The organism is Nonomuraea sp. NPDC049695, from assembly GCF_040674955.1.
Classification (GTDB): Bacteria; Actinomycetota; Actinomycetes; order Streptosporangiales; family Streptosporangiaceae; genus Nonomuraea; species Nonomuraea helvata.
Genome location: NZ_JBFANV010000082.1, coordinates 1 through 46,647, shown reverse-complemented (window position 1 = coordinate 46,647; position 46,647 = coordinate 1). Strand labels below are relative to the sequence as shown.

46 protein-coding genes and 1 tRNA gene are annotated in these 46,647 nt (G+C 69.7%); 23 read left to right on the top strand and 24 right to left on the bottom strand.

Annotated features, from left to right (window positions below; translation table 11 throughout):
• The 6 genes from AB0J64_RS44375 to AB0J64_RS44350 form a co-directional block, all read right to left on the bottom strand.
• A partial coding sequence (locus AB0J64_RS44375) for a M23 family metallopeptidase (RefSeq protein ID WP_364041703.1) occupies window positions 1-629 on the bottom strand: 629 nt, incomplete at its 3' end.
• 124 nt (window positions 630-753) lie between these two features.
• A complete protein-coding gene (locus AB0J64_RS44370; RefSeq protein ID WP_364041701.1) occupies window positions 754-924 on the bottom strand; it encodes a hypothetical protein in 171 nt (56 codons plus the stop codon).
• Between the two features lie 1,661 nt (window positions 925-2,585).
• A complete protein-coding gene (locus tag AB0J64_RS44365) occupies window positions 2,586-3,599 on the bottom strand; it encodes an alcohol dehydrogenase catalytic domain-containing protein (protein ID WP_364041699.1) in 1,014 nt (337 codons plus the stop codon).
• A complete protein-coding gene (locus tag AB0J64_RS44360; protein WP_364041697.1) occupies window positions 3,599-4,447 on the bottom strand; it encodes a fumarylacetoacetate hydrolase family protein in 849 nt (282 codons plus the stop codon). The genes AB0J64_RS44365 and AB0J64_RS44360 overlap by 1 nt, the downstream gene beginning before the upstream one ends.
• The gene (locus tag AB0J64_RS44355; RefSeq protein ID WP_364041695.1) at window positions 4,438-5,310 is read right to left on the bottom strand and encodes an SMP-30/gluconolactonase/LRE family protein; all 873 of its coding nucleotides are present in this window, start codon (window positions 5,308-5,310) and stop codon (window positions 4,438-4,440) included. The genes AB0J64_RS44360 and AB0J64_RS44355 overlap by 10 nt, the downstream gene beginning before the upstream one ends.
• Window positions 5,307-6,101, bottom strand: a complete 795-nt coding sequence (locus AB0J64_RS44350; protein ID WP_364041693.1) for an IclR family transcriptional regulator — start codon at window positions 6,099-6,101, stop codon at window positions 5,307-5,309. Before AB0J64_RS44350 ends, AB0J64_RS44355 begins: the two co-directional genes overlap by 4 nt.
• 149 nt (window positions 6,102-6,250) lie before the next feature.
• Here AB0J64_RS44350 and AB0J64_RS44345 point away from each other — a divergent pair, with 149 nt between their 5' ends.
• The 11 genes from AB0J64_RS44345 (at window position 6,251) to AB0J64_RS44295 (ending at window position 19,787) form a co-directional block, all read left to right on the top strand.
• Window positions 6,251-7,960, top strand: coding sequence for an IlvD/Edd family dehydratase (locus AB0J64_RS44345; RefSeq protein ID WP_364041692.1), 1,710 nt, complete (start codon window positions 6,251-6,253; stop codon window positions 7,958-7,960).
• A 9-nt stretch (window positions 7,961-7,969) separates the two neighbouring features.
• On the top strand, window positions 7,970-8,653 hold the full coding sequence (locus tag AB0J64_RS44340) for an SDR family NAD(P)-dependent oxidoreductase (protein WP_364041690.1): 684 nt from the start codon (window positions 7,970-7,972) through the stop codon (window positions 8,651-8,653).
• Window positions 8,654-8,676: 23 nt separating this feature from the next.
• Window positions 8,677-9,615, top strand: a complete 939-nt coding sequence (locus AB0J64_RS44335; protein WP_364041688.1) for a sugar ABC transporter permease — start codon at window positions 8,677-8,679, stop codon at window positions 9,613-9,615.
• Window positions 9,612-10,436, top strand: a complete 825-nt coding sequence (locus AB0J64_RS44330; RefSeq protein ID WP_364041686.1) for a carbohydrate ABC transporter permease — start codon at window positions 9,612-9,614, stop codon at window positions 10,434-10,436. The genes AB0J64_RS44335 and AB0J64_RS44330 overlap by 4 nt, the downstream gene beginning before the upstream one ends.
• Window positions 10,437-10,472: 36 nt before the next feature.
• Window positions 10,473-11,747 (top strand): extracellular solute-binding protein, encoded by a 1,275-nt coding sequence (locus tag AB0J64_RS44325; RefSeq protein ID WP_364041684.1) that lies wholly within the window; start codon window positions 10,473-10,475, stop codon window positions 11,745-11,747.
• Window positions 11,748-11,825: 78 nt separating this feature from the next.
• On the top strand, window positions 11,826-13,823 hold the full coding sequence (locus AB0J64_RS44320; protein ID WP_364041682.1) for a PKD domain-containing protein: 1,998 nt from the start codon (window positions 11,826-11,828) through the stop codon (window positions 13,821-13,823).
• Window positions 13,824-13,989: 166 nt separating this feature from the next.
• Window positions 13,990-15,120 (top strand): serine hydrolase domain-containing protein, encoded by a 1,131-nt coding sequence (locus AB0J64_RS44315; RefSeq protein WP_364041680.1) that lies wholly within the window; start codon window positions 13,990-13,992, stop codon window positions 15,118-15,120.
• The gene (locus tag AB0J64_RS44310; RefSeq protein ID WP_364041678.1) at window positions 15,117-15,299 is read left to right on the top strand and encodes a family 1 glycosylhydrolase; all 183 of its coding nucleotides are present in this window, start codon (window positions 15,117-15,119) and stop codon (window positions 15,297-15,299) included. Before AB0J64_RS44315 ends, AB0J64_RS44310 begins: the two co-directional genes overlap by 4 nt.
• Window positions 15,296-16,813: a family 43 glycosylhydrolase gene (locus AB0J64_RS44305; RefSeq protein ID WP_364041676.1), complete on the top strand. Its 1,518-nt coding sequence runs from the start codon at window positions 15,296-15,298 to the stop codon at window positions 16,811-16,813. Before AB0J64_RS44310 ends, AB0J64_RS44305 begins: the two co-directional genes overlap by 4 nt.
• On the top strand, window positions 16,810-19,437 hold the full coding sequence (locus AB0J64_RS44300; RefSeq protein WP_364041674.1) for a family 78 glycoside hydrolase catalytic domain: 2,628 nt from the start codon (window positions 16,810-16,812) through the stop codon (window positions 19,435-19,437). The genes AB0J64_RS44305 and AB0J64_RS44300 overlap by 4 nt, the downstream gene beginning before the upstream one ends.
• A 119-nt stretch (window positions 19,438-19,556) precedes the next feature.
• Window positions 19,557-19,787 (top strand): beta-galactosidase, encoded by a 231-nt coding sequence (locus AB0J64_RS44295; protein ID WP_364041672.1) that lies wholly within the window; start codon window positions 19,557-19,559, stop codon window positions 19,785-19,787.
• Here AB0J64_RS44295 and AB0J64_RS44290 read toward each other — a convergent pair.
• Complete coding sequence (locus AB0J64_RS44290) at window positions 19,757-20,941, bottom strand: DUF2786 domain-containing protein (protein WP_364041670.1); 1,185 nt, start codon at window positions 20,939-20,941, stop codon at window positions 19,757-19,759. The genes AB0J64_RS44295 and AB0J64_RS44290 overlap by 31 nt on opposite strands.
• 1,154 nt (window positions 20,942-22,095) lie before the next feature.
• A tRNA-Ile gene (locus AB0J64_RS44285) sits at window positions 22,096-22,169 on the bottom strand.
• Between the two features lie 206 nt (window positions 22,170-22,375).
• Between AB0J64_RS44285 and AB0J64_RS44280 the strand changes: the two genes are divergently transcribed.
• A complete protein-coding gene (locus tag AB0J64_RS44280; RefSeq protein WP_364041668.1) occupies window positions 22,376-22,906 on the top strand; it encodes a histidine phosphatase family protein in 531 nt (176 codons plus the stop codon).
• Between the two features lie 57 nt (window positions 22,907-22,963).
• On the opposite strand, the gene AB0J64_RS44275 is transcribed toward AB0J64_RS44280, so the two are convergent.
• Entirely contained in the window at window positions 22,964-23,899 is a 936-nt protein-coding gene (locus tag AB0J64_RS44275; RefSeq protein WP_364041666.1) for a LysR family transcriptional regulator, read from the bottom strand.
• Window positions 23,900-23,993: 94 nt separating this feature from the next.
• On the opposite strand from AB0J64_RS44275, the gene AB0J64_RS44270 reads away from it, so the two are divergent.
• On the top strand, window positions 23,994-24,221 hold the full coding sequence (locus AB0J64_RS44270; RefSeq protein ID WP_364041664.1) for a DUF6158 family protein: 228 nt from the start codon (window positions 23,994-23,996) through the stop codon (window positions 24,219-24,221).
• A complete protein-coding gene (locus tag AB0J64_RS44265) occupies window positions 24,218-24,448 on the top strand; it encodes a hypothetical protein (RefSeq protein WP_364041662.1) in 231 nt (76 codons plus the stop codon). Before AB0J64_RS44270 ends, AB0J64_RS44265 begins: the two co-directional genes overlap by 4 nt.
• A gap of 12 nt (window positions 24,449-24,460) precedes the next feature.
• On the opposite strand, the gene AB0J64_RS44260 is transcribed toward AB0J64_RS44265, so the two are convergent.
• The 3 genes from AB0J64_RS44260 to AB0J64_RS44250 are packed head-to-tail and all read right to left on the bottom strand — an operon-like array spanning window position 24,461 to window position 26,775.
• Window positions 24,461-24,979 carry a zinc-binding dehydrogenase gene (locus tag AB0J64_RS44260; protein WP_364041660.1) on the bottom strand — a complete coding sequence of 173 codons (519 nt, stop codon included), beginning with the start codon at window positions 24,977-24,979 and terminating at the stop codon, window positions 24,461-24,463.
• A gap of 6 nt (window positions 24,980-24,985) precedes the next feature.
• Window positions 24,986-25,147 carry a hypothetical protein gene (locus tag AB0J64_RS44255; RefSeq protein WP_344985588.1) on the bottom strand — a complete coding sequence of 54 codons (162 nt, stop codon included), beginning with the start codon at window positions 25,145-25,147 and terminating at the stop codon, window positions 24,986-24,988.
• On the bottom strand, window positions 25,144-26,775 hold the full coding sequence (locus AB0J64_RS44250) for a sodium:solute symporter family protein (protein WP_364041658.1): 1,632 nt from the start codon (window positions 26,773-26,775) through the stop codon (window positions 25,144-25,146). The genes AB0J64_RS44255 and AB0J64_RS44250 overlap by 4 nt, the downstream gene beginning before the upstream one ends.
• A gap of 125 nt (window positions 26,776-26,900) precedes the next feature.
• On the opposite strand from AB0J64_RS44250, the gene AB0J64_RS44245 reads away from it, so the two are divergent.
• Complete coding sequence (locus tag AB0J64_RS44245) at window positions 26,901-27,677, top strand: putative hydro-lyase (RefSeq protein ID WP_364041656.1); 777 nt, start codon at window positions 26,901-26,903, stop codon at window positions 27,675-27,677.
• A 90-nt stretch (window positions 27,678-27,767) separates the two neighbouring features.
• Window positions 27,768-29,063, top strand: coding sequence for a preprotein translocase subunit SecY (gene secY, locus AB0J64_RS44240; RefSeq protein ID WP_364041654.1), 1,296 nt, complete (start codon window positions 27,768-27,770; stop codon window positions 29,061-29,063).
• Window position 29,064: 1 nt separating this feature from the next.
• Here secY and AB0J64_RS44235 read toward each other — a convergent pair whose 3' ends face one another.
• The 4 genes from AB0J64_RS44235 to AB0J64_RS44220 are packed head-to-tail and all read right to left on the bottom strand — an operon-like array spanning window position 29,065 to window position 32,144.
• Window positions 29,065-29,757 carry a response regulator transcription factor gene (locus AB0J64_RS44235; RefSeq protein ID WP_364041652.1) on the bottom strand — a complete coding sequence of 231 codons (693 nt, stop codon included), beginning with the start codon at window positions 29,755-29,757 and terminating at the stop codon, window positions 29,065-29,067.
• Window positions 29,754-30,767: a sensor histidine kinase gene (locus AB0J64_RS44230; protein ID WP_364041706.1), complete on the bottom strand. Its 1,014-nt coding sequence runs from the start codon at window positions 30,765-30,767 to the stop codon at window positions 29,754-29,756. Before AB0J64_RS44230 ends, AB0J64_RS44235 begins: the two co-directional genes overlap by 4 nt.
• A gap of 44 nt (window positions 30,768-30,811) precedes the next feature.
• A complete protein-coding gene (locus AB0J64_RS44225; RefSeq protein ID WP_364041650.1) occupies window positions 30,812-31,201 on the bottom strand; it encodes a PPOX class F420-dependent oxidoreductase in 390 nt (129 codons plus the stop codon).
• A 34-nt stretch (window positions 31,202-31,235) separates the two neighbouring features.
• Complete coding sequence (locus AB0J64_RS44220) at window positions 31,236-32,144, bottom strand: aryldialkylphosphatase (protein WP_364041648.1); 909 nt, start codon at window positions 32,142-32,144, stop codon at window positions 31,236-31,238.
• A gap of 149 nt (window positions 32,145-32,293) precedes the next feature.
• Between AB0J64_RS44220 and AB0J64_RS44215 the strand changes: the two genes are divergently transcribed.
• Window positions 32,294-32,749: a TIGR02611 family protein gene (locus AB0J64_RS44215; protein WP_364041646.1), complete on the top strand. Its 456-nt coding sequence runs from the start codon at window positions 32,294-32,296 to the stop codon at window positions 32,747-32,749.
• Between the two features lie 53 nt (window positions 32,750-32,802).
• Window positions 32,803-33,750 carry a hypothetical protein gene (locus AB0J64_RS44210; RefSeq protein WP_364041644.1) on the top strand — a complete coding sequence of 316 codons (948 nt, stop codon included), beginning with the start codon at window positions 32,803-32,805 and terminating at the stop codon, window positions 33,748-33,750.
• Here AB0J64_RS44210 and AB0J64_RS44205 read toward each other — a convergent pair.
• Together AB0J64_RS44205 and AB0J64_RS44200 are read right to left on the bottom strand one after the other, a co-directional pair.
• A complete protein-coding gene (locus AB0J64_RS44205; protein ID WP_364041642.1) occupies window positions 33,745-34,065 on the bottom strand; it encodes a co-chaperone GroES in 321 nt (106 codons plus the stop codon). The genes AB0J64_RS44210 and AB0J64_RS44205 overlap by 6 nt on opposite strands.
• A gap of 48 nt (window positions 34,066-34,113) precedes the next feature.
• Complete coding sequence (locus AB0J64_RS44200) at window positions 34,114-35,046, bottom strand: endonuclease/exonuclease/phosphatase family protein (protein WP_364041640.1); 933 nt, start codon at window positions 35,044-35,046, stop codon at window positions 34,114-34,116.
• Window positions 35,047-35,096: 50 nt separating this feature from the next.
• Between AB0J64_RS44200 and AB0J64_RS44195 the strand changes: the two genes are divergently transcribed.
• Complete coding sequence (locus tag AB0J64_RS44195; RefSeq protein WP_364041638.1) at window positions 35,097-36,350, top strand: ArgE/DapE family deacylase; 1,254 nt, start codon at window positions 35,097-35,099, stop codon at window positions 36,348-36,350.
• Window positions 36,351-36,394: 44 nt separating this feature from the next.
• On the top strand, window positions 36,395-36,994 hold the full coding sequence (locus AB0J64_RS44190; RefSeq protein WP_364041636.1) for a helix-turn-helix domain-containing protein: 600 nt from the start codon (window positions 36,395-36,397) through the stop codon (window positions 36,992-36,994).
• Window positions 36,995-37,005: 11 nt separating this feature from the next.
• On the opposite strand, the gene AB0J64_RS44185 is transcribed toward AB0J64_RS44190, so the two are convergent.
• Genes AB0J64_RS44185 through AB0J64_RS44175 form a run of 3 tightly spaced genes read right to left on the bottom strand, consistent with a single transcriptional unit; the run spans window position 37,006 to window position 39,927 of the window.
• Window positions 37,006-37,809 carry an ABC transporter ATP-binding protein gene (locus AB0J64_RS44185; RefSeq protein WP_364041634.1) on the bottom strand — a complete coding sequence of 268 codons (804 nt, stop codon included), beginning with the start codon at window positions 37,807-37,809 and terminating at the stop codon, window positions 37,006-37,008.
• A gap of 34 nt (window positions 37,810-37,843) precedes the next feature.
• Window positions 37,844-38,851 carry an iron chelate uptake ABC transporter family permease subunit gene (locus AB0J64_RS44180; RefSeq protein ID WP_364041632.1) on the bottom strand — a complete coding sequence of 336 codons (1,008 nt, stop codon included), beginning with the start codon at window positions 38,849-38,851 and terminating at the stop codon, window positions 37,844-37,846.
• Window positions 38,848-39,927: an iron ABC transporter permease gene (locus AB0J64_RS44175; protein WP_364041630.1), complete on the bottom strand. Its 1,080-nt coding sequence runs from the start codon at window positions 39,925-39,927 to the stop codon at window positions 38,848-38,850. The genes AB0J64_RS44180 and AB0J64_RS44175 overlap by 4 nt, the downstream gene beginning before the upstream one ends.
• An 87-nt stretch (window positions 39,928-40,014) precedes the next feature.
• On the opposite strand from AB0J64_RS44175, the gene AB0J64_RS44170 reads away from it, so the two are divergent.
• Complete coding sequence (locus AB0J64_RS44170; RefSeq protein ID WP_364041628.1) at window positions 40,015-41,016, top strand: ABC transporter substrate-binding protein; 1,002 nt, start codon at window positions 40,015-40,017, stop codon at window positions 41,014-41,016.
• Here AB0J64_RS44170 and AB0J64_RS44165 read toward each other — a convergent pair.
• Both AB0J64_RS44165 and AB0J64_RS44160 read right to left on the bottom strand, forming a co-directional pair.
• Window positions 41,000-43,420 (bottom strand): helicase-associated domain-containing protein, encoded by a 2,421-nt coding sequence (locus AB0J64_RS44165; RefSeq protein WP_364041626.1) that lies wholly within the window; start codon window positions 43,418-43,420, stop codon window positions 41,000-41,002. The genes AB0J64_RS44170 and AB0J64_RS44165 overlap by 17 nt on opposite strands.
• Window positions 43,421-43,498: 78 nt before the next feature.
• Complete coding sequence (locus tag AB0J64_RS44160; RefSeq protein WP_364041624.1) at window positions 43,499-43,993, bottom strand: ATP-binding protein; 495 nt, start codon at window positions 43,991-43,993, stop codon at window positions 43,499-43,501.
• Between the two features lie 230 nt (window positions 43,994-44,223).
• On the opposite strand from AB0J64_RS44160, the gene AB0J64_RS44155 reads away from it, so the two are divergent.
• Both AB0J64_RS44155 and AB0J64_RS44150 read left to right on the top strand, forming a co-directional pair.
• Window positions 44,224-45,045, top strand: coding sequence for a helix-turn-helix transcriptional regulator (locus AB0J64_RS44155; protein WP_344987643.1), 822 nt, complete (start codon window positions 44,224-44,226; stop codon window positions 45,043-45,045).
• On the top strand, window positions 45,046-45,282 hold the full coding sequence (locus tag AB0J64_RS44150) for a DUF397 domain-containing protein (protein WP_344985568.1): 237 nt from the start codon (window positions 45,046-45,048) through the stop codon (window positions 45,280-45,282).
• Here AB0J64_RS44150 and AB0J64_RS44145 read toward each other — a convergent pair.
• Window positions 45,206-46,647 (bottom strand): transposase (locus tag AB0J64_RS44145; protein ID WP_364041622.1); only part of this gene is annotated, 1,442 nt, incomplete at its 5' end. The two genes, AB0J64_RS44150 and AB0J64_RS44145, sit on opposite strands and share 77 nt — an antisense overlap.

Sequence of the window (46,647 nt, the reverse complement as noted above, 5' to 3'; positions counted from 1 at the left end):
TCCGCCGAGGCGTTCTTGGAGAAGGTGACGATGTCGTCCTTGCCGTCACCGTTGAAATCGGCGGGCGAACCACCCAGCATCGGAAGACCGCCGCCCCCGCCGCCCCCGCCGCAGTTGCCGCTCGTGTGCCGGCGCGTCTGGCCGTCATAGTTCATCGCCACGCCGTCGATCACGACCGGCTGGTTGACGCCGTCGGCCTCCTGCTCGTAATGCAGGTGCGGACCGGTGGAATTGCCGGTCGTGCCGACCTTGCCGAGTTCCTGGCCCGCGTTGACCTGCTGGCCCTTGGTTGAGGTGATCCGGTCGAGGTGGGCGACCAGACTCGTCCAGCCGCCGCCGTGGTCCACGCGGACGTAGTTGCCGTACCCCGGATGGCCGGACACGGTCTCGATCACCGTCCCCGCCGCCGAGGCGAGGGCCGGGGTGCCGAGGTCACCGCTGCCCGCGATGTTGAAGTCGATCGCGTTGGCGACCTCACCGGAGTGGTGGTAATAGTCCCGCACCTGGCCACACGGCCACGGCGCGTGGAAATCGGGGCGGGGGCCGGCGGCTAAGGCCGGCTGGGCGGCGACGACGCTCGTCGCGATCGTCGCCGCGGCCATGATCACCGTCACGAGCCTTTTTCTCATCTGATCTCCTCTTGCTGGAAAGGATTTTCATCGGACGGCCGAAAAAGAGCCCGGCGGGCAAGTCGTCGCGCCAGGCGGGGTATGCCAGGTCAGAGCGTGGTCATGGCCGTACGGCCGCATGGAGTCACGCCGAGCGGAGGCGCCGCTCGACGGGGCGCTGACGTCCGGCCAGGTTGCCCGGCATGCCGCGGACGCGGGCCGTCCCGATGTTGCTGAAGACGCTGCAGTCGCCGTACGCGGGGCAGGCTCGGTCGTCGCACCAGCAGAACGGCCACAGGTCGCGGTGGTCGCTCATGGCCGGAAAGGTCCCCGTCGGGACGGGTGAAGGCGGCACGAGCGGTCCGGCAGTAGCCCAGTAAGCAGGGCATGCGGACATGACACGTCGAACGATCGGGTACACGACTTCTCCTGGCGGATGTGGGCGCCCACGGGAGGGGCGGGCGTCCATGGGAGGAAGGGAACAGGGAGAAGGGGTTAGCAATCGAAGGGCATAACTGGTCCACTTGACGCCACCCAACGGCGGGGCGAGATGAGAAATCGATGTCAGCTCTCCCGATATCGCCCTCGGAACCTCGTGTGGGTACGCAGTGCTGGCTGCGGCGTCAACCGGGGCCGTTTATTTGAACAAAGTGGCAAGAAGGGCGCCTACCGGTGCCATAACGTGGAGCGCTCAAAGAACACGTCGGTCCAGGGCTCACGCGTTTCCCATTAGCGACCGACCTCCGACGGTCCCCTGATACGGTCCAGGTCCGGGACGGTGGTCAGCGAGATCAGGTCGTTCCCACAGCCCGAATCGCTGAGGTGGGTATTTCGTGTGGCTGTGCGGAACGTAGTCAGGAACGGCGCCGGCCGCAGCGGCGTGCACTGCCAAGAACGAAGCGGCGGCGGCCGGTGTGACACCATGCAGACCTATCCTCCGGAACAGCTTCATCGGCTTATCAGCGGTCACCGATCGCGACCCGACCCCAATAGGCTGACTCGGCCTTCCGATGGTCAGGTCGGCTTTGAGGCGTTCAAGGAACGCAAGACGCTCCTTATCCATATTTCGCCCTTGATATACTCGCCGGACATCGACGTATGCGAGGGTAGCGAATAAGCGTTGGCAGATGGTTGTGACATCGTTGTGCGCAGCAAGACTCCGGGCTTCGCATGCAACCTCACCCTAGCGGTGCTGATGTCAGGCGGAAATCGGCGATCACCTCCGCCGGCCTGCTGCCATTGGCCGTACGCCCTCAGTCGGGCGGCGGTGATCGGGGGAAACGATATCCGTGCACGGCGTGAGTCAAGCCGTGCGCTCCACCTCCATCACCAGCGGAAAGTCCGGGAATTCGGCGAACCTTTGGAAAATCACTGAAGTGTGGCGATCCGCGGCGGCGACGCCCTACGCCGGCCGATCGCCGTATTCCCGTCGAACAGGAGATCCCCCATGCGACGCCTCCTTGTCGCGACTTTGGTACTCAGCGTCATCAATGTCGTAAATCCGGTGGACGGGCAGGCTGCGGTAGCGACAGATCGTACGCCCGGCGGCTGGTAAGCGGAATTACCCTGTCCCGCTCGAACACCCGGTTTCGGGCTCTGAGCTGGGATCCTGCTGCGCGATCAGTTCGGCGGCTGTCCGGGTGGTTCGGTGCTATGCGGGCTTGTGGCGGTGCTGGTCCGCTCTGATGCGTCCAGAGGGGCTGAGCTGCTGGTGCTCCGTCGCGAGAACCAGGTGCTCCGCCGTCAACTCGAAGTCCGGCCGCGATGGGGTCGTGCCGACCGGCTCTGGTTCGCGGCATTATCTCGACTGATCCAGCGCCGCCGGTGGGCCGAGGTGCTCCCGGTAGCACCGCAGCCGCAGGCGCCCAGAGTGCGGGTGATCCCCGGGACGGCGGACTCCACCGTGGCCAGGACGGTCGAGTCGGGGGCGGCGAGCTGCCGCGGGTCACGATGGGTCACGCTGGTTGCTCTTCGCCTTCAGCGCCGTGGGTCGATATGGATCTTGGGCCCGGGGCCGGCGCCCGGCGGGCGGTGTCCGGCCAAGATGTCGGCGGTCTCGGCCAGGCCGACCGTGGCGGCCACGAGCGGGCGGGCGTCCACCGAGCTGTCGGCGTATGCGGCGATCGCCCCGGCCAGGCCGGCCGAGCCGCCGAGGATGCCGACCGCGGTGACGTCCTTGAGCACCAGGTCGCGGGTGTCGAGGGTGGAGGGGGTGCCGGCCAGGCCGATGTACACCACCCGCCCGGCCGGCTCGACGAGGTCGAGCGCCAGGGACGGCAATTCGGGCGCGTTGGAGGCGTCCACGACGGCGTCCCAGCGCAGGCCGGGCAGCGACGATCGGATCCAGTTGCCCGCGAAGCCGAACGACCGGGCCAGACCCAGCTCCGCGGGGTCGCGGCCCACCAGATGGACCTCGATCCCCTCGGCTCGGGCGAACAGCGCCACCAGCAGGCCGATCGTGCCCGTGCCCAGCACCAGCAGCCGCGCACCGGAGCCGAGTCCCGCGCCGCGCACCGCGCGCAGCGCGTTGCCCCCTGGTTCGACCAGCGCGCCCAGCGTGGGATCCACGGCGTCCGGCAACACATGCAGCGCGGACACCGGTACCGCGAGCCGCTCAGCGAGCGCACCGGCACGGCCCAGGCTGATGCCGACCTCGGCCATGTCGCCACACACGTGGTGACGGCTCGCCCTGCAACGATCGCAGCGTCCGCAACTGAGCATGGTGTCGCCGACCACCCGGCGGCCCAGCCATTCCGCCGGGACACCGTCGCCTAGTGCGGTGACGCGGCCGCACCACTCGTGGCCTGGGCGCAAGGGATACCAGGAGCGGCCGGTGCGCAGGTAGCTCATCTCGCCGGTGAACAGCTCCATGTCGGTGCCGCACACGCCCACCCGCTCGACGTCCACCACGACCTCGCCGAGGGCGGCCACGGGCGGTTCGACCTCCTGGATCTCGGCCTTGCCGGGGCCGGTGATGACCAGCGCGCGCACTAGCGGGGTCCTACGACCTGCTGGCGCTGGCTGCCGAGGCCCTCGATCCCCAACTCCATCACGTCGCCGGACTGCAGCCAGATCTGGGGGTCGTGGCCCATGCCGACGCCGGGCGGGGTGCCGGTGTTGATGAGGTCGCCGGGTTCCAGGACCATGAACTGGCTCAGGTGGTGGACGATGACGTACGGGTCGAAGATCATGGTCTTGGTGGTGCCGGTCTGGCGGCGCACGCCGTTGACGTCGAGCCACATGCCGAGGTTCTTGACGTCGGGGAGCTCGTCCGGGGTGACCAGCCACGGCCCGGCCGGGTTGAACGTCTCGGCGGACTTGCCCTTGCTCCACTGGCCGCCGCGCTCCATCTGGAAGGCGCGCTCGCTGACGTCGTTGACCACGCAGTAACCGGCGATCGCCGCGTGGGCCTCCTCGACCGAGTCCAGGTAGGAGGTGCGGCGGCCGATGACGATGCCCAGCTCCACCTCCCAGTCGGTCTTGGTGGCGCCGCGCGGGATGCGCACGTCGTCGTACGGGCCGACCAGCGTGTTCGGCGACTTGGTGAACAGGATCGGCTCGTCCGGCACGGCCTGGCCCGTCTCGGCGGCGTGGTCGCTGTAGTTCAGGCCGATGCACAGGATCTGGTGCGGCCGGGCGATCGGCGCGCCGATCCGCTCACCGGCGAACTCGCGGACGTCACCGCGCGCAACCGGGCCGGCGAGCAGGGCAGGGCCGCCGGCGGCGAAGAAGCGCTCGTCGAAGTCCGGGGTGACGTCAGAGACGTCGATGTAGTGAGTGTCGTCGATGCGGACGACGGGCTTCTCGGCGCCGGGCGCGCCGATGCGCATCAGATACAAGGGAGGTCCTCCGTAGACCAGTAAGAGGTGGGCAGGCCGCGGACGCCGACCTTCGCGGTGAACAGGCGGCCGTCGTGGGGGGCGGGCTCGGGCAGGTGCTGGATGGAGGTGGTGATGACGAGGGTGTCGAGGTCGGGCCCGGCGAAGCAGACGCTGGAGGTATGTGGGGCGCCGGTTTCGACGGTGTGCAGGAGGTCGCCGACCGGCGTGCGGCATTCGACGCGGCCACGTCCCCAGTTGGCGATCCACAGGTTGCCGTCGGCGTCGGCGCACATGCCGTCGGGTTTGCCGTCGGTCACTCTGAACGCCTCTCGGCGTGGACCGGTGTTACCGGTGTCCGGGTCGTAGTCGCGTACCCAGATCGTGCCTGGGACGGTGTCGACGTTGTAGAGGCGGTCGTCGGTCCAGGCCAGGCCGTTGGAGAGCACCAGGTCGGTGTCGAGGAAAGTCACGCCGGTCGAGTCCAGGCGGACCAGCACTTCCTGACCGTGGCGGTCGTCCTGAGCCAGGCTGCCGACCAGGAAGCGTCCGACCGGATCCACCCCGCCGTCGTTGAGTCTGCTGCGTATGCCGGCGGGCAGCACCCGGGCCAGTTCCGCGCGGCTGCCGTCGGTGCCGAGGCGGATGAGGGTGGCCTGCCCGGCCACGATCAGATCGCCGTCGGCAGAGACGGCGACAGCGCCCACGGTGGTGTCCACGGCATGCCGTACGGTGGCCGTGACCTTGCCCTCGTCGAGCATCCCCTCGTGCACGGTGCCGGCGACGATGTCGACCCAGAGCAGGCGCTTCCGTACGGGATCCCAGACCGGGCTCTCGCCCAGGGCGTACACCTCGGCCGAGGCAGGGGTTGCGGTGACGATCATGCGAGGTTTTCACCTGCGACGATGGCGCGGATGGTGGGCAGGTCGCTGACGAGCTTGTCCAGCGGGGTGCGGTAGGTCAGGCCGCTGACGCTGATCGCGCCGCTCGGCACCGTGGGCGAGGTCAGGTAGGCGGGGACCGCGATGCAGTTGACGCCCGGCTCGTTCTCCTGGTCGTCGATGGCGTAGCCCTGGGCGCGGATGCGTTCCAGCGCGGCGTGCAGCTGCTCTACAGTGCCGACCGAGCGCTCGGTCGGTCGTTCCAGCGTCCGGTCGCCCACCCAGGCGCGTACGGCGGCCTCGTCGGGGAGGGCGTGGGCGAGCAGCACCTTCCCGACGCCTGTGCAATGTGCCGGGTTCCGGCCGCCGACCACCGACGTCAGCCGTACTGCGCCGGCGGGCGGGTCGAGCTTGGAGCGGTAGACGACCGAGGTGCCGTCGAGCACCGCGTAGTGGACGGTCTCGCCGTAGCGGTCGCACAACGCCTGCAGGATCGGGGTGACGCGGACGTGGTCGGGTCGCGCCTCATGGTGGGCGAAGGCCAGGCGCAGGAACTCATCGCCCAGCACGTAGCGCCCGTGACCGTTCTGCGCGGCGAACCCGGCCCGGCGCAGCGAAGCGAGCGCCCGATGGACGGTCGGCTTGGGGCTGTCCACCATGCGCGCCATCTCCTCCAGCCCAATTCCGTCGGGATGGCGGGCCAGTTCGGCCAGCACCGCAAGCACCCGGTCGGAGCCCACGAGTCTCTGCTCGGCATCGCTGATCGCGTCGGCCGGTCTCACCAACTTCGGCATGTTCCGAAGGTTAGGCCATCGTTCCAAGAATCGAAAGTTCTCCTCAATCGCCTCTTCCCCGCGAGGTGAGGCATGGGCTAATCTCGCCGCAAGTTCCAAAAAATCGATTTAAATTCCAATTATTGGAATAGAACGTTGGTTTGGTCGCTATGCGCCGAAGCTCCCAGTGGTACGCCGGTACCGATCGCAACGCCTACATTCACCGGGCATGGATGCGGCGCGGGCTGCCCGCGGACGCCTTCGACGGCCGGCCGCACATCGCCATCGCCAACACCGCCTCCGACCTCACCCCGTGCAACATGCACCTGGACGAGGTCGCCGAGCACGTCAAGCGGGGAGTGTGGGAGGCGGGCGGCGTCCCGCTGAACCTGCCGGTGGTCTCGCTCGGCGAGACCCAGGTCCGGCCCACTGCGATGCTGTGGCGGAACATGGCGGCGATGGCCACCGAGGAGATGTTGCGCGCCAATCCCATCGACGGCGTGGTGCTGCTCGGCGGCTGCGACAAGACCATCCCCGCCCTGCTCATGGCCGCCGCCTCGGTGGACCTGCCCGCGGTCGTCGTCCCCGGCGGTCCGATGCTCACCGGTCACTTCCGCGGTTCGCCGCTGGGCTGCGGCACCGATGTATGGGCGCTGAGTGAAGAGGTCCGCGCCGGGACGCTGACCGAAGCGGAGTTCCTGCGCTCGGAGTCGTCGATGATCCGCAGCAAGGGCCACTGCAACACGATGGGCACCGCCTCCACCATGGGCCTGCTCGCCGAGGTGCTCGGCATGACCCTGCCCGGACTGGCCGGCATTCCGGCCGCCGACAGTCGCCTGCTGGCGGGCGCCCACGAGACCGGCGGACTCGTCGTGGACCTGGTCAAGCGGGGCCGCCGGCCGAGCCAGGTCATGACGCGCGGCTCCTTTCTGAACGCCATCGTCGCCCTGGCCGCGCTCGGTGGCTCCACCAACGCCGTCATCCACCTGCTGGCCATCGCCGGCCGGCTCGGGGTGGACCTGGACCAGGATGACTTCGACCGCACCGGCTCCGGCGTCCCGCTGTTGGTGGACCTGCAGCCCGCCGGCCGCTTCCTCATGGACGACCTGTACCGGGCCGGCGGCCTGCACGCGGTGCTGCGCCAGGTGCACGATCTCCTCGACCCCGAGGCGATCACCGTCACCGGCCGGCCGCTGGTCGATTCACTCGGCGACGTGCGAATCCATGACGCCGAGGTCATCCGCCCTCGTCCAAGGCCCCTGCGGGACCACGCGGGGATCGCCGTGCTGTACGGCAACCTCGCCCCCGACGGCGCCGTCATCAAACCGGCCGCCGCCTCACCCCACCTGCTCAAGCACCGCGGCCCCGCCGTCGTCTTCGACTCCGTCGAGGACCTGCACGCCCGCCTCGACGACCCCGATCTGGACGTCACCCCCGACTCGGTGCTCATCCTGCGCGGCTGCGGCCCTAAGGGCTACCCCGGCATGCCCGAGGTCTCCAACCTTCCGCTACCGCCCAAGCTCCTGGCCCAGGGCGTACGTGACATGGTGCGTATCTGCGACGGCCGCATGAGCGGCACCGCCTACGGCACCGTCGTGCTCCACGTCGCCCCCGAGGCCGCCGCCGGCGGGCCGCTGGCCAAGGTGCGCACCGGCGACATGATCATCCTCGACGTCCCCGGGAGGCGGCTCGACGTCGAGCTCCCCGACGAAGAACTGGCGGCACGCCAACCCGCACCCGCCGCCGTGCGGGCGTTCGCCCGGCCGAGCCGCGGCTGGCAACGCCTCTACGTCGAGACCGTCCGCCAGGCCAACACCGGCGCCGACCTGGATTTCCTCATCGGCTCCAGCGGCGACCACGTACCGCGCGAATCCCACTGAAAGGACCCCATGACTCCCTCCAGAACCGCCCTCGTCACCGGCGGTGCCAGCGGCCTGGGCAAGGCCACCGCCGCCCGCCTGGAAGCCGAGGGCGTCAAGGTCGTCACCCTCGACATCGCCAAGGGGGCCGACATCGTCTGCGACGTCACCGACCCGGTGGACGTCCAGGCCGCCGCCGACCAAGTGGGAGCCGTCGACATCCTCGTCAATTCAGCCGGGATCGTCGGTCCCAACGTCCCGCTGTGGGAGATCCCCCTGGACGGCTGGCGGCGCACGTTCGAGGTGAACGTGCACGGCATCTTCAACACCTGTCGCGCCTTCGTCCCCGGCATGCGCGAGCAGGGCTGGGGCCGCATCGTCAACATCGCGAGCATGGCCGGCAAGGACGGCAACCCGAACATGGCGCCGTACTCAGCCTCCAAGGCCGCCGTCATCGCACTGACCAAATCCCTCGGCAAAGAGCTGGCCACCAGCGGAGTGCTGGTCAACGCCATAGCGCCGGCCGTCATCGAGACCCCGATGAACGCCACCACCGGCCCTGAGGCGCTGGCCCACATCACCAGCCTCATCCCGATGGGCCGCGTCGGCCAGCCCGAGGAAGTCGCCGAACTGATCGCCTGGCTGGCCTCGGACAAGCTCAGCTTCTCAACCGGAGCCGTCTACGACATCAGCGGCGGCCGCGCCACCTACTGACCGATCTTTCCCTGGAGGATTCGATGGCGACAGCCCTCAGCAACGAGGTGCGGCGCCGCGCGCCCGAAACCCGCCCACCTGTCCGGAGCCGCGCCGTCGGACGGAACCTGTGGTGGTTCGTCATTCCCGGCCTGGTGCTCTACCTCTACGTGGTCATCATCCCGACGGCGCAGGGCATCTACCTGTCCTTCACCAACTGGAGCGCGTTCACCACCTCTCAGCGCTTCGTGGGAATGCGGAACTACGAATCCATCTTCGAAGGCGCATCCGCGGAGATCCTGGTGCGCACGCTGATCATCGCCGCCGCGACGATGGTCATCCAGAACGTGCTGGGCCTCTTGCTGGCACTGACCTTGAACACGCGCGTCTTCGCCCGGAACGTGCTGCGAACATTGATCTTCGCGCCGGTCATCGTGTCACCCCTGGTCTGCGGGTATTTGTTCAAGTACCTCTTCGCGCCGCCCGGCATCGGAGCCGTGAACGACATCCTCGATGCGCTGGGGCTCGGCCGGCTCCAGCAGGACTGGCTGGGGCAGCCGGACACCGCGCTCACCGTCGTGATCATGGTGGTGTGCTGGCAGTTCGCCGGCATGTCGATGGTCATCTACCTCGCCGGCCTGCAGGGTGTGCCGGTCGAGCTCCTGGAGGCGGCCTCCCTCGACGGGGCGGGCGCGGTGCGGCGCTTCTGGTACGTCATCCGGCCGCTCCTCGCCCCGGCATTCATGATCAACATGATGATGAGCCTCATCGGCGGACTGAAGATCTTCGACCAGATCTACTCCACGACCCAGGGCGGTCCCGCCGGGCAGACCGAAACGATCAGCACGACGATCTACCGGCTGTTCAGCCTGCAGGGTGACTACGCGGCGTCAACAGCCCTGGCGGTCGCGCTGACCCTCATCGTGGCCGTCCTTTCCCTGGTCCAGTTCTCGATCCTGCGCCGGCAGAAGGGCACCTCATGAAGACGAGCCGGCTGAGCAGCACGATCAATCACGTCTTCGCGTACGGCAGTGCGTTGGTCTTCGTCCTGCCGATCTACATCCTGGTGAACCTGGCGGTCCGCCCGGCCGACGACCTGTCGCCGGCGTTCGTGCCGACCTCACGGCCTACGGGCGCCAACCTGGTCACGGCGTGGACGCAATCAAGTCTCGGCCCGGCGATGGTCAACAGCACGGTCGTCACCACGATCTCCTGCCTCGCGATCGTCATCTTCGCCACGATGGCGGCCTATCCCTTGGCCCGCTCGACGGCCAAGCTGTCGAACGTCACCTTCTACCTGTTCCTCATCGGCTTGCTTCTGCCGTTCCAGGTCGCACTGCTTCCGCTCTACCTGATGATGCGGGATCTGAACCTGCTCGGAACGCTGTGGTCGCTGGTCATCCTCTACACCGGCCTGCAGATGCCCTTCGCGATCTTCCTGGTGACCACATTCCTGAGAAGCAGCGTGCCCCTTCAGTACGAAGAGGCGGCCCGGATCGACGGCTGCGGGGACGTCCGCGCCTTCGTCCACGTGGTGGTCCCGCTCCTGCGACCGGTCCTCGGCACTCTGATCATCCTCAACGCCGTCGGCATCTGGAACGACTTCTTCACCCCGCTGCTGTATCTGATCGGAAGCCACCAGGAGACGCTCCCCGTCGCGATCTACCAGTTCGTGGGCCTGTACACCACCGACTGGCCGATGGTGTTCGCCGGTCTGATCATCTCGATGCTCCCGGTCCTGCTGTTCTATCTGATCTTCCAGCGCTACGTGATCCACGGCTTCGCCGGCGGCCTGAAGGGCTGACCCTCGCAAGAACTGACCAACCCCATGGAGAAACCGATGAAGATGCGCACGCCGGTAGTGGGCTCCCTCCTGCTGGCCACCATCACCCTTGCCGCCTGTTCCACCGCCCCGCCTGGGGGATCCGCTCCGGCTTCGACCGCATCCGGCGGCGCGGTGAGCGGAACCCTGACCATGATCTACAGCAGCACCTTCAAGGAAGCCCTCACTCCGGTCGTCAAGGCCTTCGAACAGAAGTATCCAGGCACGAAGGTCGACGTCAGTTACTCTGGCGACGACGTCATGAGCGTCATCTCGACGCAGCTTCAGGCCGGTACGGCCCCCGACCTGTTCATCTCTCTCCCCGGACGTTCCGTGGCGATGGGTGTCGGACTGCTGGGCTCCCAGGGCAAGCTGCTCGATCTGACGGATTCACCGTGGGCCGCCGGCGTTCCCCAACTATGGCGGGACGACCTGTCGGACAAGGGCAAGCTGTACGCCTACCCGGGGACCCTCCAGGGACTGGGCGGCATCTACAACCAGACCAAGCTGAAGGAACTGGGGCTCGAGGTCCCCAAGACCTGGAGCGAGGTCCTTCAGTTCTGCAAGAGCGCCAAGGACCACGGCGTCTACGCCTACGCCCAGGGCTTCAACGACGCGGCAGGGCCTCAGATGATGTATCTCGTCCTCTCCTCGACCCTGGTGTACGGACCGACTCCCGACTTCACCCAGCAAGTCCGGGACGGGAAGACCACCCTGGCGGCTTCTCCATGGAAGCAGGTGCTGGAGAAGTACAAGCAGATGTACGACGCCGGTTGTTTCGGCGAAGGGGCCCTGGGACGAACCAGGTCGCAGGGCGGCGACGAGGTGGCGGCCGGTAAGGCCCTGGCCGTCGCCGAGGTGGGCGCCGGACTGACCCCCATACAGAAGGCCGCACCGAGCAGCGAGTTCGTCATGGCGCCCATACCGGCCACCGACAACCCGGCTGACACCTACATGCCGGCCTTGCCCGGCTTCACCCTGTCCGGCAACGCCCAGGCGAAGAACCCCGCGGCGGCCAAGGCCTTCCTCAATCTGCTGGCCGAGCCCGGACACATCAACGAGTATTCCAAGGCTTACATGAGCGTCCCGGCGATCCCCAACGACGCCTTTCAACCGCCGGCCGTTCTGGCCTCGTTCAACGAGGCCGTCGCCGCCGGCAAGTCCACCAAGCTTCCCGACTGGGGCAATCCCAAGGTGAACGAGGTGGCCCAACAGGGTATGCAGGCGATCTTGCTTGGCAAGGACACCGTCGACGGCGTCCTGCAGAAGATGCAGGAGTCGCTCGAAGGGTAATGCCTGCCCCCGTCAGCCGTGCCGACGGCACGGCAGGGATGTCTGGCCCGCCGTACCGAACCACCCCCTGGAGCACCCATGCAGATCCTCCCCTCAGCCGTCGGCATCGCGGTCCTGCTCACCGTGACGGCCGCGCCGAGCGCGGCGGCACGGTCGGAACCGTGTGCCCCCGCCCAGACCGGCGGACCGGTCTGGGTGACCGCCGACTGCGTCGACCCCACCTACAACCGCCCGGTCATCGATGCCGAGACAGACCTGACCGGCCCGGTGCCTCACCACAAGGTCTCGGGCCATTTCGAGGGCACCACCGTCAAGTTCAACGTCTACCTCCCACCCAAGAGCCAGTGGCAAGGCCGGTTCTTCCAGCTCGTCTACCCGCTCCAGAACGAGAACGCCACAGACGACTCCATCGCCTTCGGCGCGGCCAGCGGCGCCTACACCGTGCAGATCAACGGCACCGCCGGCTACCAGGCCGACGCGGCGGCGGCCAAGTTCGCCAAGACGGTGGCCGCCGCCTACTACGGGTCGGGGTCGCGCAGGATCTACGGCTACATCTACGGCGGCAGCGGCGGCTCCTACCAGACCGTGGGCGCCATGGAGAACACCACGGGCGTGTGGGACGGCGCGGTGCCGTTCATCCCCGGCGTGCCGACCTCCATCCCGAACAACTTCTTCGTGCGCGCCTTCGCCAGGCAGGTCCTGACGGACAAGGCAGCACAGATCGCGGACGCGGTGCGGCCGGGTGGATCCGGCGACCCGTACGCCGGTCTCACCGACGCGCAGCGGACGGTGCTGCGCGAGGTGACGAGGATGGGCGTCCCACTGCGGGCCTGGGAGGACTACCCCTACCTGCTCGGGCTGAACGACCCTCAAGGACTGCTCGGCTTCGCGGGCACCGTCCGGGCCATGGACCCCACGTACGCGGACGACTTCTGGAGCAAGCCCGGTTACCTGGGCACCGAGCAGTCGCCGCTCGGTGATCTGTTCCGAGCGGAGAAGGTCGACACCTCGGCCACCATCACCCGGGTCAACCGGGACGCCCAGAACAGGCCCGCGAGCCTGGTCCTCGACGACGCGCCGGCCGGCCAGGGCCGGGTCCCTCTGGACTTCGCGGTCTACGACGGCTCGATCCTGGTCGGCCCGGTCACCGGTGCACTGGACCCGGCCACGAAGGTCTTCACCCTCGGCAGCGGGAACACCTCCGAGGTACTGAACGCGATCGACCAGGGCGCCAAGCTGCGCATCGACAATCGCTGGTCCCTCGCGCTCACCGCCTACCACCGGCACCAGGTACCGACACGGCCCGGCTTCCACGCCTGGGACCAGTTCCGCGACGCCGACGGGCAGCCGATCCATCCTCAGCGCGACATCCAGGTCGGCCCTCGCGTGTCCGTCGGCGTCAGCGGCGGCGGCACGCACACCGGCAAGCTCACCGGAAAGATGATCATGGTTGGCAACCTCCTCGACGTCGACGCCTTCCCCTGGGACGCCGACTGGTACGGCAAACAGGTCGAGCAGGCCCTGGGAGCGCGTTCCCGCGACACCTTCCGGATCTGGTACAACGACCACGCCGACCACATCGGCCCCCGTACACCGGCCCTGATCGATGCCACAGGCATCCTGCAGCAGGCGCTGCGAGACGTGAGCGCCTGGGTCGAGAAGGGCGTGACACCCCCGCGGTCCACCCGCTACGAGGTAACCGACAGCCAGGTCAAGGTACCGGCGAAAGCCGCGGATCGCCGAGGTCTGCAACCCGTCGTCAACCTGACCGCCAACGGCCGCACCTCCGTCCAGGTGCGCGCCGGCAAGCCGGTCACCTTCAAGGCCACGATCCAGGTCCCGCCCGGCACAGGCAAGATCGTCTCTACCGGATGGGACTTCAAGGGCGACGGCGCATTCGCCGCACGTCCCTTCGGATCTCCCAGCGAGCGCGTGGACGTGCAGATGACCTTCACCTATACCCAGCCCGGCACCTACTTCCCAGGGCTGCGAGCCACCGCCCACCGAGACGGTGACACCAGGACACCCTTCGCGACGGTGCCGAATCTGGGCCGGGTGCGCGTCGTGGTCCGCTAGCGGATCTTGACCTGGGACCTGGAGGGATTCGCGGCCTTCTCGCCCACGCGCAACCGCGTTGCCAGGTCCAGACGTTCGCGAACCGCCGCACGGTGGTGGTCAGGGGCGACCACCGTACGGCGACTGAATCCTGAAAACCATGCAGTGAGAATGGGGTGGTTTACCCGTGAACGGACATGAGCCGCTGGTAGCTCCCGGCTTCGGCAACGTGGCCGACGCCTTCCTCCGGACCATCGCCGACGACGGCCGCAGCGGAGCCGCGATGTCCGTGTGGATCGACGGAGCGCCGGTCATCGACCTCTGGGGTGGCATGGCGGACGTACGCACCGGGCGCCCGTTCACCTTCGACACACTGTCGGTGACCTGGTCATGTACGAAGGGCATGGCGTCAGTGCTGATCGCGATGCTGGTCGAGCGGGGCATGATGCCCCCGTATGACACCCCGGTCATCAAGCTGTGGCCGGAATTCGGCGCACACGGCAAGGGCCAGGTCACGATCGGTGACGCGCTCGCGCACCGCGGAGGCCTGTCGGCTCCGCTTCGCGACCTCACGCTGGAGGAGGCCATATACCCCTTGAGGATGGCGGACGTGCTCGCCGCCCAGGCCCCGCTGTGGCCACCGAACGAGCATCACCAGTACCACGCGGTCACTCACGGGGCGCTCACCGCCAAACTGGTCACGCTCGCCACCGGCCGGTCGATCGGGCGCTGCCTCGACGATCTCGTCGCCAAGCCACTGGACGCCGACATCTGGCTCGGCCTTCCCGAGTCGGAGGAGCTCAGGGTGACCCATATGGTCGAGATGGAGACACTGTCGGCTCCGCCGGAGGGCGACCCCGAGACGCTTCGCTGGCTGGATCGCGCGCTGACTCTGGGGGGCGCGATCACCCTCGACAACTTCAAAGAACCGCGCTTCCACCAGGCCGAATTCGCCGGCGTGTCCGGCATCGCGACCGCGAACGGACTGGCCAAGATGTGGTCCGCCACTGTCGCGCCGACGAAGGGTGTGCGCCTGATCAATGACGAGACCGTGGATGCGTTGCGGGAAACACGCAGCGAAGGACCTGGCTACCTTCCCCAGCCGCCGCCCTACCAGTCCTGGGGCGCCGGCGTCATGGTGCCCTCGGAGTGGCAATGGTACTTGTCACCGAGCTCCTTCGGACACGACGGCGCGGGCGGACAGGTCGCGTTCGCCGATGTCGACGCGAGGGTGGGGTTCGCCTACCTGACGAACCGCATGGGCGACTGGGACCGAGGAAAGTCCGTGATCAAGGCGCTCTCCCGAGCGCTGGGATGATCCGGCCGGCGTCCGGAGTGCGCGGCCACTGCCTGTGGTCCCTGCTGGACAACTACGAATGGGCCGCCGGGCTCAGCCCGCGTTACGGCATCGTCCACGTGGACCCGGACAGCCTCAAGCGAACCCCGAAAGCGTCGTTCGGCTGGCACCGACGTGATCCCCCACGAGGACTGCTATGAACCTGCCCAATCCACTGATTCCGGGTTTCAACCCCGACCCCAGCTGCGTCCTCGTCGACGGGACCTACTACCTGGTCACCTCGTCGTTCGAGTACCTGCCCGGTCTGCCGATCTACCGCAGCACCGACTTCGTCACCTGGGAGCACATCGGCAACGTCGCGACGCGGGAGGAGCAGGTCGGCATCGGACACTCGCCCGCGGGCGCGGGCGTGTGGGCTCCGACCATCCGCCACCACAACGGCCGGTTCCACGTCATCGTCTCCGTGACGGCCGGCCCGCGCGGCTGCGTCGTGTTCACCGCCGACGACCCCGCGGGGCCGTGGAGCGACGGCATCTCCGTCGACGGGATCGTCGGGATCGACCCCGACCTCGCCTGGGACGAGACGGGGGCCGCCTACGTCACCTACAGCGCCCTGGAGCTCGACGGCGTGAAGCAGGTGGGCTTCCACGGCATCCGGCAGGCCCGCGTGGATCTCGACGCCGGCAAAGTGCTGGAGGAGCCGCGGTCGTTGTGGTCCGGCACCGGGCTGGTCGCTCCGGAGGCCCCTCACCTGTACCGGCGCGACGGCTACTGGTACCTGTTCATCGCCGAAGGCGGCACCGGCAGCGGTCACTCCGTGAGCGTCGCCCGCGGACGTTCCATCGAGGGGCCGTTCGAGGGCGCGCCGGACAATCCCGTCCTGAGCGCCTCCGGCCGGTACCTCCCCGTCCAGTGCACGGGACACGCCGATCTGGTGCCCGGGCCGCACGGGACGGACGTGCTCGTACTGCTGGGGACGCGCCAGGCAGGCGCGGCCTCCCCACTGGGCCGCGAGACGTACGTCACGGCCGTCGAATGGGCCGACGGCTGGCCCCAACCGGCACCGGTAGACCTCCGACCACGTCCCGAACCGGTGGACGAGCACTTCGGCTTCACCGATGACCGCGCCCTGACAGATCCAGGCTGGCTGGCGGTGGGCCGCACCCCGGCACAGGTGGCGTCCTGCGGTGAACGACCAGGCCATCTCACGATCCGCGCCACCTCCGGCGGCATCGATGCCTTCCGCCCTGATTTCATCGGCCGTCGCCAACGCCACCTGAAGAGCCTCTTCGAGACCACGATCGACCCTGCCGACGGCAGAGGCGGGCTTGGCCTGCGCTTCAGCGAGGACTTCACCATCGCCCTCATCGCCGAACGAACCCCGTCCGGAACCGGCACCCGGGTCACGGCACGAGCGTGCCTGCCGACCCTGACCCAGAAGAGCGCAGCCGAGCTGGCCGGTGGGCCGGTCCTGCTGCGGCTGGAGACCGACACGCCGCCACCGGGTACGACGCCGTGGTCGCCCAACGGCGACCTCATCCGGCTGACCGCCGTGGACGCGACGGGGACCGAGACCCGCCTTGCCGAGTTCGACGGCCGGTTCTGGTCGGTCGAGACGGCTGTCCCCTTCACCGGCCGGGTGGTGGGCGTGTTCGCCGAGCACGGCACCGTCCACTTCAGCGACTTCCGCTATCACGGGGAAGGCCTCTCATGATCACGACGACCGCTCCCACGCATCTGCGCGTCGAGCACCTCGACGAAGCGGTCGGCATCTGTGTCGTACGGCCCCGGCTGTCCTGGCGCCTGCCCGCGGGCACAGCCGTACAGACCGCCTATCAGATCCGTACGAACAACGGGTGGGACAGCGGACGGACCGCATCCGGAGACAACCTCCTGATTCCCTACGCAGGACCTCCGCTGCGCTCCAGCGAGCGCGTCGAGTGGCAGGTCAAGATCTGGACCGACCGCGGCGAGAGCGACTGGTCGGCCCTCGGCTCCTTCGAGACGGGACTGCTCCACCCCGACGATTGGCAGGCTGAATGGATCACTCCGGGCCGGCCGGCCGACGGCACGCCCGGAGCCCGGCCCGCCGCCCTGTTGCGCTTCGAGTTCGACGTGGACACCCCGGTTGCCTCGGCACGCTTGTACGCCACGGCCCACGGCATCTACGAAGGCTTCCTCAACGGCGAACGGATAGGAAATGCCGAACTCACCCCCGGTTTCACGCAGTACCGCAGCCGACTTCAGGTGCAGACGTACGACATCACTTCCGAGGTGGTTCAGGGCCGTAACGCGATCGGTGTGATCTTGGCAGACGGTTGGTACCGCGGCCTCATCGGCTACTTCCGCCACAGCGACCAGTGGGGCAGCCGGCCCGCGCTGCTGGTGCAGATGCGCCTGACCCACCCCGACGGCACGGTGACCGTGCTGGGCACCGGCCCGCAGTGGCGCAGCAGCACTAAGAAGCATGTCGTCGCCGCGGACCTGATCGCCGGTGAACGCTGGGACCTGCGGAGGCTACCGCACGGCTGGTCACGGCCGGGATTCGACGACACCGCCTGGCCGCACGCCGCCACCGATCCGCGAGGTTTCAACACTCTGGTCGACTCTCCCGCACCACCGGTGCGTCAGATCGAGGAAGTGCTTCCGGTGTCGGTACGCCGACTGGACGAGCACCGGCAAGTGGTCGATCTCGGTCAGAACATCAACGGCTGGGTCCGGCTTTCCAAGCTCGGCCCGGCGGGAACGACGGTCCGCCTCGTCCACGGAGAGTGGCTCGACCCCTCGGGAGACGTGACGACCGACAACCTCGCCATCACGTTCCCGGACCCGAAACCGGCCGGACAGATCGACGAGGTGACCTCCGCAGGAGTGCCAGGGGAGGTCTTCGAGCCGCGGCGCACGACACACGGGTTCCAGTACGTCCGCATCGAGGGCCACCCCGAGGACCTGACATCCAACGACATCGCCGGAATCGTGGTGCACACGGATCTGCGGCGCACCGGCTGGTTCGCCTGCAGCGACGAGCGGATCAACCGGCTGCACGAGGCAGTCGTCTGGAGCCTGCGAGGCAACGCCTGCGACATCCCGACCGACTGCCCGCACCGGGAACGTGCCGGCTGGACGGGGGACTGGCAGCTGTTCGTCCCCAGCGCGGCCTTCCTGTTCGACGTGGCGGGCTTCTCGGTGAAATGGCTGCGGGACGTCGCCGCCGACCAGCGGCCTGACGGGACCGTCGTGCACTTCAGTCCCTACGCTCCGGATGAGGCGCACAGCATCGCCGACCAGCTCAACGGGTCGGCGGGCTGGGGAGACGCCGCAGTGATCGTGCCGTGGGAGGTGTACCGGGCGTACGGCGACACCGAAATTCTGGCCGAGTCCTGGCCCGTGATCACAGCCTGGCTGAGCCGGGTCGAACGCAGCGCTCGTACCGAGCGGCACCCGCTGCGCGCGGCCGCCCGGCCCACACCCGAGCCGCACGAACAGTACTTGTGGGACGCCGGCTCCCATTGGGGTGAATGGCTCGTACCTGGCGAGCAGGTCATCGACCTCACCCCCCACGGACGGCTGGACCAGGGGGACATCGCCACCGCCTATTACGCCCACAGCACCGACCTGGCCGCCGGGATCGCCGAGGTCCTCGGCTACGCCGACGAGGTCAAGCGCTACCGCGCGTTGAGCGAGAAGGTCCGTGCCGCGTGGCAGGCCGAGTACATCGGGCCTGACGGCAGGCTGACCCCGGACACGCAGGCCAATCACGTCCGTGCGCTCGCCTTCGACCTCGTCCCCACCGAGCTTCGGCCCAAGGTCGCCGCTCGTCTGACCGAGTTGGTGCGGGAGGCGGGCACCCACCTGGGCACGGGTTTCCTCGCCACCCCGTATCTGCTGCCCGTGCTCGCCGATACCGGTCACCTCGACCTTGCCTACGATCTGCTTCGGCAGGACACCGAACCCTCATGGCTCGTCATGATCGACCGCGGTGCCACCACCGTGTGGGAGAACTGGAACGGTGTCACGGCCGACGGGACGGTCAACGCGTCCCTGAACCACTATTCCAAGGGCGCCGTCGTGTCGTTCTTGCACCGCCACGTGGCAGGCCTCGAACTGCTCGAACCCGGTTACCGGCGTTTCCTGGTGCGGCCTCGTCCCGGCGGGGGCCTGACGTGGGCGGAGGCGGTCCATGAATCGCCGTACGGGCGGATTGAGATGGGGTGGCGGCTCGATGACGGCCACTTGCACGTGCAGCTGACCGTGCCCTCCGGAACCGAGGCCACCGTCGTCCTGCCTAGTGGCCTCCAGAAGACCGCTGGTCCGGGCACCCACGTCTTCATGGATTGAGAAACCAACTGTGACGAGCGATTGCGATACGGCATCAGCGCCGCCGTCACCAACGCGGAGCGGTTGTTGGAGCCACAGTTGAGCGCGTTTAGAAGCTGAGGCAGGCAGCGTTCCTGGGCTTGTCAATCGTCGATGACCTGCATGGCGGCGTTCTTGATAAGGTCGTCGAGCGCTACGCCGATCATCCCGCCGTCATCGGTTACCAGGTCGACAACGAGCCAGGCCTGCACCTCCTGCACAACCACGGCATCTTCCAGCGCTTCGTCAACCGGCTGCGCGAGCAGTACGGCGACGTGCAAACGCTTCGGCGCCTTGAGCGTTATCGGTCCCGCACCCTGAGGCTGGCCTGATCGGCGGCGGTACGGCCCGCCGCCCAGCCCTCCTGGTCCCAGGACGTGCGGACCGCATGCGAGACCAGGTTCGGGAACATGCGCTCGACCGCCTGCTCCACCTCCTGTTCGCGGGCCGCCAGCACCGGCATCAGGTCGGTGCCCCGGCTGGCGCTCTCCTGCGAGACCGCGGCCGCTGTGGCCTCGGTCAGCCGCTCCCCGATTCTGGAGGCGAACGCCGACAGGAACGACTGGCGGAATGTCTTGTTCCTGGATCGGCCGGTGCCGTGCTTCTTGGTGCCCGTGTTCACCAGCGCGGTCTGCGCCTGCACCAGCAGCGAGGTGAACAGCATCTCCACCCAGGACAGGTCCGCCCAGAACCCCAGCACGGTGGCGAACCCCAGCTCCTTCGACCAGATCACCCGGCACCTGTTGGCCTCGGCGACGAGGTTGAGCAGCACGGCCTTGGGCTGCTCGTACGGCGCGTCGATGCCGACCCGGATGCCCGCCGGGGCCTCGCCTCCGCCTGGTTGCGCGTCCAGCATCGCCGTGTCGATGCTGTACTTCGCCATCAAGCTCTGCGCCGCCGACGTGAACGTCTCCGCTTCCGCCTCGTACGTTGTCGACTCCGCCTTGGCGAGCAGCGCCCGCACCCGCGTGAGCGTCTTCTCGCTGACCGCGTGCGAGCGTGCCCGGACCGTACGGCGAGCGGCCCCGGGCGGCGGGCTCAACGACTCCAGCCGGGGCAGCCCGGTCAGCAACCCCAGCAGTTCCAGCGCGCCGGAGACGGTCATCAGCCGGCCGGCCCCGTCGCGCGCCTGCCGCGCCGCCAGGTAGCCGCCCTTCCACCACACCGCGGCCTCCAGGCCGGCGAGCTGGTCGCGCCAGCGCTCATCCACCGCGGCCGGGGCGTAGGCCCGCATCTCCCAGGCGATGAGGTCGGCTGCGGCCCGCCCGTGCCAGTCGGTCAGCCGCCTGGCCGCGATCCTGACCACGTCGGCGGGCTGCCAGCCGTTCCGCCACAACGTCGAGATCGCCCGGCTCGCCACCTCCACCAGCACGCGATCGGCGTCGTCCCGGTCGGCCAGGAAGGCTGCGGCGGAGTCGAAGGCCGCCTGATCCTCGCGGGCGAGCGCCTCCATCGCCGCGCTGATCAGCTCATTGGTCTTACTCACCCGTGCCGCCCATTTCGAGAAAGTCCGCCAGAACCCTACCGTGAGCGAGCCTCGTTCCCGTTCACCGGTGCGGTGGAAGGCGGCGAGGTACTGACCGACGTCGACTGTGTCGTCGTCCCGACCAGTGCAAGTCGGCTTGAGTCCCGGTCCTCAAGCTGAGGAGAATGCTGCGTTTCCGCGCTTCTGCCACCCTGATGCAGAACACGCTGGGGTATGCCGGCATCGTGCTGACCGCCGATACCTTTGCTGCCACAGCTGTATCACGACAGCGCTAAGGCGACCGCGCGGCTGGTGCTGAGGGCGGTGCGTGCGACCAACCGGAAGATCGCCGAGGCTGGGAAGGCGACGTGACTCACATGTGGCTCACCGTGACCCGCGATCAGATGACGCGACTACAGATCCGCGTGAAGCCGCAGGTGTGCGTGGTAGGGCGGGTGGGACTCGAACCCGCGACCCGAAACTGAGGAGCGCGCCGTGACACCTCGTAGGTCGTCCAAGAGCGCGTACCTACCTGAAGGCCTCTGAGGGCAGTACGATCACCCCTCGATAAGGATCGGCGCCCCTGAGCGCTGCAACGTCCGCTGTGGGATCCGCCCCGACTTGTCAACGACGGAGTAATGCCTCGATGAAGGGCGGCGCCCAAGTGCGCTGTGACTGGTCGAGCCTGACCCGCCGCTCAACTTTCGCTGGGTGCCTTGATGAAGGGCGACCGCCCACAAGCGCCACGAGGCTGCAAGGGCTTCGCTCCGCGGGTTGTCATGGAGCCTTGATGAAGGGCGGTACTCAAGAGCACGGCGACGAGTGGCACCTACAGGGCGACGGCGACTACTGACTCCTTTGTAGGGCGGCGGGCGAGGCTTGGACCAACAGTGGGTTCGTCTTCACCGACGAGATCGGCCGGCCGCTGCACCCCCAGCAGGTCAGCGACCACCGTGCATCCCGCGGCCCGCTGACCGGCAACGCCGCGCAAACCTTCGGGCTTGATCTTCCGATGGTCATCTCTGGGGTCTGAACTGACGGTGACCGCCTAAATGATCTACCGTGATACACGGTCCGTACACAAGAGCAACCACCGAGCAACCAACCGTGATCAACAACGAGCCCAGAGGCCGGCGAGAACCGAGAAACCCCAGGTCAAAAGCGGTGTTGGAGAGTAGGGCGGGTGGGACTTGAACCCACGACCCACGGATTATGAGTCCGATGCTCTGACCGGCTGAGCTACCGCCCCTGGATTAAGTTGTGTGCCGTGCGGCGGGATGTCCGAAGGACCGTGCCGAGCCCCCGCGCATGCTAAGACTAGAGCATCGGATCCGGTCGTCGTTCCCCGCCGAACGGGAGACAGGTCTCCGCCGACATCATTCCATGCCCGGCAACGTTGTTGGAGCCTGACTCGATCATATTCCGGCCGGAAAGTGGGGCGGGTAGCGTCTGGGCGTGGCCGTGAAGCTGGTTTACGAGACGCATTCGATCACCGTGGACAACGAGACGGGCATCGCCACCGGGTGGTTGCCCGGTGAGTTGTCCGAGCGCGGGCGGGCGGAGGCTGTGAAGCTGGGGGCGCGGCGGCGGGAGGTGGATGTCGTGTACGCCTCCGACCTGCGGCGGGCCGTGGAGACGGCGGAGATCGCCTTTGCGGGGAGCGGCAAGGAGATCAGGCTCGATCGGCGGCTCAGGGAATGTGACTACGGGATCTACAACGGGCGGCCGGTCAGCGAGGTGGCGGCGTTGCGGAGCAGGCACATCGATACGCCGTGGCCGGGCGGGCAGAGCTATCGGCAGGTCGTGGCGGAGACGGCGGGGTTTCTGCGGGATGTGATGGAGGAGTGGCAGGGGCGGGAGGTGCTGCTGGTGTCGCACTCTGCCAATCGGTGGGCGCTGCAGCATCTGCTGGATGGGGCGTCCCTGGAGGAGCTGGTTGACGCGCCGTTCGATTGGCGGCCGGGGTGGGAGTACAGCCTGGCGTAAGGGGAGGGGGCCGGGAGGCGCGCCCTCCCCGCGCCCTCCCCGCGGCGACGGCGAGGGTCAGGGGGCGGTGCCATGACCTGGGTTCCGTACGAGCCAGTCCGAGTAGACCGGGCTCCGGCGTACCGCGTCCCTGTGGACCTGCTTGGCCTGGGCCACCACCCACGCGGTGTCGGGTGCGGTGGGGTGGCGGCCGAGGAGCTGGCGCCAGCGCAGCGGCGCCCCGGCGAGCGGCACCATGACGAGGCCGGGGGCGGGCTGGTGGGTGGCCTGGCAGAGCACCACCGCGCGGCCCACCTGGGCGAGGTGCGTGCAGGTGGACACGTCGGTCTCGTAGATGGTGCCGGGCGTGAACCCGGCACGCGCGCACGCCGTCGCGAAGCAGTCGGCGAAGCAGCCGTCGCCCGGTGTCACCGCCCAGTGCTCGACGGCGAGGCTGGCCAGCTCCACCTCCTTCTCCTGCGCGGCCGGGTGGTCCTCGCCGACCAGGCAGAAGACGGGATCGAGGGCGATCGACTCCCAGACGAGGGCTCCGGCGGGGGTGCCGGAGTCGCCGCAGGCGCCGGTCAGCACGTAGTCGAGGCGGCCGAGCTCGACCATGCTGGTCAGCTCGTGCGTGGACCAGGAGGTGTACGTGCTGACCGCGCGTTCCCTGGCCAGCCGGTCGACCAGGCCGCCCAGGATGGGGCCGTTGGTCGCGCCGATGCGGTAGCCGGGGGAGGAGGGGGAGGCGGCGAAACGTACGGCTTCCTCCTGTAGCTCCTGGGCCGCGGGGAGCAGCACTCGTGCCCTGGAAAGCACGAGTTCGCCCAGCCTGGTGGGTCTCGCGCCGTGCCGGTCGCGCTCGAAAAGGGTGCCGCCGAGTCCCCTCTCGATGCGCTTGAGCTGGGCGGTCAGGGCCGGCTGTGCCAGCCCGAGCAGGGACGCGGCCTTGCTCACACTTCCTGCGTCCGCGACCGCGCGGACGATCCTGAGGTGCCTGAGCTCGAGGTCCATAAGGGGACGGTAAGGCGGCGATCTCTTACAAACAATGCCCATATGTCAGGAAATGTGACAGATATTGTCGAGGGGACGGGGGTAGGGGAAGCCCATGACGACGATGGGAATAGACGCCGCGCAGCTCAGCGACGAGGATCTGCTCCGCGAGCTACGGCAACTGCACACCACCCGGAGTGACACGTTCTTCCACGGATCGGACGACGCTCTGGCGGTGCACACGTCACGCACGAACGAGTTGGAGGCGGAGTACCTCCGTCGTTACCCGGATCGCGAGGTCGATCCGTACCGGTTGAGAGAGGGGGCGAGGCAGCGCTCATGACACACGATGTGCAGGCTCTGTCCGACGTCGACATCCACGTGTACGAGGCGGTGGCGTCGCAGGCGGTCGAGCATGGAGGGGCGAGCCTGGCAGGGCTCGTACGGGCGTCCGGGCTGACCGAGGAGGAGGTGCGCGAGGCACTCGCGCACCTGATCGAGCACGGGTACGTGCTGCCCAGGGGAGACGGGTACGCCCTGGGCCCCCACACGTTCGAGGTCGAATACTGAGGGCGCTGAGGGCTAGCCGGCGACCGACAGGACGAGCTTGCCGATGAAGTCGCCGCCCTCCATGACCGCGTGCGCCTTGGCGGCGTCGGCCAGGGGGAACACCCGGTCCACGTGCGCGACCAGCCGGCCGTCCGCCGCCAGCGCGGCGATCTCCGCCAGCGCCGCGTGGTCCGGCTCCACGCTGAACAGTCCGTATCGCATCCCGGCCCGGTCATAGGCGGCCCGGTCCTCGGGCGAGATGCCCGAGCCGGCGATGTACGTGCCGCCGGGGCGCAGCACGCGCAGCGAGCGGAGCGGGTAGTCCTGCCCCTTGCCCATCGGTCCCACGCCGCCGGCGGCCGCGTGGACGAGCACCCGCTGCCCCGGCGAGATCTCGACGATGTCCGAGAACGCCTGCAACGCGGTCAGGGCCGGCATGGGCAGCGCGGCGGCCTGGACGTGATCGATTCCGGCGGGCTTGCGCGCGAGGTGCCGCGGCCTGGCCACCACGTACTCGGCGTACACGGCGGCGTAGTCGGGGAAGTTCACCATCCCCCGTCAGAGCCGTCTGAGGCGGGCCCAGGCCACGAACGTGCCGCCGAAGACGGCCATGGCCAGGCCGGTCCACAGGTTGACCGCGCTCCCGAGTGCCCCGGCGACGACGAGGATCACGCCGTACAGCAGGAACAGCCCGCCGATCACCATCCTGATGTCACTCATATGATCACCCCGTACATCGCTGCGGCGAGGACGAGGGCGCCTGTGCCGAGCAGCACGGGGGAGCGGTACCACCGTGTGTCGCCCGCCAGCGCGTCGTCCTCCAGATTGACGGCGCTGAGCCCGTACACGAGCCCGCGCAGCTCCTCGACCGGCTTCGCCGTGGTGACCAGCGTGACCGCGACGGACACGACCATGTCCACGGCGAACGCCAGGCCCGCGCCCCAGAAGCTGGCGTTCAGCTCGGTGCCGAAGTCCACGATCCCGGCCTTGTACGCGATGTAGGACGCGAAGGCCGCCAACGTGCCGGCGAGCAGCCCCCAGAACCCCGCCCACGGTGTCATCCGCCGCCAGAAGAGCCCGAGGATGAAGGTCGCGAAGAGCGGCGCGTTGAAGAACGAGAAGAGCGCCTGCAGGTAGTTCATGATGTTGGAGTAGCCGGCCGCGATGAACGCCGTGCCGACGCCCAGCGCCACGCCCACCACGGTCGCGATCCGGCCCACCCGCAGGTAGTGGCTGTCGTCGCGGTCAGGACGCAGGTGCGACTGCCAGATGTCGTTGGTGAACACCGTGTTGAAGCCGCTGATGTTCGCCGCCATCCCCGCCATGAACGAGGCCAGCAGCCCGGTCACCGCGACCCCCAGCACGCCGTTCGGCAGCAGGTCCCGCATGAGCAGCGGGATCGCGCTGTTGTAGTCCTGACCCTTGCCCCAGTCGTTGAACAGCACGAGCGCGATCATCCCCGGCAGCACCGTCACCAGCGGGATGAACAGCTTGGGGTACGAGGCGATGATCGGCGTGAGCCTGGCCGCGTTCGTGTTCCTGGCCGACAGGGCCCGCTGCACCTCGGCGAAGTTCGTGGTCCAATAGCCGAAGGACAGCACGAACCCGAGCCCGAACACGATGCCGATCCAGTGCGCGTGCATCGGGTTCTCGCCCGCGGTGTTCGCCCAGGTGTGCAGGCCGCCCTCGCCCAGCGTGCTCTGCCGTACCTTGTCCGCCAGCCCCGAGAAGCCGCCCACCTTGATCAAGCCCAGCACGGTCAGCGGGATCAGCCCGGCCAAGATCACGAAGAACTGCAGCACCTCGTTGTAGATCGCCGAGGAGAGCCCGCCGAGCGTGATGTACGACAGCACGATCACCGCCGAGACCACCACGGAGACCGGCAGCGGCCAGCCCAGCAGCGCCTCCATGACCAGGGCCAGCGCGTAGAGGTTCACGCCCGCGATGAGGATCTGCGCCACCGCGAACGTGATCGCGTTCAGCAGCTGCGTCGCGCCGTTGAAGCGTTTGCGCAGGAACTCGGGCACGCTGCGGACCTTGGAGCGGTAGTAGAAGGGCATCATCACGAGGCCGAGGAAGACCATCGCGGGGACCGCGCCGACCCAGTAGTAGTGCACGGTCATGGCGCCGTACTGCACGCCGTTGGCCGCCATGCCGAGGATCTCGATCGCGCCGAGGTTGGCGGACACGAACGCGAGCCCCGTGATCCAGGCCGGCAGGCCGCGGCCGGCCAGGAAGAAGTCGAGGCTCGAGCTGATCCGCCTGCGCGCGGCGACACCGATGGCGAGGACGGTGGCGAAGTAGATCGCGATGAGGACGTAGTCGAGGAGGTTCACGTCGAGGCGCACGGCGCTCTCGCTACCCCGGAAAGCCCCAATATCACCGGCTTCGCCGCTTGATGTGAGTGCCCCTCAGGTAAGGGGCCCGCGAGCCGTGGTGGACCGTCGAACGCGGCCCACCATACTGTCGGGGAGTGAACGTCGCCGACCTCAGCCCGGCGCAGGCCCGGGAGCGCTTCCGCGCCGGCGAGCGCGTGCCCACGGCGGGCTGGTGCCGGGGCTGGACGCAGGCCAACCTGATCGCCGTGCCCAGTCGGCTCCGGTACGACCTGCTGCTGTTCGCCCACCAGAACCCGCAGGCGTGCCCCGTGCTCGACGTGGGGGAGCCGGGGGTCTGGTCCACGCCGCTGTTCCCTGGCGACCTCCGTACCGACCTGCCCGGATACCGGCTCTACCGCGACGGCGAGCCGGTCGCGGACCTCGGCGACGTGGTGGCGGAGTGGCGGGACGACCTGGTGCCGTTCCTCATCGGGTGCAGCTTCACCTTCGAGGCCGCGCTGCTCGCGGCCGGGGTGCCGGTGCGGCACCTGGAGATGGGGACGAACGTGCCGATGTACGTCACCGACGTCCCCTGCCAGGCGGCGGGCAGCCTCTCGGGGCCTCTGGTCGTGTCGATGCGGCCGGTGCCCGAGGCGCTGGTGAAGACCGCCGTCGAGGTGACCGGGCGCTATCCGCTGGTGCACGGTGCGCCGGTGCACGTCGGCGACCCCGCGGCGATCGGGATCCGCGACCTGGCCCGGCCCGACTTCGGCGACCCGGTGGAGGTGCGGGCGGGGGAGGTGCCGCTGTTCTGGGCGTGCGGGGTGACGCCTCAGGCGGCGGTCATGGCCAGCGGCGTCGAGTACGCGATCGGCCACCTGCCGGGGCACATGGCCATCCTGGACGCGCGCGACGACGACTACCGCGTCTGACGGGGTCTCTCGCGTACGCGGATCTGCGTACGCGGGTGCCTCGTCTCGGCGGACGACCCCGTGGGCCGCCCCGGGTCAGACTCCTTGACCATGCTGACCGACCTGACCAGGACATTGGCCGGGGCCTTCCGGGTGCCCGAGCTGCGCAAGAAGCTGCTGTTCACGCTGGGCCTGATCGTGCTGTTCCGCCTCGGGCAGCTCATGCCCGCGCCGGGGGTGGACGTGATGACCGTGCGGGAGTGCGTGGGAGCGGCCAGAGGCGGCCTGTTCGACATGGTGCAGATGCTCAGCGGGGGCGCGATGCTGCAGCTGTCGGTGTTCGCGCTGGGCGTCATGCCGTACATCACGGCCAGCATCGTCATGCAGCTCTTCGCCGTGCTCGTGCCCCGGCTGGACACGCTCAGGAAGGAGGGGCAGCGCGGCCAGGCCAAGATCACGCAGTACACGCGCTACCTGACGGTCGGGCTCGCCGTGCTGAACGCCGGGACGGTCGTCGCGCTGGCCCGCGCCCGGCAGCTCCTGCCCGGCTGCACGCGGCCGCTGTTGCGGGACGAGGGCCTGCTCGCCGTGATCGTGATCGTGCTGACCATGGTGGCGGGGGCCTGCGTGGTCATGTGGCTCGGCGAGCTGATCACGGACCGCGGGATCGGGAACGGGATGTCGCTCCTGATGTTCTCGCAGGTCGTGGCCGTCTTCCCGGCGTACATGGCGAAGATCTTCGTGATGAGCCCGTTGAGTTTCGCGGTGCTGGTCGCGGCGGGGCTCTGCCTGGTGGCGGCCGTGGTCTTCGTGGAGCAGGCGCAGCGGCGGATCCCGGTGCAGTACGCCAAGCGGATGGTGGGGCGGCGGATGTACGGAGGTGGCAGCACGTACATCCCGTTGAAAGTGAACCAGGCGGGGATCGTGCCGGTGATCTTCGCCTCGTCGCTGCTGTACCTGCCCACGCTGGCGGCGCCGCTGCTCGGCCAGGCGGGACAGGCGTGGGTGGAGCGCAACCTGACCACGGGTCCGTTCTATATGAGCGTGTACGTGCTGCTGATCGTGGGATTCGCCTACTTCTACGTGTCGATCACCTTCAATCCCGTGGAGGTAGCGGACAACATGCGGCGGTACGGGGGGTTCGTTCCCGGGATCCGGCCCGGGGGTCCCACGGCGCGGTACCTGGCGTACGTGCTGGGGCGGCTGACCGCGCCCGGGGCGGTCTACCTGGGGGCGCTGGCGCTGCTGCCGCTGGTGGCCTTCGCGGTCCTCAAGGATCCGGGTACGCGGCAGAACTTCCCGTTCGGCGGGACCAGCGTGCTCATCATGGTCGGCGTCGGGCTGGACACCGTGAAGCAGATCGAGGCCCAGCTCCAGCAGCGCAACTACGAGGGCTTCCTGAGGTAGCTCAGGCGGGGATGCTCAGCCCGGCTCGCATGGCGAACACCACGAGCTGGGCGCGGTCCCTCGCGCGCAGCTTGACCATGGCCCGGCTGACGTGGGTGCGGACGGTGTCGGGACTGATCACCAGCTCCTCGGCGATCTCCTCGTTGGACCTGCCGGTGGCCACCCAGGCCACCAGCTCCCGCTCCCGGGGCGTCAGCGTCTCCAGCCCTTCGACCGGACCGGCGCCGTGCCGCCCGAACATGCCGATGACCTTCCTGGTGATCGCCGGTGACAGCAGCGCCTCTCCCGCGGCCACCACGCGCACGGCGTTGACCAGCTCCTCCGGGGCGCTGTCCTTGAGCACGAAACCGCTGGCCCCGGCCTGGAGCGCGGCGAAGACGTACTCGTCCACGGCGAAGGTCGTCACCACGACGATCCTCGTGCCGCGCAGCCCAGGATCCTCGGCGATGGCGCGCAGCGTGGCCAGGCCGTCCATGCCGGGCATGCGGATGTCGAGCAGCAGCACGTCGGGACGGACCCGGCGGATCAGCGCCAGCGCGGCGCTCCCGTCGGCCGCCTCGCCCACGCACTCCATGCCGGGCGCCCGCTCCAGCAAGGCCCGCAGCCCCATCCGCACGACCGCCTGATCGTCCGCGACGGCCACCCTGATCACGCCCTCGGCGTCCGGCGTGCTCACCGGCTCCGTGGCGGTCATGCGGAGACCTGGGGGAAGCGGGCGATCACCCGGAAGCCGCCGCCGTCGCGCGGCCCGGCGGCGAAGTCGCCGCCCGCCTCCGTGACCCGGGCGCGCATCCCGGCCAGCCCGCGCCCTTCCCGAGCGCCCGGCCGGCCCGCACCCCGGTCGGCCACCTCCAGCACGAACTCGCCCGGCTCCCCGCCCACGCGCACGAGCGCGCTGGTGGGGCCCGCGTGGCGCAGCACGTTGGTCAGCGACTCGCGTACCACCCGGTAGACGGTGTCCTGGAGGCGGGCGGGCACGGTGAAGTCCACGGGCTCGACGTCCACCGGCAGGCCCGCCGCCCGGACGCCCTCGATGAGCCGGGCGAGATCACCGCCCGGCGGGTCGATGCCGTCGAGCGCCGCGCGGAGCTGGGTGAGCGCCGTCGTGCTGGTCTCCCTGATGGCCCGAAGTGACGCCCTGGCCTGCTCGGGGTCGTCGTCGAGCGCGACGAGCGCGAGCCCGGCCTGCATGGCGATGGCCGCGAGGCCGTGCCCGGCCGCGTCGTGCACTTCCCCGGCGATCCTGGCCCGCTCCGCCGCCACCACGTCCGGCGCACCCGGAGCCGCCTCATCGTGGTGCAGCGCCGCCGAGGCCGGTCCCGCTGAGCCGGGCCACGCCGAGCCAGGCCATACCGAGCCCGGTCCCGCCGCGACCCATCCCGTTGAGGCCGGCGCGGTGTCCTCCTCGCCCGTCGGAGCAGCAGCACGGCGGACGCTCTTGAGCTGGCGGGGCTGGGCCGCAGGGATGGCCCACGGGCGTACGGACGCGGGGGAGAGATCGACCTGCGGCGGCTCTGCCTCGGCGGCGGCAGCGGCCGCGGCGGCGCGGGCCTGGGCGAGGCCGCTGAACGACCAGGGGACGGCCAGCCAGCCCGCCCACGCCAGCATGACCACGACCGGGACGTCGCCGAGCCGGGGCAGGCGCGACAGAGCGGTCAGTGGCCGGCGCAGGCGGCCGCTCCTGTGCGTGTGCTCCGTCACCATCCCCACCCGGCCAAGCCTCGTGTAGCCCAGATCCTAGCGAGCTTTCACACGACCCGGGTCTCGCGCGGACCCGCCAGCCCCCACGAGGTGATCTTCCTGGGGGTGATCTTGATGATCTCCCTGGAGAAGAACGGCATGGGCGGGTCGACGTCGGTCAGCGCCTCCGCCGTGCCCCTGATCTCGATGCCGCGCACCACCCACGGATCGACCGAGGCCAGGTCGTCCACGACGAGCGCGACAGTGCTGCCCTTCTGGACGTTCCTGAACTTCTTGGACGCGCCCATGGCGTGGCCGCCGATGGTGATGATGCCGGTCTCGGCGTCGACGAAGTAGCCGACCGGGTTGTTCTGCACCTGGCCGTCGGGCGACACGGTGGCCAGGCGGCCGAGGTGCTGCGACGACAGGTACTCAAGTTCCGCTGAGGTGAAGGTCATGCGGTCGAGTCTGCAACCTTAACGTCGGTTGAGGTCAAGTCAGCCCGTCGGTCAGCCAGCGCAGCGGGTTCTGGTGGGTGATGAGGCCGATCGTGTCCTCGCCGACGCCCGACTCGCGCAGGCGCGGCAGCAGGGCGTCGAACAGGTGGGAGTAGCCGGGCCCGTCGTACTTGCGCAGCTGCGCCACCCGGCTCAGCCCCGAGCTGATCAGCAGGCGGTCCGCGTGGCCGTCCTCGATGAGGCCGAGCGCGATCCTGGCCGCCTGGTCCGGGCCGAGGCCGAGCACGCCCAGGCTCACGTACGCGCCCGCTTCGGCGATCTTCCTGGCCGCTCCCAGATCGGCGCCCGCGTAGCCGACGGCCACCCGCGAGCCCGGCAGGCCCTGCCCCAGCAGGATCTCCAGCAGCGCCGGGGCGTTCGCGCCGTGCGTCGCGACGGGGAGACGCGACTTCAGTGAGGCGCGGGCGGCGGCGATCAGGCAGCGCTCCTCGCGCGGCGTGGGCTCGGCGCTCCAGGAGCCGACCTCGCCGATCACGCCGGGGAAGACGCCCATGTCGTCCGCGCCGCTGACGATCTCGTCCATCAGCCGGCCGGTGAGCGAGTCCACGTCCGCGTCCCCGACCTCCGTGAACGGCTCCGCGAACAGCCCGGTCGAGGCGATCACCGGCACCCGGCTGCCCGCCGCCATCCGGGCCAGGGCGGCGGCGTCGCGGCCCATGCCCATGCAGGTCAGATCCACCACCAGGCCGATCCCGCCGGCCTGGCGCAGCTCGCGGAGCTCGGCGGTGACGGCGTGCTCCTCGTCGAGCCAGCGGTACGGGTCGGAGTCGATGCCGACCGCCCAGCGCATGTCGGTACGCAGGTGCTCGTGGGGGAGCACGGCGCCGGTGATGGCGGCCGCGCGTACAGGGCCGGTGACGGTACGGAGCAGAACCTCGGGCATATCAGACATTAACCGATGTTTGCCGGACGGCGTTCCGGTCAGGGGGAAAATTTACCGTCTGGCGGGTTTGCTGTTTTGCCAGTCGGCTGCAAGTGGCCACCAGGTGGCGCGCCGTATATTGGGTGGCATACCGACTGCCGGAGGGAATTGTGCAGATTCAGGACTCCGACACCGGCGACGCCGACATGATCAAGGGTGAGGCCGCCGACCGCTCCAGCATGCCCGGGCGCCGCACGGGCCTCCAAGGGTGGCTCGACGGGATCAGGTCCACGCGCACGGGGGCGCTCACGCTGAAGATCGTGTTCGGTGTGATCGGCACCCTCATGGTGGTGGCGGGGCTGATCATGGTGCCGTTCCCCGGGCCGGGGTGGGCGGTCGTGTTCGCGGGGCTCGCGGTGCTGGCCGTGGAGTTCCACTGGGCGCGCAGGGTGCTCGACTTCGGCAAGCGCACGCTGCACGCCTGGATGGAGTGGTACAAGCGGCAGGGCTGGCTCGTGCGCGTCGTCGTGCTCATCGTGACGGTGGCCGTCGCCGGGGTGATCGTCTACGTCGGCCTGCGTACGGTCGGCATCGACCTGATCGAGATCGGCCGGCGTTACATCTAGACCCGGTCGGCATAGCGCCCGAAATTTCGTACGTTCGTGCCTAATCTGCGGACGTGATCGCCAAAATCGCCATCGCGCTGTCCATGACGCTCCCCGGGGGTTACGCCGGGCCGGTGACGCTCTCGGTCGCGGCCCGGGCCGACCTCGTGCTGCCCGCCACCGCTGGCATGAAATATCAGGAAAAAACGGGCGATCCCGTACGTCTTGCCGCCTACGGCCTCGGCACCAAGCGCACCTACCTCAGATCCGCGACCGGCGCCGCCTTCGCCTTGGAGCAGTCGCTCTCGGAAGTGTCCGTCTCTCCCGGCGGCCGCCTGACGGCAGGCGTGCCCCGCTCGTACCGGTCGGGCTACGACTCCCTGATCGTCACCGACCGCACCACCGGCGCCTCCTCCCGGATCCGCACGGTCAAGAAGCCGATGACCGCCTCCTACGCCTCGTGGTCCCGCGACGGGAAGCGCGTCGCGCTCACGGTCGAGCAGAAGGAGAGCGGCACGTGGCGCGTGCTCGGCTTCACGGTCGTGGACGTGGCCGCCAAGAGCGCGCGCACGGTGCGGGTCACCGGGCTGAGCCGGAAAGCGGGCTTCTGGTGGAGCCCCGACGGCAACCTCGTCTCCATGTACGGCACGGGCCTGCGCGTCTACCGGCCCTCCGACGGCGCGGTCATGCGCACCTACGCGGGCGTCGGCCTGCCGACCGGCCCGGAGGATTCGTTCTCGCCGTCGGGCAAGCGGCTGACCACGTGGTGCCCGTCGCGCTTCAAGGAGCAGGTGTGCCTGGTGGACCCGGTCACCGGCAAGATTGCCCAGCGCGTGAACGCGCGTCCCGAGGCACTCTTCGGCTGGTGGGACGAGAGCCACGTCATCGCCGTCATGGCGCGCGGCACGGCCTACCGGCTGGCGGTGCTCGATCTGCGCGGCAAGCAGACGCGCGTGCTGGCGGACGTGCCGCGCACCGCTTGGGCGTCGGACCTCTGGCTCTCGTTCAGCCGGGTGTCATAGGTAGAGGCCGGTGCCGTGGTCGGTCTCCTGGGTGGCCACCGCGTGCAGGTCGCGCTCGCGCATCACCAGATAGGTCTGCGCGTGCACCTCGACCTCGAACTGGTCCTCCGGGTTGAACAGCACCTTGTCGCCCACCTTGACCGAGCGCACGTTCGTGCCGACGCCGCAGACCTCACCCCAGGCCAGCCGGTTGGCCATCTTGACCGTCGCGGGAATGACGATGCCGGAGCCGCTGCGCCGCTCCTCGGCCTCCTGCTCCAGCTTGATCATGACCCGGTCGTGCAGCATCTGAATCTCGAACTTGGGCTCTACCACGCCCACAAGTTTACGAGCCGCGACGCGCGCCATACTCCGCAATCGCGATCACGGCAGCCTGAGCTCGGCGAACACGGGCCGGTGGTCGGTGTGCCCCAGCGCCAGCACCTCGAAGTCCCGCACCGCCATCCGCGAATCCGCCAGCACGTGGTCGATCGGCACGCCGGGGAGGTTCGCGTCCGAGCCCTCCTGCGGCCAGGTCGGCACGAACCCCCGCCCCATGACGTCGGCCGCGTCCCGGTAGCCGCTCGCCAGCAGCTCACGGACCGGCAGGTGATCGAGCGTGGCGTTGAAGTCGCCGGCCAGCACCCTCAGCTCCTTGCCCGCGCGCGGCAGCGCCGCCAGGCCCGCCTGCCAGCACGGCTGCCGCCCGATCCGCTTGGGCGCGCACGGGTGCACGGACACGATCTCCACCCGTGCCCCGCCGGGATGCGTGAGCCAGGCCCTGGCCTGCCCGAACCCGCCGTACTTGATCGTCTCACCGGCCTTGAGCGGGTGCCGGGCGTACACGGCCGACCCGCCGACCCCCGGCAGCGGGCGGGTGACCGCGTACGGCAGCACCTTGCGCACTCCCGCCTCGTCCAGCCGCCGCATGGCCTCCGGCGTGAACTCCTGCAAGGTCAGCACGTCCGGCCGCAGACCGGTGACCAGCGCCATCAGCTGCTCTGTGTCCGCCCGCCCCACCAGCAGGTTCGCCGAGAGCACCCGCAGCGCCGGCCCGCCGGCCTCGGGGTTGCCGTCGGCCAGCGCGCGGGGGAGCATGACCGGCATCAGCGCCAGCGCCGAGACGAGCGCGACCGTTCCGACCGCCCACCGCCTGAGCAGGCAGGCCAGGATCAGGATCACCACCGTCGCGAGTGCCGCGTACGGCGTGTACGCCACCATCGGCACCCACGGCCAGTCCGGCTCGAACCCGCTCAGCCGCACCACCGCCCACGCCGCGAACGGCGCCACCACGATCCAGCTCACCCATGTCCGCATGTCCTGTATCACCACAAAGCCCGATTCGGGTTCATGAGAAGCTGTCCGCCATGCGCGACGTGGAAGCCGAGGTCCTGAACGCCATCGACGAGGCCGAGACCGTGAGCCTGCTGGCCGACACCGTCCGGGTCCCCAGCGTCACCGGCACGGACGCCGAGTCCGAGCTGCAGCACCGCTTCGCCCGCCTGCTCACCGAGGCCGGCATGGACGTGGACGTCTGGAAGCTCGACCTCGCCGGCCTGACCGGCCGTCCCGGCTTCCCCGGCACGGAGGCGCCCAGGACCGAGGGGTACGGCGTCGTGGCCGTCACCGAGGGCGAGGGGCCGCCCGCGCTCGCGCTCCAGGGCCACGTGGACGTCGTCCCCACCGGCGACCTGGCCAAGTGGGAGGGCAGCGACCCGTTCGCCGCCCGGATCACCGGCGACGTGCTGCACGGCAGGGGCGCCTGCGACATGAAGGCGGGCCTGGTCGCCAACCTGGCCGTGGCGCGGGCGATCAGGAAGGCCGGCATCAGGCTCGCCAGGCCGCTGGCCGTGCACTGCGTGATCAGCGAGGAGGACGGCGGGCTCGGCGCGTTCGCCACCCTGGACAGGGGGCACACGGCGGAGGCCGCGATCATCACCGAGCCCACCAGCGGCACGGTCATCACGGCCAACGCGGGCGCGCTGACGTTCCGGCTGGAGATCGCCGGACGGGCGGCGCACGGGGCCACGCGGTACGAGGGCGTCAACGCGATCGAGGTGTTCTGGCCGGTCTTCGAGGCCGTCAGGCGGCTGGAGGCCGAGCGCAACCGCGACGTGCCCGGCCTCTTCCGCGGCAATGAGATGCCGTACCCCATCGAGATCGGCACCGTGCGCGCCGGTGACTGGGCCAGCACGGTGCCCGACCTGCTGATCGCCGAGGGGCGGCTCGGGGTGCGGCTGGACGAGGACCCGGCGGCGGCGCGGGCCGCGTTCGAGGAGGCGGTCGCGGCCGTCGCGCACCCCTGGCTGCGCGCCAACCCGCCGGTGGTGACCTGGCCCGGCGGCCAGTTCGCCAGCGGCCGGCTGCCGGCCGGCCACGTGCTGCTGGAGGAGGTCGGGCAGGCGGTCGCCGACGTCACGGGGGCGCGGCCGGCCGAGTCGGCTGCGCCGTACGGGAGCGACCTGCGGCTGTACGCGGCCGGCGGGGTCCCGACGCTGCACTACGGGCCCGGGGACGTGCGGTTCGCGCATGCCCCCAGGGAGCAGGTCGAGCTGAGGGAGCTGCGCGAGGTCACGCGGGCACTGGCACTGCTCGCGGTGCGCCGCTGCGGAGCACTCTGAGCTCACCTGTGCTTGTGGCATTGAACTGGACTATAGTCCGAATCATGTCTGAGTCGCTGGAGTTTCTGGTGGGCCGCCCGGTGAAGGAGCGGGCGGATGCGGCACGCAACCGGGAGAAGGTGCTGGCCGCGGCTGCCCGGCTGTTCGCGGAGAAGGGGGTGGAGGCGGTCTCGATGGACGCCGTCGCGGCCGAGGCCGGCGTGGGCAAGGGCACCCTGTTCCGCCGGTTCGGTGACAAGTCAGGTCTCGCGGTGGCGCTCCTGGACTCCCGCGAACGCGACCTCCAGCAGCGCATCCTCTCCGGACCGCCGCCCCTGGGCCCCGGCGCTCCGGCTGCCGACCGCCTCGCCGCGTTCGTGGCCGCCTACCTGGAGTACCTCTTCGCCCACCTGGACCTGGTGCGCATGTCGGAGACCGCCAGCCCGGGGGCGCGCTACCGGATCGGGGCCTACCGCTTCTGGCACCGGCACGTCGCGCTCCTCCTGGCCGAAGCCCGCCACCGCTGCGACGCCGACGCGCTGTCCCACACGCTCCTGGCCGCGATGGGCGCGGAGGCGGCGGGCGTCCTGAAGGACGCCTACGGTCAGGGCCGGGCCGTCGCCGCCGTCACCACGCTCGCCACCGCTCTCACCACGGGCCTCTGAGGGGAACGGGATCAGGGGGCGGTGGGCACGCGGCGGCGCGCCTCCGGGACGATGAGCGGGGTGCCGGTCTGCGGGTCGGGAATGATCTCGCAGCGCAGGTCGAACACCCGGTGCACCAGCTCCGGCGTGACGATCTCCGTCGGGTTCCCCTCCGCGACGATCTCCCCGGTCCGCATCACGATCAGGTGGGTCGCGTACCGGCAGGCCTGGTTCAGGTCGTGCAGGACGGCCACCATCGTGCGGCCGGTGTCGTGCAGGTCGGCGCAGAGGTCCAGCACCTCGATCTGGTGGGAGATGTCCAGGAACGTCGTCGGCTCGTCCAGGAGCAGGATCGGCGTCTCCTGGGCCAGCGCCATGGCCAGCCACACCCGCTGCCGCTGCCCGCCCGACAGCTCGTCCACGATGCGCTCCGCGAGCTCCGCCACGTCGGTGGCGCGCATGGCCTCGGCCACCGCCGCCTCGTCGGCGCGTGACCATTGCCGCATGAGCCGCTGGTGCGGGTAGCGGCCCCGGGCCACCAGGTCGGCCACGGTGATCCCGTCCGGCACGATCGAGCTCTGCGGGAGCAGGCCGAGCCGCCGTGCCACCTCCTTCGAGGGCAGCGACGTGATCACGCTGCCGTCCAGGTGCACCGCGCCCGCCTTCGGCTTGAGCATCCGGGCCAGGGCGCGCAGCAGGGTGGACTTGCCGCAGGCGTTCGGGCCGATGATCACGGTGAAGGACTCGTCGGGGATCGTCACGCTCAGGCCGGTCGCCACGACCCGCTGGTCGTAGGCGAGAGTGAGGCCGGTGCCTGACAGCCGGGCGGCGGCCATCAGCACGTGTCCTTTCCGAGCTCTTCCGAGGGCATCAGTGGCGGTCCTTTCGCAGGAGCAGGGTGAGGTACGTGCCGCCGATCGCGGCGGTCAGCACGCCGACGGGCAGCTGGGTGGGGGCGAGCACGCGCTGCGCGGCCAGGTCGGCGGCGGTGAGCAGGACGGCCCCCATGAGCGCCGACGCCCCCATCGTCACCCCTGGCGAGCGGGTGAGCCGCCGGGCGAGCTGGGGCGCGGCGAGCGCGACGAAGACGACGGGCCCGGCGGCGGCCGTGGCCACCCCGGACAGCAGCACGCCGACCGTGATCGCCGCCGCGCGCACGACCTCGACCCTGATCCCCATGGCCTTGGCCGCGTCGTCGCCCATCTCGATCATCCGCATCGGCCGCGCCACGAACGCGCACACCGGCAGCAGCACGGCCAGCGCCAGCCCCACGGGGACCGCGTGGTCCCACCCGCGCCCGCTCAGGCTGCCGGTGAGCCACGAGCCCGCGGTGGCCGCGTCGTTGATGTTGGCCCTGGTCAGCAGGTACGAGTTGACCGCCAGCAGCAGCGCGTTCGCCCCGATGCCGACCAGGACCAGCCGGTAGCCCTGCACGCCGCCGCGGAACGCCATCGCGTACACCAGCGCGGCCGTCACCACGCACCCGGCCAGCGCGCCGCTGGCGATCGTCATGGCCGAGCCGCCCGCGACCACGGCGACGATGCCGCCCGTCGAGGCCCCCGCGGTCAGGCCGATGAAGTCGGGGCTGCCCAGGGGGTTCCTGGTGAGGCTCTGGAAGATCGCGCCGCTCACCCCGAACGCCGCCCCGACCAGCAGCCCCGTCACCACGCGAGGGGCGCGGAGCTTGCTGACGATCAGCTCGGCGACCGGCGTGCCCTGGCCGAAGAGCGCGGAGACGATGTCGGGCACGGGAACCGTGAACTCGCCCGTCGAGATGGCCGCCACGGTCACCGCGCAGGCGATCGCGACCAGGGCCGCGCTGACGGCGAGGGCGCGGGGCGCGAGCCGTACGGACCAGGGGCCGACGCGGACGGTCACAGCGCCGCCACCCGCTTCCGCCTGGCCAGCACGATGAAGATCGGCGCGCCGATCACCGCCCACACGATCCCCACCTGCACCTCTCCTGGCCGGGCGATGACCCGGCCCACCACGTCGGCCCCCAGCAGCAGCACCGGCGCGGCCAGCGTCGAGTACGGCAGCACCCACCGCTGGTCGGGCCCCACCACCGCGCGGACGGCGTGCGGCACGATCAGCCCCACGAACCAGAGCGGCCCGGCGGCCGCGGTGGCGGCGCCGCACAGCAGCGTGACGGCCACCCCGGTGAGGATCCTGGTACGGTTCACGGCCACGCCCAGCGCCTTGCCGGCGTCGTCGCCGAGGGCCAGCATGTTGAGCGGCCTGGCCAGCAGCAGGCCGAGTGCCAGCCCCGCCGCCATGAACGGCGCCAGCCGTACCAGCGTGTCGGCCGTCTGCCCCGCCAGCGATCCGGTCAGCCAGAACCGCATCCGGTCGAACGTCCGCGTGTCCATGCGCAGGAGGGCCGAGGCCACCGCCGTGCACACCATGCCGAGGGCGACGCCGGCGAGCGCGAGACGTACGGGGCTGGAGCCCGAGCGGCCCGCTGAGGCCAGGGCGTAGACGACGACGGAGGCCAGCGCGGCGCCGCCGAACGCGAACCACACATAGAGCGCCGGGTCGGAGAGCCCGAACAGGCCGAGCGCCAGCGTGACCCCCAGCGCCGCGCCCTGGTTGACGCCCAGCAGGCCGGGGTCGGCCATGGGGTTGCGGGTGAGGCTCTGCATGAGCGCGCCCGCCAGCCCCAGCGTGGCGCCCACGCCGAGGCCGAGGAACGTACGCGGGACGCGGAGCTCACGGATGACCGTGTGGTCGCCGGAGCCCTCCGGGGCGAGGAAGGCGTCGATCACCGTCGAGAACGACATGGACCGCGCCCCGAGCGCCACGCTCGCCATCGCCACCAGCGCCAGCACCGCCACGGCGACGAGGAGCCCAGCCGCCAGCGCGGCGGTCCGCCCCCTCGCCGCGCGCCCGCCGCTCCCGGCGGTGACGGGCGGGTCGGCATCCGCCGCTCTGGCGGCCTGCTCAGCCGGGCGCACCCGACTCCCCCTCTCGTAGCGGTCAAACTTAGGCAAGGCTAATCTAATGACCCAATAGAAAGGCAAGCCTAACCTTAGGAGATGGACATGTCGGGACCGGTACTGGCTCGCAGGGGCTTCCTGGCGTCCGCCGCAGGCCTCGCGGCGGCCCTGACGCTGGCGGCGTGCGGCGGCGAATCAGCACCCACCAAGGTCACCTCGGGGGCTTCTGCGGCTCAGAGCTGGACGTTCATCGACGACCGCGGCAAGAAGATCGACCAGCCCAAGGCGCCCTCCAGGATCGTCGCCCAGGTCGGCGCCGCGGCCGCCCTGTGGGACTTCGGCGTGCGCCCCATCGCCGTCTTCGGCCCGCACAAGCTCCAGGACGGCACGAAGGACCCCCAGGCCGGCAACGTGGACATCACCAAGGTCGAGGGCCTGGGCAACGTCTGGGACGAGTTCAACGTCGAGAAGTACATCTCGCTCCAGCCCGACCTCCTGGTCAGCAGCATGTACATCAAGGGCACCCTCTGGTACGTGCCGGAGAAGTCGAAGGACACCATCGAGCAGGTCGCCCCGACCGCGGGCATCATGCTCACCGGCCGCAGCGCGACCCAGGTGATCAGCAAGTACGAGGAGCTGGCCAAGTCGCTGGGCGCGAGCATGGAGGGCGTGGACGAGGCCAAGGCCCGTATGGAGGCCGCCACCAAGGAGCTCGCGCAGTTCAAGAACCTCAAGATCCTCATGATGTCCGGCGGTCCCGACGCGATGTGGGTGGTCAACCCGCCGGAGTACCCGGACATCGTGCACCTCATGAACGCGGGCCTGGACGTCGTCAAGCCCGCCAAGGTGGACGAGGGCGGCTTCTTCCAGACGCTGAGCTGGGAGAACGCCGACGAGTACGACGCCGACGTGATCCTCTACGACACCCGCACCCAGTCGCTCAAGCCCGAGGAGATGCTGAAGAAGCCCACCTTCGCCAAGCTCCCCGCGGTCAAGGCCGGCCGGCTCTACCCGTGGAACGCCGAGGCGCCCTACAGCTATCAGGGCTACGCGGCCTTCCTCGAGGGCCTGGTGGCCAACCTGAAGAAAGCTAAAGAGCTCCCCTGACCTCGACGATCTCAGCGAGGGGGAACTCCAGGTAGTCGCCTGCCTCCTCGCACCAGGCGTCCAGCGCGCCACCCTTGAGCTCGCCGTGGCTGATCGTGGCGGTCAGCCCGTCGGTCAGCGTGATGCCGGCGCGCACGCCCCGGTCGACCACGAAGCCCAGCAGCGACTGCTGCGCCGTCGGCAGCCTGGTGGCCATCCTGCCGATGATCGCCCACGTGCGGCCGTTCGTCTCGTCGTCGGACCGGCCGGTCTCGACGAGGCGGCGGGCGTGCTCGTACGGGTCCGGCGTCGGCTCGGCGAGCAAGTACGAAAGCGGGTCCATCTCGGTGATGCCGGGAAACTCCGACAGCTCGGCCACCTGGCCGCCGGGCAGCAGGATGAGCTTGCCGCCCTGCGGCTCCTCGTGCCTGGCCCGGTGGACGGTGATCTCGCCGGTGTCGGAGACGGGCACGGGGGAGTAGCCGACCTCCCGCAGCGCGGCCAGCGTGCGCTCGGCCGGCGCCGCGCTCACCAGCACCGTGGGCGCCAGCAGCCGGATGCCGAGCCTGCCCAGCCGCCGGTGCGCGGCGATCTCGGCCAGCAGCGCGGGGTCGCCGGCCTGGATGACGCATCCGACCGTGGTGACCGTGACCTCGCCGTGCCTGCGCGCGGTGTCGCGTACGAGGTACTCCAGCGGCTGCGGGATCGTGCCGACCGCGGCCAGCTCGTCGAGCAGGTCGTCGGCGTCGTAGCCGTCGTCGAGCGCCCGGCGCACGCTCTCGGTCGTGAAGCGCCACACCGAGGCCGCGCCCCGCGACTCGCGTTCGGCGGCCCGGTCGAGCAGCGCCGCCAGCTCCGCCGACGGCGGCCCCGTCACGACCGCGGTCAGGTCGGGCCCGAACAGCGCGCTCCTCCGCACGCTCGCCAGCGCCCTGGTGGCCGCCTCGGCCAGCACGGGGTCGTGCTCGACCATGGGGACGGCGTCGTCGTTCTCGTCGCCGGGTTTCGCGGTGAGCCCGGCCAGCGCCCTGCCCAGGTCGGTGATCGCGTTGTTGGCCAGCAGCCCCAGCAGCGTGGCCTCGCCGAGCACCGCGGGCGCGCACGCCACCAGCAGCTCCAGGTCGAGCAGCGGCGTGTGCCAGTGGACGTTGGCCACGAGGCTGTCGCGGTCGGCGAACGCGGTGCCCGCCGGCAGGTCGGCCAGGGCCGACAGCACGGCCCTGCGGATCCGGGCCACCGCGCTGCCCGAGGGGTCGTCGCCGAGCACGGTGCCGTACTTGCCGTCGATCTTGCGTAGCGACGAGCGCTCCATGCGCCACCACGCCGCCAGCAGCACCCGCAGCCGCGCCGAACCCTCGTCGAGCCGCCACCGGTCGAACCGGTCGGTGGGGATCATGCCGCCCGACGGCTCGTCCCAGGCCAGCAGCCGGGCCACCGTGCAGACCTCCAGCAGCAGCCGCGTCTCGTCCTCGTCGCAGCCGGTCTCCTTGGCGATCCTGCGTACCTCGCGCACGCCCACGCCGCCCGTCTTGAGCAGCGGCAGCGGCGTCTTGGCGGTGTTGTCGAGCAGGGCCGCGCACCGCTCGACGACGTGCGGCGCGGCCAGGGTCATCAGGTGGTCGACCTCTTCGGGATCGACGGGGATCGTCGCCACCTCGGGCGGCTCGGGCCGGTAGGCCGGGTGGTAGCCGGGGCCGCGCAGGCAGATGGCCACCTCGCGGGGGATCTCCGCGACGTGCCAGCTCGGGCGGAAGAGCAGGCCGTGGTCGGCGCACCACTTCTCCGGCGTGCCGGGCGTGACGAACCTGCCGCCGTCGACGTTCAGCGCGGGGCCCTGCCAGGCGAACCGGTCGAGCAGCGGGACCGTGCCGTCAGGCGCGCCGCGCACCAGCGCGCTGACGCGGGCGCGGTCGCTGAGCGCCTGGGTGACGCGGGCGATGACGCGGCGCTTGTTGCCCTGGGGGGACAGGCCGAGGTTGCGGGCGAGCGCGTTCAGCGCGTCGTTGCCGATCGACCAGGAGTTGAGGTAATGGTCGAGCGGCTCGCCCAGGCTGAGCGGGGCGGACCACCAGCGGGCGACGCCCTCCGTGAGGTGGATGACGCCGTCGTCGCCCGGCCAGGCCAGCGCGTGGTCGTACAGGTATTCGAGCCAGGGGGTCACCTCTTCGAGCGGCGCGTCCACGAACTGCGCCAGCCGCTCGGCCGTGGGGCGGGTCATGGCCAGGGCCGCCTCGGCCAGCTGCAGACAGGGCAGCGGCAGGCAGCGCAGGGTCTCCATCACGGCGAAGCCGTTTCCCAGGCGCTGGGCCAGGGTGTCGAGCCGCCGCGGCCAGGGCGCGGCGATGGCGTCGGGCCTGTTGGCCAGGACGCGGCCAAGCCTGTCTTCGTCGAGTGTTCGCAGCCAGCCGAGCAGGTGATCTTTCATCTGTCAGCACTCTCATGGGGTCGCGCGTGGGACTCACCGTGAGCCATGAGCATCCACGGTAATGCAGACCACCGCCGGTCAGGAGAGGACTGCCCAGACGATCTTCCCGTGAGGTGCAAGTGCGGACCAGCCCCAGCGGTGGCTGAGGGATTCGACGATGTGGAGTCCGAGGCCGCCGGTGTCGAGGGGGCCAGGGTATCGCAGCACCGGCACCGACGCGCCTGGATCGGTGAAGGCGCAGGTGACGAGGGGGCCCCGGCGCACCAGGGACATGTGGACGGGGCACGTGCGGTGGGCGTCGTCGAGGCGCAGGCCGTGGCGCAGCGCGTTGGTGGCGAGCTCGGAGACCACCAGTTCCATGTTCTCGATCAGCTCGCCGAGACCCCATGCCGACAACGCGCCCGTGGTGAAGCTGCGGGCCGAGTGGACCGAGGCAGGGCTGGGCGGGAGCACGAACGTGGCGCTCGAGCAGGGGCCGGGGACCAGCAGATCGCGGGCCGCCTCCGGCCACCAGCCGACCGGGGGCCACCAATCGAACGTGGTCCACTGGCCGGGCACCGTGGTGGATTGCACGTGATCATTCTGCGACAAATCTCCGTGCAGGTGCAAGAGCGAATGCACGTGCAGACACCCCGTGCACACGCTACGGTTGGCCTCAAATGGTCAATATGGGGGAAAGGGGATCTTGTCCGCGGCCCATGATCTTTCGGCCGTGAAGTGACAGACTGAGTCGCAAGGAAACGAACAAGGAGCAGCACGTGTCCATTGATCCGCCTGGTTCCGGCTCGACCGTTCGGCGCATCATGCTGGGTGCGAGTCTCAGGCGCCTGCGTGAGGCGAGCGGTCTCGACCGGGCACAGGCCGGATTCCACATCCGGGCGTCCGAGTCCAAGATCAGTCGCATGGAGCTCGGGCGCGTCGGCTTCAAGACACGTGACGTGGAAGACCTGCTCACCCTGTACGGCGTCGTCGACGATGCCGAGCGCCGTGCCCTGCTGGAGATGGTTCGTGAGGCCAACACCCCCGGGTGGTGGCACAAGTACTCGGCCGAGCTGCCTTCGTGGTTCACCACATACGTGGGCCTGGAGGAGGCCGCCGAGCTGATCCGTACCTATGAGGTCCAGTTCGTGCCAGGATTGTTGCAGACGGCCTCGTATGCGCGATCGGTATTCCAGCTTGGCAACCCCGGTCTGAGTCCGGACAAAATCGAACGCCGCGTGCATATGCGCATGCAGCGTCAAGAGCGCTTCACCCAGAAGGACGGGCCCCGCCTGTGGGCCGTCATCGACGAGGCGGCGCTCAAACGGACCATCGGCGGGCGGGAGGTCATGTCCGAGCAGCTCCAGCATCTGCTGGAAGTCGCTGCCCTTCCCAACATCACCCTTCAGGTGATGCCCTTCAGGTTCGGCAAGCATGCCGCTGAAGGGGGCGCGTTCAGCATCTTGCGGTTTCCCGAGTCCGACTTGTCGGACGTTGTCTACGTTGAGCAGCTCTGGGGTGCCCTGTACCTGGACAAGCGTGAGGACATCGATCCGTACCTCACGGCCATGGAGCAGCTGTGCGTGGAGAGCACCACGCCAGGGGGCACCGTCGAGCTCATCGGCGGTCTTCTCAGAAAGATGTAGATGAACCAGACCTACAACGGCATGCCCGCGGCCGACCTGACGCAGGTCGCGTGGCGCAAGAGCCGCTACAGCAACTCGCAGGGCAACTGCGTGGAGCTCGCGGAGCTTCCCGACGGGGGCATCGCGGTGCGCAACTCACGCTTCCCCGAGGGCCCCGCCCTCATCTATACCCGCGACGAGATCCGGGCCCTGGTGCTCGGAGTGAAGGACGGAGAGTTCGACGGCCTGCTCGTTTAACAGCGTCTTGAATTCCCTGTAGTTCCCTGAAGGAATCAGGCAACTCGGACGGGCGTAGCCTGACTTGGCCGCCTCCGTGCTCGGTGAGTGCGAGTACGGGGGTGGCTTGGGCGTGGTGGAAGCCGGTCCGGTGGTGAGAATTCCTGTCATGCCCTGTTCGGGACGGCTGGTGTCGTCCCGGCTGGGGTGCATGGCCCGCCGGACGCTGTCCACCGCGGGTGGGCGGTGGGGCGGGCACCGTGCGCCGGTCGGGCACACGGCTGGAGGTCATCGACGTGGTCGCCGCGTTCTTCACGTTCGTTGTGGTGCGGGCCGGGCGTTTCGGGGTGGGACGGTTCTTGGATCTGTCCCGAGCTGCCGGGCGGGGGTGCAGGTCGGTGCGGGTGCGGCGGGCGCGCCGGGCCGCCCTGGTGGGCCTGCGGGCCGGGCGGGCGCGGGCCACGTTGCCTTCCACTACCTTGCTGATGGTGCGGGTGCCGGTGGCGCGGTGGGTGCGGGTGGCGTGCTGGCCGAGCAGGCCGCGCGCGACGATCCGCTCGGCCGCCGCCCAGTCCCGGTCACAGGACAGGCCGCAGGCGGGACAGGACGCCCACGCCCAACCCCGCTCGCCGAGCCGGTCGGGGGCCGGGCAGTGCTGGAGCACTGACGTGCCGTCCCCGCAGCGGGGGCAGTATTTGGAGGTGCCGCGGGCGGGGACGGTGACCACAGCGATGGTGTGCTTGGCCGCCAGGTGCCGGATTGCCTCGACGATCTGCCCGCGCACCTGCCCCGACAGGCGCGCGTTGGCGCTCCCTCGGCGCCCGCGTGCTTCCAGGGTGGCCAGTTCCTCCAGATAGATCACCGTCGCTTTGGCGGCGACGGCCTGGTCGACCGCCCAGCGGGCCGCCGACCAGGCCAGTGTCTTGTTCAGGTTGCGGATGCGCGCGCACACGCGCTCATGCTCGACGCTGAGGGCCGCATGCTCCATGCTCAGATTGGCGAACCTGGGATCGGCTGGGGTGATCCCGGCCAGCAGCCGTTCCTGGTGGCGACCTTTGGCGGCCAAGTGCTCCCGCTCGGCCCGCAACCGGTGCAGTTTGGCCGAGACACCGCTGGCGTCGTAGACCAGCGGCCGCCCATCCGACAGGACCCGGCCGCCGGCCAGCCGTCCGGCCACACCGGTCAGGAGCGTGTTGACGCCCCAGTCGAACCCACACGCGACCGCATGTCCGGTGGCGGGCGCGACCTCGATCGAAATCTGGAACGGCAGATCGACGCGCACCCGGCCGTGTTTCACCCGCAGGGTGGGGGTGCACAGCGTCGCCTGCGCGGGGACGGTCGGCGGCAGGGTGATCGGCAGCACGTGCCAGGCCCAGTCCCGGCGCG

Bases quoted from the DNA above. Each gene is read 5' to 3' on its own strand.
- AB0J64_RS44320 (WP_364041682.1), top strand. From the start codon at position 11,826: ATGCAGATCCTCCCCTCAGCCGTCGGCATCGCGGTCCTGCTCACCGTG.
- AB0J64_RS44220 (WP_364041648.1), bottom strand. From the start codon at position 32,144: ATGCCCGAGGTTCTGCTCCGTACCGTCACCGGCCCTGTACGCGCGGCC.
- AB0J64_RS44335 (WP_364041688.1), top strand. From the start codon at position 8,677: ATGGCGACAGCCCTCAGCAACGAGGTGCGGCGCCGCGCGCCCGAAACC.
- AB0J64_RS44195 (WP_364041638.1), top strand. From the start codon at position 35,097: ATGCGCGACGTGGAAGCCGAGGTCCTGAACGCCATCGACGAGGCCGAG.
- AB0J64_RS44185 (WP_364041634.1), bottom strand. From the start codon at position 37,809: ATGGCCGCCGCCCGGCTGTCAGGCACCGGCCTCACTCTCGCCTACGAC.
- AB0J64_RS44200 (WP_364041640.1), bottom strand. From the start codon at position 35,046: ATGCGGACATGGGTGAGCTGGATCGTGGTGGCGCCGTTCGCGGCGTGG.
- AB0J64_RS44325 (WP_364041684.1), top strand. From the start codon at position 10,473: ATGAAGATGCGCACGCCGGTAGTGGGCTCCCTCCTGCTGGCCACCATC.
- AB0J64_RS44230 (WP_364041706.1), bottom strand. From the start codon at position 30,767: ATGGTGACGGAGCACACGCACAGGAGCGGCCGCCTGCGCCGGCCACTG.
- AB0J64_RS44255 (WP_344985588.1), bottom strand. From the start codon at position 25,147: ATGAGTGACATCAGGATGGTGATCGGCGGGCTGTTCCTGCTGTACGGC.
- AB0J64_RS44155 (WP_344987643.1), top strand. From the start codon at position 44,224: ATGCTGGGTGCGAGTCTCAGGCGCCTGCGTGAGGCGAGCGGTCTCGAC.
- AB0J64_RS44225 (WP_364041650.1), bottom strand. From the start codon at position 31,201: ATGACCTTCACCTCAGCGGAACTTGAGTACCTGTCGTCGCAGCACCTC.
- AB0J64_RS44165 (WP_364041626.1), bottom strand. From the start codon at position 43,420: ATGAAAGATCACCTGCTCGGCTGGCTGCGAACACTCGACGAAGACAGG.
- AB0J64_RS44345 (WP_364041692.1), top strand. From the start codon at position 6,251: ATGCGCCGAAGCTCCCAGTGGTACGCCGGTACCGATCGCAACGCCTAC.
- AB0J64_RS44260 (WP_364041660.1), bottom strand. From the start codon at position 24,979: ATGGTGAACTTCCCCGACTACGCCGCCGTGTACGCCGAGTACGTGGTG.
- AB0J64_RS44275 (WP_364041666.1), bottom strand. From the start codon at position 23,899: ATGGACCTCGAGCTCAGGCACCTCAGGATCGTCCGCGCGGTCGCGGAC.
- AB0J64_RS44310 (WP_364041678.1), top strand. From the start codon at position 15,117: ATGATCCGGCCGGCGTCCGGAGTGCGCGGCCACTGCCTGTGGTCCCTG.
- AB0J64_RS44265 (WP_364041662.1), top strand. From the start codon at position 24,218: ATGACACACGATGTGCAGGCTCTGTCCGACGTCGACATCCACGTGTAC.
- AB0J64_RS44270 (WP_364041664.1), top strand. From the start codon at position 23,994: ATGACGACGATGGGAATAGACGCCGCGCAGCTCAGCGACGAGGATCTG.
- AB0J64_RS44170 (WP_364041628.1), top strand. From the start codon at position 40,015: ATGTCGGGACCGGTACTGGCTCGCAGGGGCTTCCTGGCGTCCGCCGCA.
- AB0J64_RS44330 (WP_364041686.1), top strand. From the start codon at position 9,612: ATGAAGACGAGCCGGCTGAGCAGCACGATCAATCACGTCTTCGCGTAC.
- AB0J64_RS44340 (WP_364041690.1), top strand. From the start codon at position 7,970: ATGACTCCCTCCAGAACCGCCCTCGTCACCGGCGGTGCCAGCGGCCTG.
- AB0J64_RS44150 (WP_344985568.1), top strand. From the start codon at position 45,046: ATGAACCAGACCTACAACGGCATGCCCGCGGCCGACCTGACGCAGGTC.
- AB0J64_RS44300 (WP_364041674.1), top strand. From the start codon at position 16,810: ATGATCACGACGACCGCTCCCACGCATCTGCGCGTCGAGCACCTCGAC.
- secY (WP_364041654.1), top strand. From the start codon at position 27,768: ATGCTGACCGACCTGACCAGGACATTGGCCGGGGCCTTCCGGGTGCCC.
- AB0J64_RS44305 (WP_364041676.1), top strand. From the start codon at position 15,296: ATGAACCTGCCCAATCCACTGATTCCGGGTTTCAACCCCGACCCCAGC.
- AB0J64_RS44190 (WP_364041636.1), top strand. From the start codon at position 36,395: ATGTCTGAGTCGCTGGAGTTTCTGGTGGGCCGCCCGGTGAAGGAGCGG.
- AB0J64_RS44235 (WP_364041652.1), bottom strand. From the start codon at position 29,757: ATGACCGCCACGGAGCCGGTGAGCACGCCGGACGCCGAGGGCGTGATC.
- AB0J64_RS44370 (WP_364041701.1), bottom strand. From the start codon at position 924: ATGAGCGACCACCGCGACCTGTGGCCGTTCTGCTGGTGCGACGACCGA.
- AB0J64_RS44355 (WP_364041695.1), bottom strand. From the start codon at position 5,310: ATGATCGTCACCGCAACCCCTGCCTCGGCCGAGGTGTACGCCCTGGGC.
- AB0J64_RS44350 (WP_364041693.1), bottom strand. From the start codon at position 6,101: ATGCCGAAGTTGGTGAGACCGGCCGACGCGATCAGCGATGCCGAGCAG.